This window comes from Pseudomonas sp. NBRC 111132, from assembly GCF_001320565.1.
Lineage (GTDB): Bacteria > Pseudomonadota > Gammaproteobacteria > Pseudomonadales > Pseudomonadaceae > Aquipseudomonas > Aquipseudomonas putida_P.
Genome location: NZ_BCBI01000007.1, coordinates 56,878 through 114,177, shown reverse-complemented (window position 1 = coordinate 114,177; position 57,300 = coordinate 56,878). Strand labels below are relative to the sequence as shown.

Annotated in this window: 51 protein-coding genes, 1 tRNA gene and 5 pseudogenes (1 of these 57 only partly in view); 23 read left to right on the top strand and 34 right to left on the bottom strand. The window is 53.6% G+C overall.

Annotation, left to right across the window (positions count from 1 at the left end; translation table 11 throughout):
• Positions 1–228: the 5' end (the start) of a relaxase/mobilization nuclease domain-containing protein gene (locus tag APH35_RS05465; protein WP_177335351.1), read on the bottom strand. Its footprint begins 1,068 nt before the window's first position; the window shows 228 of its 1,296 coding nt (coding positions 1–228); its start codon is at positions 226–228; its stop codon lies off the left edge, out of view.
• Positions 218–586, bottom strand: a complete 369-nt coding sequence (locus APH35_RS05460) for a hypothetical protein (protein ID WP_060514360.1) — start codon at positions 584–586, stop codon at positions 218–220. The genes APH35_RS05465 and APH35_RS05460 overlap by 11 nt, the downstream gene beginning before the upstream one ends.
• A 417-nt stretch (positions 587–1,003) precedes the next feature.
• Here APH35_RS05460 and APH35_RS28785 point away from each other — a divergent pair, with 417 nt between their 5' ends.
• Both APH35_RS28785 and APH35_RS29680 read left to right on the top strand, forming a co-directional pair.
• Entirely contained in the window at positions 1,004–1,318 is a 315-nt protein-coding gene (locus APH35_RS28785) for a hypothetical protein (RefSeq protein WP_156341198.1), read from the top strand.
• 38 nt (positions 1,319–1,356) lie between these two features.
• Positions 1,357–1,520, top strand: a pseudogene (locus tag APH35_RS29680) (IS21 family transposase); the annotation flags it as partial.
• A 196-nt stretch (positions 1,521–1,716) separates the two neighbouring features.
• Here the strand turns inward: APH35_RS29680 and APH35_RS05455 are convergent.
• Positions 1,717–2,400 carry a metallophosphoesterase family protein gene (locus APH35_RS05455; RefSeq protein ID WP_060514359.1) on the bottom strand — a complete coding sequence of 228 codons (684 nt, stop codon included), beginning with the start codon at positions 2,398–2,400 and terminating at the stop codon, positions 1,717–1,719.
• A 760-nt stretch (positions 2,401–3,160) separates the two neighbouring features.
• Between APH35_RS05455 and APH35_RS05445 the strand changes: the two genes are divergently transcribed.
• From APH35_RS05445 to APH35_RS05435, 3 genes are read left to right on the top strand one after another with little or no spacing between them, the layout of a single operon-like run.
• Complete coding sequence (locus APH35_RS05445) at positions 3,161–4,594, top strand: ABC-three component system protein (RefSeq protein ID WP_060514357.1); 1,434 nt, start codon at positions 3,161–3,163, stop codon at positions 4,592–4,594.
• Complete coding sequence (locus APH35_RS05440) at positions 4,591–5,295, top strand: ABC-three component system middle component 1 (protein ID WP_060514356.1); 705 nt, start codon at positions 4,591–4,593, stop codon at positions 5,293–5,295. The genes APH35_RS05445 and APH35_RS05440 overlap by 4 nt, the downstream gene beginning before the upstream one ends.
• Complete coding sequence (locus tag APH35_RS05435) at positions 5,292–7,703, top strand: AAA family ATPase (protein WP_060514355.1); 2,412 nt, start codon at positions 5,292–5,294, stop codon at positions 7,701–7,703. Before APH35_RS05440 ends, APH35_RS05435 begins: the two co-directional genes overlap by 4 nt.
• A gap of 198 nt (positions 7,704–7,901) precedes the next feature.
• Here the strand turns inward: APH35_RS05435 and APH35_RS05430 are convergent, their stop codons facing one another.
• The 3 genes from APH35_RS05430 to APH35_RS29270 all read right to left on the bottom strand — a co-directional run bounded on the left by APH35_RS05430 (position 7,902) and on the right by APH35_RS29270 (position 9,847).
• Positions 7,902–8,270, bottom strand: coding sequence for a histone-like nucleoid-structuring protein, MvaT/MvaU family (locus tag APH35_RS05430; RefSeq protein ID WP_060514354.1), 369 nt, complete (start codon positions 8,268–8,270; stop codon positions 7,902–7,904).
• A gap of 72 nt (positions 8,271–8,342) precedes the next feature.
• Positions 8,343–9,521 carry a hypothetical protein gene (locus APH35_RS05425; protein ID WP_060514353.1) on the bottom strand — a complete coding sequence of 393 codons (1,179 nt, stop codon included), beginning with the start codon at positions 9,519–9,521 and terminating at the stop codon, positions 8,343–8,345.
• Positions 9,521–9,847, bottom strand: a complete 327-nt coding sequence (locus APH35_RS29270) for a hypothetical protein (RefSeq protein ID WP_082425699.1) — start codon at positions 9,845–9,847, stop codon at positions 9,521–9,523. Before APH35_RS29270 ends, APH35_RS05425 begins: the two co-directional genes overlap by 1 nt.
• Before the next feature lie 309 nt (positions 9,848–10,156).
• Between APH35_RS29270 and arfB the strand changes: the two genes are divergently transcribed.
• Entirely contained in the window at positions 10,157–10,570 is a 414-nt protein-coding gene (gene arfB, locus APH35_RS05415) for an alternative ribosome rescue aminoacyl-tRNA hydrolase ArfB (RefSeq protein WP_060514351.1), read from the top strand.
• 16 nt (positions 10,571–10,586) lie between these two features.
• Here arfB and APH35_RS05410 read toward each other — a convergent pair whose 3' ends face one another.
• From APH35_RS05410 to APH35_RS05395, 4 genes are all read right to left on the bottom strand, one after another.
• Positions 10,587–11,147: a 3'-5' exonuclease gene (locus tag APH35_RS05410; protein WP_060514350.1), complete on the bottom strand. Its 561-nt coding sequence runs from the start codon at positions 11,145–11,147 to the stop codon at positions 10,587–10,589.
• A gap of 141 nt (positions 11,148–11,288) precedes the next feature.
• The gene (locus APH35_RS05405; RefSeq protein ID WP_060514349.1) at positions 11,289–12,185 is read right to left on the bottom strand and encodes an AAA family ATPase; all 897 of its coding nucleotides are present in this window, start codon (positions 12,183–12,185) and stop codon (positions 11,289–11,291) included.
• On the bottom strand, positions 12,182–12,673 hold the full coding sequence (locus APH35_RS05400) for an HORMA-1 domain-containing protein (protein ID WP_060514348.1): 492 nt from the start codon (positions 12,671–12,673) through the stop codon (positions 12,182–12,184). The genes APH35_RS05405 and APH35_RS05400 overlap by 4 nt, the downstream gene beginning before the upstream one ends.
• Positions 12,670–13,614: a CBASS oligonucleotide cyclase gene (locus tag APH35_RS05395; RefSeq protein ID WP_060514347.1), complete on the bottom strand. Its 945-nt coding sequence runs from the start codon at positions 13,612–13,614 to the stop codon at positions 12,670–12,672. Before APH35_RS05395 ends, APH35_RS05400 begins: the two co-directional genes overlap by 4 nt.
• Positions 13,615–13,970: 356 nt before the next feature.
• Here APH35_RS05395 and APH35_RS05390 point away from each other — a divergent pair, with 356 nt between their 5' ends.
• The gene (locus APH35_RS05390; protein ID WP_218187670.1) at positions 13,971–14,789 is read left to right on the top strand and encodes a WYL domain-containing protein; all 819 of its coding nucleotides are present in this window, start codon (positions 13,971–13,973) and stop codon (positions 14,787–14,789) included.
• A 52-nt stretch (positions 14,790–14,841) separates the two neighbouring features.
• The gene (locus APH35_RS05385; RefSeq protein ID WP_060514345.1) at positions 14,842–16,368 is read left to right on the top strand and encodes a phosphorylase family protein; all 1,527 of its coding nucleotides are present in this window, start codon (positions 14,842–14,844) and stop codon (positions 16,366–16,368) included.
• A gap of 140 nt (positions 16,369–16,508) precedes the next feature.
• On the opposite strand, the pseudogene APH35_RS28780 reads toward APH35_RS05385, so the two are convergent.
• The 7 genes and pseudogenes from APH35_RS28780 to APH35_RS05350 form a co-directional block, all read right to left on the bottom strand.
• Positions 16,509–16,598: pseudogene (locus tag APH35_RS28780) on the bottom strand (AAA family ATPase); the annotation flags it as partial.
• A gap of 20 nt (positions 16,599–16,618) precedes the next feature.
• A pseudogene (locus APH35_RS05375) lies at positions 16,619–17,220 on the bottom strand (hypothetical protein).
• 94 nt (positions 17,221–17,314) lie between these two features.
• On the bottom strand, positions 17,315–17,557 hold the full coding sequence (locus tag APH35_RS05370) for a hypothetical protein (protein ID WP_060514342.1): 243 nt from the start codon (positions 17,555–17,557) through the stop codon (positions 17,315–17,317).
• A gap of 175 nt (positions 17,558–17,732) precedes the next feature.
• The gene (locus APH35_RS29265; protein WP_256213722.1) at positions 17,733–18,671 is read right to left on the bottom strand and encodes a hypothetical protein; all 939 of its coding nucleotides are present in this window, start codon (positions 18,669–18,671) and stop codon (positions 17,733–17,735) included.
• A 395-nt stretch (positions 18,672–19,066) separates the two neighbouring features.
• Positions 19,067–22,840 (bottom strand): DEAD/DEAH box helicase family protein, encoded by a 3,774-nt coding sequence (locus APH35_RS05360; RefSeq protein WP_060514341.1) that lies wholly within the window; start codon positions 22,838–22,840, stop codon positions 19,067–19,069.
• Positions 22,827–24,809: a hypothetical protein gene (locus APH35_RS05355; protein ID WP_060514340.1), complete on the bottom strand. Its 1,983-nt coding sequence runs from the start codon at positions 24,807–24,809 to the stop codon at positions 22,827–22,829. The genes APH35_RS05360 and APH35_RS05355 overlap by 14 nt, the downstream gene beginning before the upstream one ends.
• On the bottom strand, positions 24,809–26,017 hold the full coding sequence (locus APH35_RS05350) for a hypothetical protein (RefSeq protein WP_156341196.1): 1,209 nt from the start codon (positions 26,015–26,017) through the stop codon (positions 24,809–24,811). The genes APH35_RS05355 and APH35_RS05350 overlap by 1 nt, the downstream gene beginning before the upstream one ends.
• Positions 26,018–26,437: 420 nt before the next feature.
• On the opposite strand from APH35_RS05350, the gene APH35_RS29260 reads away from it, so the two are divergent.
• From APH35_RS29260 to APH35_RS28130, 5 genes and pseudogenes are all read left to right on the top strand, one after another.
• Entirely contained in the window at positions 26,438–26,839 is a 402-nt protein-coding gene (locus APH35_RS29260) for a hypothetical protein (protein WP_256213721.1), read from the top strand.
• 24 nt (positions 26,840–26,863) lie between these two features.
• Complete coding sequence (locus APH35_RS05345; protein WP_060514338.1) at positions 26,864–29,308, top strand: dynamin family protein; 2,445 nt, start codon at positions 26,864–26,866, stop codon at positions 29,306–29,308.
• Positions 29,305–30,213: a diguanylate cyclase regulator RdcB family protein gene (locus tag APH35_RS05340; protein ID WP_060514337.1), complete on the top strand. Its 909-nt coding sequence runs from the start codon at positions 29,305–29,307 to the stop codon at positions 30,211–30,213. Before APH35_RS05345 ends, APH35_RS05340 begins: the two co-directional genes overlap by 4 nt.
• Entirely contained in the window at positions 30,210–31,286 is a 1,077-nt protein-coding gene (locus APH35_RS05335; protein WP_060514336.1) for a patatin-like phospholipase family protein, read from the top strand. The genes APH35_RS05340 and APH35_RS05335 overlap by 4 nt, the downstream gene beginning before the upstream one ends.
• 895 nt (positions 31,287–32,181) lie before the next feature.
• Positions 32,182–32,319: pseudogene (locus APH35_RS28130) on the top strand (transposase domain-containing protein); the annotation flags it as partial.
• Between the two features lie 168 nt (positions 32,320–32,487).
• Here APH35_RS28130 and APH35_RS05330 read toward each other — a convergent pair.
• The 6 genes from APH35_RS05330 to APH35_RS05305 form a co-directional block, all read right to left on the bottom strand.
• Positions 32,488–33,495, bottom strand: a complete 1,008-nt coding sequence (locus tag APH35_RS05330; protein WP_256213720.1) for a hypothetical protein — start codon at positions 33,493–33,495, stop codon at positions 32,488–32,490.
• Between the two features lie 111 nt (positions 33,496–33,606).
• Positions 33,607–36,627: a type III restriction-modification system endonuclease gene (locus APH35_RS05325; RefSeq protein ID WP_060514335.1), complete on the bottom strand. Its 3,021-nt coding sequence runs from the start codon at positions 36,625–36,627 to the stop codon at positions 33,607–33,609.
• 12 nt (positions 36,628–36,639) lie between these two features.
• Positions 36,640–38,538 (bottom strand): site-specific DNA-methyltransferase, encoded by a 1,899-nt coding sequence (locus tag APH35_RS28125; protein ID WP_256213719.1) that lies wholly within the window; start codon positions 38,536–38,538, stop codon positions 36,640–36,642.
• Positions 38,538–39,317, bottom strand: coding sequence for a DUF4391 domain-containing protein (locus APH35_RS05315; RefSeq protein WP_060514333.1), 780 nt, complete (start codon positions 39,315–39,317; stop codon positions 38,538–38,540). Before APH35_RS05315 ends, APH35_RS28125 begins: the two co-directional genes overlap by 1 nt.
• A gap of 15 nt (positions 39,318–39,332) precedes the next feature.
• Positions 39,333–42,542, bottom strand: a complete 3,210-nt coding sequence (locus APH35_RS05310; protein WP_060514332.1) for a helicase-related protein — start codon at positions 42,540–42,542, stop codon at positions 39,333–39,335.
• 17 nt (positions 42,543–42,559) lie between these two features.
• Entirely contained in the window at positions 42,560–42,727 is a 168-nt protein-coding gene (locus APH35_RS05305; protein WP_374701315.1) for a helix-turn-helix domain-containing protein, read from the bottom strand.
• A gap of 613 nt (positions 42,728–43,340) precedes the next feature.
• On the opposite strand from APH35_RS05305, the gene APH35_RS28120 reads away from it, so the two are divergent.
• Both APH35_RS28120 and APH35_RS29255 read left to right on the top strand, forming a co-directional pair.
• Positions 43,341–43,646: a hypothetical protein gene (locus APH35_RS28120; protein WP_256213718.1), complete on the top strand. Its 306-nt coding sequence runs from the start codon at positions 43,341–43,343 to the stop codon at positions 43,644–43,646.
• A gap of 56 nt (positions 43,647–43,702) precedes the next feature.
• Positions 43,703–44,008, top strand: a complete 306-nt coding sequence (locus APH35_RS29255; protein ID WP_060514329.1) for a UvrD-helicase domain-containing protein — start codon at positions 43,703–43,705, stop codon at positions 44,006–44,008.
• Positions 44,009–44,194: 186 nt separating this feature from the next.
• On the opposite strand, the gene APH35_RS28955 is transcribed toward APH35_RS29255, so the two are convergent.
• Positions 44,195–44,476 carry a hypothetical protein gene (locus APH35_RS28955; protein ID WP_060514328.1) on the bottom strand — a complete coding sequence of 94 codons (282 nt, stop codon included), beginning with the start codon at positions 44,474–44,476 and terminating at the stop codon, positions 44,195–44,197.
• 391 nt (positions 44,477–44,867) lie between these two features.
• On the bottom strand, positions 44,868–45,209 hold the full coding sequence (locus tag APH35_RS05280; protein ID WP_256213717.1) for a hypothetical protein: 342 nt from the start codon (positions 45,207–45,209) through the stop codon (positions 44,868–44,870).
• A gap of 140 nt (positions 45,210–45,349) precedes the next feature.
• Between APH35_RS05280 and APH35_RS28110 the strand changes: the two genes are divergently transcribed.
• Positions 45,350–45,628, top strand: a complete 279-nt coding sequence (locus APH35_RS28110; protein ID WP_082425696.1) for a hypothetical protein — start codon at positions 45,350–45,352, stop codon at positions 45,626–45,628.
• Between the two features lie 35 nt (positions 45,629–45,663).
• Here APH35_RS28110 and APH35_RS05275 read toward each other — a convergent pair whose 3' ends face one another.
• The 5 genes from APH35_RS05275 to APH35_RS05255 all read right to left on the bottom strand — a co-directional run bounded on the left by APH35_RS05275 (position 45,664) and on the right by APH35_RS05255 (position 48,389).
• A complete protein-coding gene (locus APH35_RS05275; RefSeq protein WP_256213716.1) occupies positions 45,664–46,050 on the bottom strand; it encodes a hypothetical protein in 387 nt (128 codons plus the stop codon).
• A gap of 26 nt (positions 46,051–46,076) precedes the next feature.
• The gene (locus APH35_RS05270) at positions 46,077–46,805 is read right to left on the bottom strand and encodes a metallophosphoesterase (protein ID WP_060514326.1); all 729 of its coding nucleotides are present in this window, start codon (positions 46,803–46,805) and stop codon (positions 46,077–46,079) included.
• A gap of 125 nt (positions 46,806–46,930) precedes the next feature.
• The gene (locus tag APH35_RS05265) at positions 46,931–47,170 is read right to left on the bottom strand and encodes an antitoxin VbhA family protein (protein WP_156341195.1); all 240 of its coding nucleotides are present in this window, start codon (positions 47,168–47,170) and stop codon (positions 46,931–46,933) included.
• A gap of 58 nt (positions 47,171–47,228) precedes the next feature.
• Entirely contained in the window at positions 47,229–47,759 is a 531-nt protein-coding gene (locus tag APH35_RS05260) for a hypothetical protein (RefSeq protein WP_256213715.1), read from the bottom strand.
• 249 nt (positions 47,760–48,008) lie between these two features.
• Positions 48,009–48,389 carry a hypothetical protein gene (locus APH35_RS05255; protein ID WP_060514323.1) on the bottom strand — a complete coding sequence of 127 codons (381 nt, stop codon included), beginning with the start codon at positions 48,387–48,389 and terminating at the stop codon, positions 48,009–48,011.
• A gap of 340 nt (positions 48,390–48,729) precedes the next feature.
• Here APH35_RS05255 and APH35_RS05250 point away from each other — a divergent pair, with 340 nt between their 5' ends.
• A complete protein-coding gene (locus APH35_RS05250) occupies positions 48,730–49,200 on the top strand; it encodes a helix-turn-helix domain-containing protein (protein ID WP_060514322.1) in 471 nt (156 codons plus the stop codon).
• Positions 49,201–49,323: 123 nt separating this feature from the next.
• Here the strand turns inward: APH35_RS05250 and APH35_RS28105 are convergent.
• Positions 49,324–49,464: pseudogene (locus tag APH35_RS28105) on the bottom strand (ATP-binding protein); the annotation flags it as partial.
• 929 nt (positions 49,465–50,393) lie between these two features.
• On the opposite strand from APH35_RS28105, the gene APH35_RS29250 reads away from it, so the two are divergent.
• Positions 50,394–50,618, top strand: coding sequence for a DNA-binding protein (locus APH35_RS29250; protein ID WP_082425694.1), 225 nt, complete (start codon positions 50,394–50,396; stop codon positions 50,616–50,618).
• Positions 50,619–51,833 (top strand): Arm DNA-binding domain-containing protein, encoded by a 1,215-nt coding sequence (locus APH35_RS05245; RefSeq protein WP_060514321.1) that lies wholly within the window; start codon positions 50,619–50,621, stop codon positions 51,831–51,833.
• A gap of 109 nt (positions 51,834–51,942) precedes the next feature.
• On the opposite strand, the gene APH35_RS05240 is transcribed toward APH35_RS05245, so the two are convergent.
• Positions 51,943–52,032: transfer RNA gene (locus tag APH35_RS05240), tRNA-Ser, on the bottom strand.
• 198 nt (positions 52,033–52,230) lie between these two features.
• Here APH35_RS05240 and APH35_RS05235 point away from each other — a divergent pair.
• The 3 genes from APH35_RS05235 (at position 52,231) to APH35_RS05225 (ending at position 54,785) form a co-directional block, all read left to right on the top strand.
• Positions 52,231–52,920: a crotonase/enoyl-CoA hydratase family protein gene (locus tag APH35_RS05235; RefSeq protein WP_012271099.1), complete on the top strand. Its 690-nt coding sequence runs from the start codon at positions 52,231–52,233 to the stop codon at positions 52,918–52,920.
• Between the two features lie 111 nt (positions 52,921–53,031).
• Positions 53,032–53,745, top strand: coding sequence for a lysophospholipid acyltransferase family protein (locus APH35_RS05230; RefSeq protein WP_012271098.1), 714 nt, complete (start codon positions 53,032–53,034; stop codon positions 53,743–53,745).
• A 68-nt stretch (positions 53,746–53,813) separates the two neighbouring features.
• Positions 53,814–54,785 (top strand): magnesium and cobalt transport protein CorA, encoded by a 972-nt coding sequence (locus tag APH35_RS05225; protein WP_012271097.1) that lies wholly within the window; start codon positions 53,814–53,816, stop codon positions 54,783–54,785.
• A gap of 33 nt (positions 54,786–54,818) precedes the next feature.
• Here the strand turns inward: APH35_RS05225 and APH35_RS05220 are convergent, their stop codons facing one another.
• Positions 54,819–55,550 carry an amidotransferase gene (locus APH35_RS05220; protein ID WP_060514320.1) on the bottom strand — a complete coding sequence of 244 codons (732 nt, stop codon included), beginning with the start codon at positions 55,548–55,550 and terminating at the stop codon, positions 54,819–54,821.
• A gap of 528 nt (positions 55,551–56,078) precedes the next feature.
• Here APH35_RS05220 and APH35_RS05215 point away from each other — a divergent pair.
• Complete coding sequence (locus APH35_RS05215) at positions 56,079–56,879, top strand: cytochrome c (RefSeq protein WP_060514319.1); 801 nt, start codon at positions 56,079–56,081, stop codon at positions 56,877–56,879.
• Positions 56,880–56,933: 54 nt separating this feature from the next.
• Here the strand turns inward: APH35_RS05215 and APH35_RS05210 are convergent, their stop codons facing one another.
• Complete coding sequence (locus APH35_RS05210; RefSeq protein ID WP_012271094.1) at positions 56,934–57,266, bottom strand: ribonuclease E inhibitor RraB; 333 nt, start codon at positions 57,264–57,266, stop codon at positions 56,934–56,936.
• Between the last annotated feature and the right edge of the window lie 34 nt (positions 57,267–57,300).

Below are 57,300 nucleotides of genomic sequence, written 5' to 3'. Positions count from 1 at the left end.
CCCTTGCTCACCAATCTTCAATTTTGTAGCAACATCCATGTCCAAGATCATACAACCGAGATCCTCCGCACCGCCCTTCCGCATGCCAATTTCCGGAAAAAAAGCAAAGCAGTTTGTATCGATCGTCTTAATCCCAACAAGGTCGTGATCGTGCTTCTTCGACCCATAAACATATCTGATACGATTAGCGCTAGATCCAGTTGAAGACTTTAAAATCTTACCAATCATAGCTCTCGCCCTCTTCGCCATTTTCAGCAAGGTTAATACCTTCCAACTCTCCAAAAATATTAACGGCAACGTGCATGATCTTTTTTATTAACAGCTCCTTTTCTTCGTCATCCAAGATCATCTGCGCAAGTTCAACGAGATGCTCGTTGGCCTTCTGAGCTTGAGGAACAATTACGTATCTGCGTTTCGGTTTAGAATTTATTACATAGTCCCTGACAAAGGCTCCAGCAGCTTTGTAGCCTGACTCCTTGAGTCGCTCATCAAAAATAGTACGTTCGTCAGCGGTCATGCGAATCAGCAAGCTTTTATCTTTTTTAGCCGGTTTAATCGGCTTAGGGGTGAGAAGCGTATCTCTCATACAGCACCTTTCCACTCACAGACCATATCTACTTCTTAAGTATTGCTCTTGGAGCAACACCCAGCGCAACCCCACAAGGGTGTGAGCATCAGGATATTTCGAAAGAAACTGACCGTCGGCGTATATCACCGACATAACTTGTTTCTTCGCATAGCTTCAGAATCAAAAAAAATATTCCCCCAGAAAAATCGTGTATATCACTAAAACATCTGTCCCAATGCTAGCCAATGGCGGCTCGGCCAGGGTCAACACAGGCCCTACGTAAAACGACACTGGCCCAGTATTGGCCTCTCCGGGCCTACTGACGACCCGATCAGACAATGGGTAGCGATAAAAATGTGCGCCCCGGGACTAGCCCCAAATTATGCTCCACAGGCAGACTTTAACAGTCATCACATTTCCGAGCGGACACGCCCCATGCGCAAAGACAGCTCTAACAAAGGCCACACACTACATAAAGTGTCCGCCCATGACATTGACCACTGGATAGATACGCGACTTCAGACGTTAATATCCAGACACGCAGACCATGGATTTATTGAAATCGACTCAATTGAATTCCAGCAACTAGAGCACTTCCGTACCTTGCTTAACAAGCTGGCCTTGGCGACTCACCTAAACTCGCCTGAAGTCCTCGACAGTTTAGAGCGCCGCCAAAAATGCTCAAGTAAACTACAAGCTAAAAACATGATGGCGGGAATATTGAATTTCACACCGCCCGAGCCATACTGATACGGTCGCTAACCACGCCGCACTCCTCACTGGATGAACAAGGCAAAACCGTGCGCCCCTTTGTGCCGTTGGCATTTTTGAGCGAAGCCTTCCAGCTCGATTGGAGTGAGGAACGGTGCTGATTGATGGTGTTCTCCGGCATGTCCAGGTCGCACACATGAGGCTCTGTGCCAGCCATGCCTTCTGGCTGGAGGACTACCCACCGGCGGCCCAGGCACCGGTCTGATGAGGAATCGTATGAGTGCTCAGTGTAAATCACTCCGCAGTCATGAAGCCTCATCCAAAGGTACATCCTCTCCTCACCGCATTATACAGTCACTCCATGCCCTGCTGTCTTTAACACCGAATTCCTCATTGTTTGATCGCAAGCCAAGCTCTTAAAGCTCACTCACCACCAGTCAGCTGATGACCTCTCCGTTGACGGTCATGATGGATCTGAACGCCACGCCGTAAGCCTCAAATCCCAGCCTTGGCCAATCCGACCTGTAATTCAAGCAGTCATGATGATGACCATGCACAACCATCTTCGCGCCCATGGACTGAGCAAGGTCGTCGACTTCAGAGTACCCGTACGGGTGGCAACTGGGCGCCTCATGACAGACCAAGATGTCCGCATTTTGCATGGCGAGTGCGAAGTAGTCGTCCGGGTAGATTGCTGAAAGCGCGTGCTGCTTTTTCGTCTCAACGATGTCTGCGTGCTGCGGCCTAAGAGCCAGGCGATCGAGGAAACCCTGATAGTTCTGGATTCCCGTATCGGGGCTACCGGGCAACCAGACCTGAGCCTCAAATGTCCCGCCCAGCCCAGCCACGCGATGGCCAGCTATCTCCACTACCCGACCATTCAAACTTCGATCAGAGAGGCTGTCTCCATGAAGGTTATGCCAGTAGGCCGGCCTATCGGTGTCGTGGTTACCGTGGATGAACCAGATCTCTGTCAGCTCGAGGATCGGACGGAGGATCATGTCTAGGGGCAAACTGCATTCGAGGTCACCCAGGAAGACCACTGCCTCGGGGCGATGGAGCTTCACCAGCCGGATCACATGATCAAAGCGCCCATGAACATCGCCCAGAAACCAAATCATTTCTTAAATCCTGCTGCAGCACCTTGATAGGTTAACGCATCGGTGAGTCAGTCCGTTAGGCATACCATCCGCCCAGGCAGACTCTCACTGTTACAGATGCAAACCGTGATACAACGTCTGCTGCCAACCTCAACGGGACTCACTAATCATGAAAGAGCTACAGACAGCTGCGGAAGTCCTTGAACGCCTTAGCCACAACCAGGACGCGTTACGCGCCGCAGTCGAAGAGCTAGCCAAATGGGTTAGTGATCGAGGAGCAAGCAGTGTGGCTGGGAATGTGAACGGTGCCCTGACGACCCTCGACGACAACATTGATGCCGTGCGGCAAGGCATAGCGGAACTGGTAGCAGCGAGTGTGAAGCCTTAGGCGGGCTCCTGCCCGAATAACCGATGCAGTGCTGAGACGGAAGGATGCAGATGCTACAGCCCCATCGAGAATTCGGGAGGAAGCCGGCTTTCGCGTCACCACGTAAATTGCTCGTGTCCTTGTAGATGGGATCACCAGCCAAATAGTAGGGGCTGATCCAAGGCTAGGAAATTACTAAAAATTGTGCCTTAGCAATAATTATGCATAAGCGATAACTATTCTCAATCTCAGATTTCTGCCGCTGCCGGGTAGGCCGTCACTCGCTCTCTGGCAAAATGGCAAATTGCCATGGATTTCTCTTATGATCTATAGCAGCGTAGGGAAACGCCAGCGTTCGCCAATTGGTCTCCCTGCCCTCGCAAATTTTTTGGTGATGGTGCTGGAGATTGTCTGATGGCTTTCGATGCTTCACCCTCCTGGAGCGGTTTCAACTACCAGGGAAAAGTCGCTCTCCATTATGCGCTGACGTTGATCAATGCTCAGCCAGCCGCTCATGATTTCTCTACAACAGACTTGATGCTCGAAGCCAACGAGGACTTTGAGATCTTGGTTAATGGGCAGTCCGTCTCATTCCATCAGGTCAAGGCATACAATTCCAGTACATTTGAAGATTACTCAGATGCCCTTTTTGGCCTAACTATAGAACTGCACAAAAATACTGGAGTATTGGGTTATATCCACACTTGGAGAAAGATTAATGATCGCCCTAACTTCAAAGGTCTACAGGCATCGGTAAAAAACGACGTCAACATCGTGCTAACAGAATATAGGAAGAGTAACCCTAAGAAAGGGACTACCATTCTTGAAACCGCTGCCGCAGGTGGAACCAACCTCAAGAAAAAAACGTCGATCCTCAAAGCATCGCTACCAGGCTTAGATGCTGACGCCCTAGCTAAAGTTATGGAAAACATCGCCAATCAAAAAAGTGACGCCCTTAACCGCCTAGCAAGTTTCGTTTATGAAGACGGTAAAGCATACTGCGATCTCGGCGACATCAACACTAAAATAAAAAATCAAATTTCAATTGCGCTAGAAAATCGGCGAATCCCGATAACTCCTGAGCAACTGGAAAAAGCACTCGATTACTTTCTCGGCGTCATTGACACTTATATCATTGATCGTCACAAGACGAAAACAGACGCACTCGCCAAGCCGATCAAATTTCAAGAAATCATTGATGCGCTTAGCTTTGACCATGAGGACGTGAGCAAACACTATATCGCTTGCCGATTCAAGGATCTCTTCTCTCAGTTGATCGACGACTATCTTGGTGATGAAGAATATTATCCGCACCCTGCCCCGAAACTGTGCAACTTGAAAGCTGCACAGAAACTGCTCCTTTCTCTTCCTCCTTTAGAACTCTGGGAACACTACAGGCATTTTTCACCCCAACTGCATTTGGATAGTGGCAACAACACCTACAACGCTTTCAATGTGTCCCGCGAGGGTATTCGCTTGTGCCTATTGAGGATCCTACACGAAATAGACTTCTCTCGTTTAGCGCAAGAGGCGGAGCGTTTTCGATTTTCATATAAATGTACCACAACCCCACCACAAAATTATCTTCCGACGACCATACTACCAGTTGGTAAGATCAGCTATACGATCCGGCAACTCAGCACTAATCCATGCCTTGGCGAGCTACTCTACGAGGTTCATAATCTCATTTATTGCGGCACTGAGGTACATCCATTCGCACCGGATCTCGACAAAAGTACAAACCCGCCACGGGCAGCAGGTGAGGATCAACGTGCCAAGCGTGACGATATATTGCCATTGATTACCCTCCTTCCTCTAGAACAAGCTAAAGGCGTGCTTGCAAAATGATAACAATCCTCAACAACATTATGGCAAGTAACCGATTCACGCTGGTGGATGTTGACCTGTCCAACCAATTTATTGATTTCAGTCTGTACAAAGCCGAAAGCAGCCTGAGAGAAGAATATTTCTTAACCATCCACCTCGACAACAACAGCGACCAAGCGTTACAACATTTTCTTGATAAGACGGCACAAGAAATATTTGAGGACATTCAAAGCGCGGGCAAGGTTGAACTGTACTTCGAGAAAAATTGCACCATGCTCATTTGCCTCGATTCCCTAGGCTTGAATCATGACTTGGTACTCGCCCTTGAAGAAGACCCCTATAACTTCAAAAAAAATGTAATCAAGTTCTCTTCATCAGAGCTAGCTGCGCTCAACGCTTACCTGACCAGCAATGCCATCGCGGCACTCACGAACGACATCATTAACGATATCCTGAACGCCAATAACGGAAGGGATTTCCTGGCTTTCAAGCACCAGAACGGAGATCGACACCGTCTATATGATCTAATCGTAAGGGTAATGCTGAAGCTATCTTTCCTCTCCTACCACCCCCAAGAACAAAAACTAGAAAATCTCACAGGACAGATCGAGTCAGCCCTTCCAGATGCATTGACCGAAACGTATGAGTGGATTTTGGCAGCCGACTGGACAGACGATTCGGTCATTGGGAACGTCGAATCGATCTGGGGAAATAAAGCATGATTACATTAAGCAAGATGACTCTTAAAAATTTCAAGATATATGGAGGCGAACCTTTTACGGTCAACTTCGATAATAATCGCCTAGTTTTGCTCGACGGCCCCAATGGCTACGGGAAAACAACGGTTTTCGACGCTATTGAGCTGGCCATCACTGGTAACATTCGTAGACTGATTGTGCTGGAAGGTCGGCAAAATCCTGCTGACATCGTTGTAGCCCATAATGGCCAAAGCGACGTTGAGATCACCATAGAGTTTCTGGACGAAGACGAGGAAAGACGAACGTTTCGGAGAAAGCTCAAGCGCAACCTCGCAAACTCAGCAAGACGTATTGGCAATTTTTCGGCTCTATGGGAAATTCATGAGATTGTTGGTTCTCAAGAAAAGCCTGTGGACAACAGGGAGTTCGACCAACTCTTCAATAGCAAGGATTTTGCGCGCGACTTTCTACTATTTCACTATATTGAACAAGAAGATACTTCTCGATTCCTTAAGTCTAATAACGAGGCGCAGCGGGCTGAAAAATTAGCCAACCTATTTGGCGACACTTATGAGTCAGAGCAGAAACTTCAAAAGCTTACGGACGTCAAGAGACGGCTTTTTACAGCACGCCGAGACATCAACACCAAGATAGATAACATTCGAACCCTGCACAACTTGGAGGCAGTCAATGACCTCTCGGCAGGAGAAACCGAGCAACACGTCTATGCCCTGCCTTGGCTGACCGGTGAAAAGTCCCCATTCTGGGATCGTCCGACTATTACCCAGCTCAACGAAGATCGCATGACCAAGGCGATTGCTGAACTGCAAAAGATATACGGTCTGTTTACTCATCGAGACTTCTTCCTGCGCTCACGACGGTATCAGCGAGCAGCACAAGAGCGTGAGCTCATGGAGCAGTACGTGGGTTATGCAGGCACTTACCAGCATTACCAGCAAATCGAAAAAGACTATAGTACTTATCAATATGTCAAGCGATCACGCGACATACTCAATAGTGGTGACTTTAAAGTCATACAGCAAAACCTGGAATCGACTAAGCTATTTCAGATTCTGAACGTCGACTTCCCTGATGTGTTCATCAATGATGTAGGCTTATTGATCGGCCTCACAGATAAGCTCATGGGACTGACGTCCATTTATACTGAACTGATGAAGCATCATACGGCAATGCATGAAAGTATGCAGGCGCGCCCGACAGAGACTACGTGTGGTCTTTGTGGCCATGACTATGCAACTCATGATGCATTGGACAAAGCAATTACCGACCATGGGTATCTTTTGCGCAGCCAGCTGGGCGACCAAGACCGGAAATTGGTTACAGCGCGGGAAAAATTCGAGAACAATCAACTCAAACCTCTGCTCAAGGCGTGCGACGATTTTCTACAACTGCGAGAACCTCCGTCGCAAGACGAATTGTCGAGAATCGCGAAAGCGGCGGCCAACAAAGACCGAGTGGAACGTCTACGCAGTTGGCTGGTAAGCGAAGGTATTCATGACTTAGATCTCATCGCGCCGGCGCTCCCTGTACCAGGCGGACAGACCTATATTTCAGAGAAGGCTGACTTACTATCTGAACGAATCCGAGGACGGATTGGCCCGTCACCTGACGGTTACACGGAGTCGTTTGGCACTGATATTTACGAACGGATTTATTTAGATTACTTCCAACGTGAAAGTGACAAGCTTCGCAGCTTCGACATAGCTCAGCTTGATCGAAAAGAGCGGTTCATTAAATCTCAATATTTCAGCTCACTCACTGAGGTGGCAGCGCGACTGCTTAAGCTCGAAGACCAAAAAACGCTTCTTGACCTAGCACTGACTGACACCGGAAAACTCATAGATGTTGTTGGCACACAAATAGGACAGTATCGAAAAAAACTGATTACCGATATTGAAATCCCTTTTTTCATATATTCCGGCAAAATCCTTCAAAGCCATCAAGCTGGGGATGGGCAAGGGGTATTCATCAAAGACCCGCAGGGTCATGATGTACTTAAAAATGTGCGGTTGGTGTCAGATTGGGCGACAGACCACGACATTATAAACACTATGAGCTCTGGCCAAATCTCAGCAGTGGTCATCGCGCTCACCCTCGCCCTAAACCGCGTCTACGCCCGGCGATTCTCCACGATACTCATAGATGACCCAGTGCAGACAATGGATGACATAAATATGTCGTCGCTTGTAGAACTTTTACGCAATGATTTCAGCGACAAACAAATTATCATGTCCACGCATGAAGATAAGGTTGCGCGATATTTTACCTACAAGTACATCAAGCACAGTGGAAAGGTGAAAATTATTAATCTTATGCAGCGCAAAGAATATGAACCTACCAACAGTTATGTGTACCGTGCGCTCGTAAAATCTCCAACGCCTAACCAGGATCAGAAACCGAGGCGCGATTAATAGGAGTGAGAATGAGCAATCAGATTGAAAGGAGACGAGCCGTTATCAACTTTCAGGAAACACTGGTTGATCAGCGCTTCCTATACGCACAACCCCGCCCAGATGGGCGGGGCGGTCTAGCGTAATCAGCCGGGCCTGATGCTGATGTGTGCTCAAAAAAGCCTCCATCGCAGGATGGCTTTCTGAGAAATCGTTACCTCAGCTTGCGAGCCAAGATTCCACTTCATCCGAACCATATTTGGCTTTCCACTCTTTGAGTAGCTTGTGATTGCCACCCTTGGTCTCGATGACCTCACCGTTGTGAGGGTTTTTGTATTGCTTGACCTGACGAGCACGACGTGGGGCTTTCTCTGCAACTGCAGGAGCGGCAGCGCGACGGTTGGCCTGAGGATCCAAGATGTTGATAATGTCACGCAGGCTGTAACCGTATTTGCTCAGCAGATCACGCAGTTTGGTCTCAAACTCGATCTCTTTCTGAAGCTCACTGCTCCCCTTCATAGCTTCCAGTTCAGCCAACTGGGCGGCCAATTTTTGTTCAAGCTGTCTAAACTCTGCCAGTCGCGACATGTGTGCACTCCGGAATGGGTGGGTGATCTTAAGAGAATCCTAACGCAGTTTAAGTTCAAACCCAAATGAAAATCAGGGCCACCAATCCTCTACTTGCTTGCTATTACTCCAGTAACCATACTCTGAGTTCTGCAAATCCACGGACAGGTCAATAACTTTCTGGATATCTACTTTTAATGGATCAAGCAGCTCGACTTGTTCTCCAGCCCAGCTAACCCACATCGCCAATGCCATTTGAGTTGCTTCGTCCGGGGGTGAACCTTCGACCGTCGCTTGGATGAATGCTTGCAGCCGCTGAGCGCGCTCCCAGCTTTCTAGATTTTTCATCAAATTCTGACGCAGCTTGTCCAAACGACGCTGCTGGTCAATCCTCTCTTTGCGCACTCGCTCCTCTTCAGCCCATCGATGGCGACTAGCTTCATCGGATGAACGTTGGGCTTTCACGGAAGCGGCAATACGAACGAAACCTGTCAGGATCTGACCAAGCTTCGACCCAAGCTTCCCTGTCTTGCTGTCAGTCCAAGTTTTTTGAATGAGAACCTCGGATCTTGCATCGACGACGAGGGAAAATACGCCAGTAGGCTCCCACCCAAAGCGAGCCGCTCTCATCGCAGTAAAGTCAGGCTCCCATCGTTGTCCAGGCTTGAAAGGTTTGAGAGGCGACGGTGGAATATCGAAGCGTTTTATGCGCTCCTGGATCGTGATCAGTAGCTCTTCCCCGTCGACTCGCACGAAACTACCTTTACTACCAATACCCCAGGTGTACCCCAACGACTCACTGGCTTTGATCAAACTGTCATAGAGTAGCGCGCAGCGACCCACCTCATTCCGGGATATGTGCGAGCTCAATACCTTTGTTTTGTCAAATACCAGTGCACTGTTGAGCACCTTGGCTTTCTTCGCTGCCGCCAGCCATTTTTTTACCAAAGGATGGGGGTCAGATAACTCCGTTGGTACGATCAACGTACTAGGGTCTTTGACTGGATTTTCTGGTTTCAGCTTGGCAGCCTTTTGGACATCCAGAACGTGAAACGTAATAGGAGTGGTAGAGGCTGGGGGCTTTGGACGACGCGGGCGCTTCGAGGCTGGCTTGGCCCAGTGGCCCCGGGTGGGCAACGTGATACCCGCTTTGCGGCAGGCCTTCGACAAGCCCACATCTGAGACACCTATTTCCTTAGCGATGATCAGAACGGGTCGTGTCCACACCATTTCAAATAGCTGTTGAGGAGTGAAGCTCTTTTCGACGTACATCAATGATCCTTTGTGGCATCCAAAACCTTGTACCAGTCAGCGTAAGGCGTAAGTTCCACCCGACAACGATTGTAGTCAGGGCTGCCGTCGTCCCACCAAACGACCCCCCGCTCGCCCAGCCCTACTTTGGCAACATTCACCCGCGAACATGCAGAGTTAAGCATGCTCGAATCGTCAGCGCGCTTGGCCCTTTTGACATCTCGTCGAGCATCCATCTTGTCATGCACAAGGCGTTGCCGCTCGCGCTCACTCAGTGAGAGATTCGTGCAGCGCCAGAGCTGACCTTTGACAACGAAATAGCATCCGTCTGGTGTCGTTGGATGCATAGCGCAGATCTCGTGAGCTAATACCCCACAGACAACCAAAAGGCGCCATAGGCTGCAAAAGGTACTTTGCCAAGCTGAACGCCCGGTCGAAGAGCAACAACGAGCCCGCTACGCGGAAAGCGCGATCCATGCATCGCTGCCCCTCGCAACAAAGGGGCCCTGACGAGCCTACCGATCACGCTCTAGGCCGCTGAATTGGCAATGACGGAGTGGGGCGTCTCGATCAGTGTGGTTGAAGTCAAACGTCTTTTGTTCTGTGGGCGAGCGGCGAAGGCTGTGATAATTAAGGACAATCACAAGGGCCATACCATGCTGACCATCTCTAATAACGTGCATCTGCCAGATGTCGACATCGAACTGACATACATCCGTGCGCAAGGCGCAGGTGGGCAGAATGTCAACAAGGTGTCCAGTGCCGTGCACCTGCGCTTCGACATTCCCGCCTCGTCGCTGCCCGAGTTTTACAAGGAGCGGCTGCTGGCGCTGCGTGACAGTCGCATCACCGGCGACGGCGTGTTGATCATCAAGGCCCAACAGTACCGCACCCAGGAGCAGAACCGCGCTGACGCACTGGCGCGTCTTGTCGAGTTGATCATCACTGCCGGCAAGACCGAGAAGAAGCGCCGTCCCACCAAGCCGACCCTCGGCTCGAAGACCCGCCGCCTCGAAGGAAAAGCCAGGCGCAGCACTGTCAAGGCGGGTCGGGGCAAGGTGGAGTTCTAGCCCCCTCCAGAAAAGTCTATGAACGCTTACTAGCTACCAGCTTCTCTCGAATCAAATTGAACAGCTCTGCCTGGTACACTGCATCGTCCAACGCATCATGATTGCCAGAGTTTTCAGGATTCACAACCTTTTCAATCTCACTCGACCGAGTCGACTTCCAGGTGCACTGAGCGGTACCGAAGAACATGGACTTGATGTCGAGTGCTGCGATGCCAAAAGGGTTCTCACCCAGGTACAGATGGAAGTAGTAGTTCACGAAGCTCCAGTCGAAGGAAGCGTTGAACCCTACGAACACGACCGTCTGGCCAGCGCCGGCGAGTGACTCAACCCACGCTTTGAACTGTGCCATTGCATCACGAGGCTCCAAGCCCTCGTTGCGAAGCTTCTCCAGCGACAACCCTGTGACCTCCAGCGCAGCCGGAACGAACGCCTCGGAAATGGGTTTCAGCAAGCATGAAAACTGCTCGGCCGGATTCGACGCCAGACACGCGCCGATCGACAGCATGCTGTACTTACCCGGGATAGGGCCCGATGCCTCGATGTCGACCGAGACGAATATTTCTTTTTCGACTTTCATAACTACTCCGTTTGAGCTGATGTCTGGATGACTACCGCGCGTACCACTACCAGACACCAAGCCCCTGGAAAGATCACTGAACTAGTCGGTAAAGAGTGTGAGCGAAGCCCCCTCCTCCGTCCCAATCAAACCATCAGCCGCTTACTTGTCTTCCATGACCGGGGATGGCTTCATCTCCAGAATCGACTCGGTCAGATCCTTAAACTCCAGCGGGCGATTTGGGAAGGCTTTCGCCATTGCCGATGGATACAGGCGAGTCCGGATATCAGAGTAAGTCCACGCTGGCTGACCGTTGCGCTCACCAGTGACAGTTGCCAAGTCGGTCAGTTGTTTATCCGAAAGGCCCATACCAGCAAGATCCATGCTGAACAACTCTTTCCGCTCTGCTGCATCCGGACGAGTGAACTCTTCAACGATGGCAGCACGACGGCGAAGGGCCGCATCCAGAACGGAAAGTCGGTTGGTGCACAAGATCACCACGATGCGGCCGCCGTACTTACGCAGCTCATCGACGCCCTGAATCAAGGTGTTTACTGCCACCTTGTCTTCGTGGTGACTCTGGCTTTGCGATCGGGAAGCCGCAATCGAGTCACCTTCGTCGATGATCAGAATTGCCCGGCGCTTCTTACCCGCAGCCTCAGCAACCTCTGCAAAAGCCTGCGTCAACAAAGTGCCCATCTCGCCGACTTTACCGGAACCACGAACGCGGTTGCTCAACTTGAACAGTACCGAGTCCTCAGCGCGAGAGTCTCGGACGATACGGTTAGCAATGCACTCCGCTGTTGCAGTTTTCCCGGTACCGACGTCGCCATGGAAGATCACCAGGGGATACTGATCGGCCACGAGGTTGCAGATCGGCAGCACATTTTTATGGTGCTGCTTGCTCCACTCGGACAACTGGCCCTGGTTCAGCAACAGCTGGAGTTGGTTCTGCACACGTTCATAGCGGCCAGCAAACCCGAGCAAGACTTTCTCGCGATCAGTCAGCTGGATGTCCGGCAGCTCAATGGCCGAGTCAAAAACGGTGGTAGTGCTCATCGGGTATAGTCCTTACGTTCCATGCCATAGCCATTGCTGGAGTATTCACGCCCACCACTCTGGGTCAGCTGAGAGTGAGAAATATCTGCGTAACTGGTCGACCAACTGCCTTTCATTTTGCCGGCCATCTTTTCCTGAGCTCTCGCATCGTAGGCGTCAGTGGTGGCGAGAACGATACGCAGTTCTGGGTTCGAAAGTCTTGGCCAGAGGGCACTTCCTGGCCGCTGGTTCGCAAGCAAGCCAGATTCATTGACGTAGAATCGAGCAGCCTTGTACTCGACTCCGTAGCTCAACAAGGTGATATCGACATACTCGAGGTAGCCGTACTTGGCCAGAACCTCAATGTCATGCCCCCATTCACGAGCCTCGGCTTCAGTGATCGCACCGCTGCTGGACGCGATCATTACGAGGTCAGCAGTAATACGCCGCATGACCGCTTCAATATCAGTCGTGGTGAAGGTGCTGGTTTGGGTGGAGGTAGAACTCATGCTGCGTCCTCCACCTTGAAGCCCTTGCCGAACAGCTCTTTCCACACCTCGAAGTCATCCTCCATCGAAGCGAAGTTCGCGGTTTCCCACGACTCCTCGGCGAGCTGAACGATTTCCTTGCGCTCGTCCTCGGTGATACGACTCGCGACGTTGTTCGTGTCGCATACCGGATCGATGATCACTACCGTATCCTTGAATTGCGGCACCCAGCCGTTTTCAGGAAACTTGATGACCTCCTTGAGTCCGGACTGCACGATGTACAGCAGGAAGTCCCGGAAGCGCTTCTCCAGCGAGCCAGCCTTGCCGTTCACTTCAAGCACGTGGGCCATGATCAGCTCGATGTGGAAGGACTTTAGTGGCACTTCCTTCCAGGTACGCCAGCGTTTGGCGAGGCGCACCAGGGTGCGAAAGTCCGGATCTTCATCCTTCCGAACCTTTACGAAGTTCACTTGGCACGGTGCGCAGGTTTCAGTTTTCGAGCCATCGATACGATCGAACTGCCAGCCGTAGCCATCCTTGTTCGGGTTCTCGATGACCGGAACGATATCAACCTCCAGCCCGGTGCCCACAAAGGTGACCTTCGCTGCCTTGCGCTGGATTTCAAAGTCTTCAACAGACTTGTTGGGGTACAGGTTTACCAGCGCATCGTAGATTTTTTGGCTGAGGGTCGCGAAGGTCTCTTCATCCACCTTCTGGCCGCTGATGTAGAAAACTACGTCCACGTCGGCCGGGTTCTGAGCGTTGGGCCGCAGGATGGTGTGCTTGGCAAAAGAGCCGGCCTTTACCACCTTCTTGATAGTGATTTTGTCCTGCTTCTTCAGGCTGTCCTTCAGCGCTGCGATTAGCCGGTCGACCTGGGCGTTGTAGGTCTCCCGTTTGTCCTTCGGCAGGCGCAGCACGTTACTGTCGTAATACTTGATCTGAGTGTTGGTGAGTGGCATGTGCCTTCTCCTCCTAGAAATGTTGTGTTAGTCGCAAAGCATCCCTACCAGCAGCTACACCACATGCCGACGGATGAGATGGCGCGGCAACTCGAGAATCTGGCCCGAATCACCCCTTACGGCTCGCTGCAGTTCAACCCCCTCCCCCAGACCATCCGTAACCCTCTAAGAGATCTCGGCAGGGAAAATTGCGAACCGCAGCTCGCTAGCGTATGATTACTATACGCATAGTTTTTAGATTCAGTCTAGTTTTTATACGCTATTGAGGTTCGATCATGACAAACGAGTCCAAACCCACGGACGACCAACCCACCAGCAAGGGACGGCAAGGAGCACGTTGGGGCCAGGAACGTCGGTTGGAATTCATCGACTATCGACTGCGGTGGGATGGTCAGATCAACCGAAGTAGCCTCACTGACTTCTTCGGAATCTCTGTACCCCAAGCGTCCCTGGATATCACTGAGTACGCAAAACTCGCCGAAAGCAACCTTGAATACGACACCCGGGCCAGGGTCTACCGGGCGACCGACTCGTTTAAGGCAGTCTTCCCCTCCAGCGCAGTTGAGCGGTACCTGGAAGATCTGCTTCGCGTCGCCGTGCAGTCAGAGGTTCCCTATGGCAGCTTCCTGAACTGGCAATCCCCTGTCGCTGCTGTACCCAAGCTGGGTCGTCGCCTGAACGCCGACATCGTTGGGGAAATCCTCCGCGCGATTCGCGACAAGGAATATGTCGAGGTCTTCTACCAGTCCATGAACGACCCTGTAGGTGGGGAGCGGCGGCTGTCTCCCCATGCGTTGGTGCATGACGGGAACCGCTGGCACGTCCGGGCCTACTGCCACAAACGTAAGGACTTCCGGGACTTTTCTCTGACCCGTATCAAACACTGCAAATATGGTGGTCAAGATCGCGACCGGGCTGATGAGGACTACGCCTGGCACAAGATGGTGGACGTGGTTCTCATCCCTCACCCAGGTCTCACACCCACCCAGCGCAATTTGATCGAGGCCGACTTCCTGATGGAGAACGGTGAGATGCACGTCGAATGTCGGCAAGCGCTCCTCCTGTACCTCCTGTTCCAGCTCAACCTGAATGACGATCAGGCTGACCAGAGGCCCGAAGTCATCCAGCTCGCCCTCAAGAACAAGGATGAGATCAAGGCGCTGTTCCAGTATTAACCTCTAGAAAAATCAGCCAACACTCAACATCTCAGCTACCGGAATTGTCACGATGGCAAAGCTTGAAAATGAATTCATTCTGATTGCGGGCAGCATCTCCAAAAAGACAGAGAAGGCCTCGATCGATCTCGCGCACGACTTCACTCGCGCGGTCACCAAAAGCGTCTTGGCGGCACAGGGTGGACTCGTCGTCTACCTCGCAGGACTCCCTACCAATGAAGTTGGTGACCCGCTGACCTTCGATTGGACGGTGGTGTACGAGGCGGAAAAGCTGTTGGCTGGTTGCCCCCCTGCCCGCCAGTTGAAAATTGTGACTTCTAAGTCGGCCATGCAGGAAAAAATGACTCCAGAGCAGCGGATGCTCATCCGCCGACTCTCGGCTGAAAACTTCGCGGAAATTACTTATCTCGAGGATGACGTGATCACCGGCGGGAACATTGGTGATGAGCAAGTTGAAGTCGCAACAGCGATGATTGCCTTGGGTGGCGGCAAGGGTGTCTCAGACCGCGCCCGCAAAATGCGCAGACATAAGCTTCCCGTGCTGCCATTCGACCTCCAGCTGGGTGGGTTCAGCGAGGACGGCCAAGGAGCGCTCGGCCTGCACTCAAACTTCTTCAAAGAGCCCCTGACGATGTTTCCCCTCACCGGCGAGCAAGTGAAAGGACGTCTGGATAGCATGTCTTTGCAGGAACCCATCTACGATCTGGACAAAATCGCTGAGCTCTCCATAGGCCTCTTCCATGCTGAAATTGAGGCCCGAGAAGCGGAACGGTCTCCTGACCTTCTGGTGATCACAGCTATTGCCATTGAATTGGCAGCTGCAAAAAAAGTGTTCGGTGTCGGCGAAGATGTTCCAGCCCGTTTCACCGCCCACGGCGTCCACTATTGGCGAGTAACTATTCAGCGAGCTGACGGCCCACTTTCTTGCGTCATCGCTTCTCTGGGCAATGCTGGCAACGTCAATGCAACCGCCATCACAACGCTTCTCCTTTCAGAGCTGAAGCCTAAAAAGGTTCTGATGATGGGGATTGCAGCGGGCCGGCGTAAAAAGCTGAGCCTCGGTGAAGTCATTTTGTCCGAGCGTGTCGTGTACTACGAAGGGGCGGCAGCGCTCGCCGGTGACAAGCTTGCCGCGCGACCGGAGATGCCTCGACCTGGGCTTTCTACCCAACAAGATCTAAACGCTTACTTTGCAACCGCGTCCTTACCTGATCGCCTGCAACAACGTGCGAGCGAACTTGGTTTCGCGATGCCGACTGAATCCAAAGCCGGCGAGGTCGCGGCCCATCTGAAGGTATCCCCAGCAACCATTGCTTCTGGCGAACTACTGATTCGAGACCCGAAGCTTTTCGAGAGTTTCCAAGAGCTTCACGACAAAGCAGTGGTCGCCGAGATGGAAGCATATGGCGTTTTCGATGCCTGCGAAAAGCAGAGCGTGCCCGTCTTGGTGGTACGCGGCATCAGCGATTACGGTGACAAAAGCAAGGACAACACCTTCCACAAAGTGGCGTCCGAAGCGGCTGCCATTGTGACCCTTGATTACGCCACGCACGGATGGACTCGCAAACTGACTCTCTGAATTATCGTCTCTCGTTGGAGTAAGCGCCCTGCAGTCGTGGGCGCTTTTTCCATACAAGGCTACCTGCTCCGGCGGAATCGCCGGAGTGAACACGGAGGCATCAACGTGACTGAAGACACCCACGCTGCAGAACAGCCGTTATCCGGCGTTGCGTGCTGCTCGCTCAGCGCCTTGATCATGCCGTGCAGGCGCAGGATTTGCAGCTTGTCCAGAGTCGGATTGGGTAGCATTTGGGTGCTCCTTTTTTAGGTCAGTGGTAGTAGCCGGGGCCGCGCAGGTTGATGTGTTCGTCGGGCAGCAGCGGCAGATTCTGCTGGGCCAGTGGCAGGCGCTCCAGGCCTTGGCGCAGGATCGATTCGAGGCTTTTGTAACTGCACGCGCCCAGCGCCAGCGCACGCTGGCAAGCGGCTTCCAGCCGCTCTTCGCCGTGCTGTTTGCTCAGGCGCAAGATGCCCAGGCAGGCGCGGAAGCCGTGCTGCGGATAACCACGTCGACCTTGGCGGCCCAGCGCCGGTAGTGCTCGCAGTACCAGCTGTATTGAAAACCTTGCGGGTGGCTGAGGCGGTACTCCTGCCATAGCAGGGCCAGGGTGACGCCGGGGCGGCGCAGTTCGGCGTGAGCCCATGCCCAGTCGGGCATCGGGCGTTGATCGCTGGGGACGGTCGGCGCTGGCGGGAACAGGCATCGTTCCAGTTCGGCGTCCGACAATACCGTTGGCCAAGTCAGCCCGCAGGCGTTGAAGCGATGCAAGTAATTGCCGGCACTGCCGCTGCTGATGCGAAGGGTAGCGATCTTGCGCACGGACAGGCCGGCGTCGAACTTTAGACGTAGTACCTCTCGGATTTTACGCATGGATAAACGCTCCACGACGACCTCTTCGCTTCGATAAAAGAGGTCGATGGTAGTGAATAGTCCTGCGTTGCTGCCTGCCTGAACGCGGGCTGGGTCAGTGGGAAATCACTGTCCAAGTGCGCGTGGAATCCGCACCTAGCCCTTCACAGAAGCGCCCCACTGCCGTCAGCGAGCGCCAATACCTCACAGGTTCACGCCTTGAGCGCACCGGCAACCATTTCACGCCGAGGCGTAGTTCCAGGCGCCAGGCTTCACCGTCGCGCAACACGCGAAACTCCCGCGCCGTCCTGGTTTCGACCAATGCCTGCAACGTCTCCTGCTCGATGGCTGTGCGCATACGCCGCCCCTCCACTCTTCCGTCAGGCCATGCCCCACCCTGCTGGTATAGCGCAACCACGGCACCCGGCGACCAGGATGGTCATACAGAGTCACCAGGCGATGGATAACTGTGCGGGCCGATTCACCATAACGTCCAATTACGCGAAGGCCGGTCGATGAGCGTGTGTATCGGCTTAGGCGTTGTCTTTCTTTTCTTGCGCCTTTCTGAAGGCAAGGGCCATCGTTGTCTTGGCGGGAGGCTGCTGGGGGAGGCGGTTTGGCTGACGGCTGAGGGCGTTCGGGCGTTTGCTCGACTGCGCCGCTACAGTGGAATGAGCGGCGGTGGTTTGGGCTTTCTTTGCCTTGATCCGCTGGGTCAGGTCACTTCGCGCATCCGCTAGCAGCAGGAAGGCGGTGAGGGTGATCGGCACGCCATGGGGCAGGAGGATCGACAGCTGCAGACTGGTGTCAGGGTTGGCTTTAACCAAGGCCAGGCTTTTCTCGGAAAATGCCTGAGTGTGCAGATGGTGTTCGACCAGCCGCTGGATGTAGAGGCAAATGCGCTGGTGATCCAGGATACCCGTGATCTTGAGAAAGTCTTTGTCGATGCCGATGATCGACTCGATAGCGAACGGCTGCCAGCCTGAACGTTGCCAAGCATAGGTGGCAGCTTCGGTGGTGACGCTCGGGGCAGAAGCGAGTTTTTCGGAGCGGCTGGCGTTGTCAGTGCACGGGTGGAAGTCTTTGTCGATGCCAATGATCGACTCGATAGCGAACGGCTGCCAGCCTGAACGTTGCCGAGTATAGGTGGCAGCTTCGGTGGTGACGCTCGGGGCAGAAGTGAGTTTTCCGGGGCGGCTGGCGTTGTCTGTACACGGGTGCTTAGGCCAAGGCGGGCCTAACTCGTCGAAGAAGACCCGGCCACCACTGGGCGATTGGTAAAAGAATACAGCCGCGCCGCACACAGGGCAGCTGGCATTAGGATTGACGTAGCTGTCGTATGTGTTCGTTAGCGCACGTGGCCACCAGCTTTGCGCAGCGGGCACGAAATAGGAAAAGGTCGATCTCCCCGAGTGTCCTTCCCCGCCCCAGCCGCAGGTACAGTTTAGTGGGTGATTCCATGCGTTGCACATAAACACCTCGTTGTGGCCGTGGTGGCTAAACGCCTTATCTTTCAGTACGTCTCAGCGTAGCAGCCCGTTGCGCGATATTTGGTGCTCAGATCCGATAAGTGATGGGTTGAGTTGACGACAACTCAGGAAAGTCCGGAACTCTGTGGTTCACCTGATCTGGATCAGTGAGCACCAGGCCTATAGCTCGAAGGCTTCGACCAGAAGCAGTCACTCAGCGCGCTTACAAACGGAGGGACGATTTAGTTGTCCATTCAGCTGGCCTTGCTGCGATACCAGACGACAGTATGGTCATTACCAGCTTGGGATTTTCGTATTTCGAACTGCTGTGATTCGTGCAGAGCGTACCTCCAACTGCTACGGCTGGTACAGTTACACCACTTCCCGGGACATGATCTTCAGTCACTGCCAACTAACCCCAACAGGATCTGTTCCAAACGATCCGCCTCGGAAGCTACAGAGCAAGCGATAAATTCAAGCTCCTCGTTATTCAGATGGGCTATCGGATGACATGCCCTCACTGCCAACTGGCCATGCTCATCAATGTGAAAATCCACCAAATCGAACGCCAGATTACGCCTCAGCGTGTGTGTTATCAGAGGGCAGCCTGCGATGGATTTATCCACCTGTGCGAGTGCCAAGGTTTTATGCTTATCGAGCACGACTGAAGAGAAAACCACATGCGAGCCGCTCAGGCACCAGTCGACCGGCTGCTTTCGGCCTTCGTGATGGAAAGTAAACAAAAGACGGCTATCGGCCTCTTCGTAGATGCTGACTCGACCATTTACCTTGCAAAGTGCTTTGACCTTTTGCCGAATCCCATCCCATTGTTGACTGGGAGAGTCATTTTCAGCTACAGCCCCCAATACTCGCTGGTAGATGTCATCCACTTCGATGCTGATCAGCACCTCTTCACCGCCCGCATAGACCTCTGTGTTGCGTTTGAGCTTCGCCGCCCCAGTGGCAGAGTCATAGCTGTCCCATTGCAAACGAACCAGCGGGGCTTTTTGCAATTCACGTAGCCAGTTCACTCGACTGGACGCGTGCAATTCGCTGTACGAGCAATCAATAGCTGCAAGGGATGTTGCCGATATCAGAAGCCTGGCTAGCCCCTTGGCGCTGCGCACTTGGAAAGCAACAGGCACTGCCCCATTGCCATCCCAACCCCACCCATTGGTTGTCTCTTGCAGACGTACTGGCGTGGTCGAATCGTCAAGCAACTGGCTCAGGCAGTGCTCGACCTGACTGCGGACATGAGCTAACCGGCGAACCACCCCACCCTGTTCTGTTTGGAGTAAAGAGCGGAAGTCCTCACCAATTAGATCCTCCGTACTGATCTTAAAAAGGCTCTCAAGCGGCTCGGTGATTTGGGGTTCAATGGCGCTCGACTCAGCCAGTTGCTCGCGCATGTCAATGCTTTGCTGGAAGGTCGCGCTGCCATCCCCAAGCCTATGGAGTGAGCGCTGAAACGCATTCAAGTTAGCTGCGGCCTGCCGCACCTGGAAAAACTCAAGGCTCTCTCGAATATGGGGATAGCCCACCTGGATGAAGTGCTGCCCATATAGCTCACCGGCACTCCCCATGCGTCGATGTGCCATGGATGCAATGCGGTCAACCCGACCTACCTTTTGCTCCAAGGCTATTGGGCTGGCTGAGATACCGTAGTGCTGGATGCTGTCGCAGAAGGTGTGGAGATCTTCTCCTTCCTGAAAGACATCCGTTGAGATCAAAACGCGCGGGTAGCCAGGCATTCTGAATTTTCGGGCCAAGGGTGAGCGATTGGTGCTGTTCTCACCTGTAGCCCCGCTGACTGGTGACAACGGATTGAGCTGGGCCGTTAGGTAGCGGGTCAGCTTGTCTGCCGAGGTATGGTACGCATCGGCAAAGTTGAGCTTGATGAGCAGGTCTAAGTTACAAGCAAGGTCATACAGGATTTGAAAGGAGCTGAAGCCTGCACCGGAGCTACGTTGTTTCATGAGTAGCTCGACAAAGCCGGTGATCAAATTGCTGTCGGCATCCGTCTCGGTGTCCCCTCTGCGTGCGCTGCGCAATGAGTAGAGATCAATGAATGGATGGTCGAGTCGACACGCCACAGCCAATAACTCGGTATGCGTCAGAATCCGGCGTACGGCACGTTCTGCGACCAGCTCATCCTGGGTTGCTAATAGCTGGAAAGTCTCATTACTCCAGGCAGGCGCTACGCTGGTCAGCTCCGATAAAGAGCGCGTTACGTCCCAGAATGTTTTGCGCTCCAGTTCAGCACGGAGAGCGGTCAAGTCTGCCAGGTCAACCTCTGCTTTGAAGCCTTCAAATGCGGTCGACAGAATGCGTCCAGCTGCAATTTTGGCCTGAACCCCGCCTTGCGCTTGAACCGTCTTGAGATAGGCATACTGCGCTAAACGGAAACGCAGCTGCGGTGTGGGCTTTGTCTTTCCATTGCTGTGAATCCATTCCTGCCATTGAATTTGGCAGTCAGCCACGCTTGGCATGCCTTCCAACGTGGCCCAGTTTGGCTCGAACATGTAGCTGTTCTGCGCCAAGGCATTCCTGAAGTTGAAGGGCAATTGCATCAGTTGCTCTGCACCTAGCTCCAGCTCGGCATTTTTACCCCTGTAGAACCAGGTGAAGAAATTCTCGCTACTAGCCCTGGCCTCCCCGTCCTCGCCAACCTCATCAGTTAATGCCTGGTTTCGATCACGAACCAGGGAGCTGTACTTGTCGAACCAGTGGGCGACAGCAGAGTCACTTCGTATGTAGTCCCCCAACCATGCATCGTAAGCACGTTCCAGCTTGAACTTGAGCTCAGAAACACTCCTGACCCGACGTACGAATATCAGCTGCTTCTTGCCCTTCCCGAAGCTAAGCTCATGCGTTTTCTCTGCCACCCAGTCCATCTTGGGGTGTGGTGGGGTGGTCTTGAACTCCTGATTGAAATCGTCGATCAGGCTTTCAACCACATGACGATCTTGAGCATCACGTTTATTGCCTTCAATCGGCTGATCATCCTGGCCATCGAACTCAATGGCTTTGTTTTTTTCGCCTGGCAGGTAGCTTTCGAACGATGCCAGCATGCCAAGCTCAAAGCGTCCTGCGCAGTTCTCCTGCAAGTACTCACTGACCTTCTTCTGCATCAGCGCAGCAAAAAGGTGCTGCTCAATGGTCATCTGTACTTCAGCAGCCGTACCAGTTCGATGCTCTTGGCGGTACATGTTGCGGGTGTGGATCTTACCACCTAACTCAATGGCATTGAGTCGGCGGACGATTAGCCTCCCCAATGCTGCTTGGGCCGAGTCAGAGGTACAGTCGTTGCCGGAGGGTAAAGCTGCTTCACGGGAAAGGCCGAAAAGGTTCAGTTGATTGTGTAGGTGATTCAGTTGCCGGTCGAAAGGTGTAGCCGACAGCAATAGCAACCGCCCAACGCGATTGGTGCGTTCTGAGTCAGAACCCAGAAGCATGGCTAGCAACTGGTTGCGGTCACTGGTGTCTCGCCCCTTCTTCAGGTTGTGTGCTTCATCGACTACGACAAGATCGAAGCGTGGAAGGATGTCGTTTAAGGCCTTTGCCCAAGCAGCTTTCACTTTGTTCTTCAGCTTTGAAAACTCAGATCCCGATAACCCATCGTGGAGTTCAGCCCGCAGCTTGTTGGCTGCCTCCATGTGTTGTGGCAGCAGTCGAGCGAACTGACTCAATGATGCTCGTAGGTCAGCGACGGTATTACCCAGCGCAAAACTGAATGCTGACGTACAGATGAAGTAGTCACGGTTACTGCTGGTAGCAACGGCCTGAATCAGCTCCGGTAGCCCAAGGCATACTAGATAAGGTGCAACGGGTTGGTTGCCGAGCCCCTTTACCGAAAGGTCACGTGGGACATAGTTGTACTCGACGAAGCTCCTGTAGTCCTTGACCCATTTGTCGCGTACATTGTTCTTGGGCAATAGGTAAAGCACGCGTAGTGAGGGGTTAAAGCGCCTCATCAACGCAGCTACTCCCAGGGCGATGTATGTTTTACCCATGCCGACCTCATCAGCAAGGTAGGCTACCCGGTGATCTGCCAGTCGATTATGCAGGGCGACAGTCCCTTCAAGCTGCTGCACTGCAAGTTGTTCTAGTTCTTGCTTGCCAGCAGAAAAATCAATCAGGCTCGCAGCCGTGGCTTGGTCAATCCTTTGCAAAGCAATCCCCTTCCCTGTTTTGGCGCGTCATCGTCGCAACAGGCTCAAAAAACTTGGCTTTAAACCAGCGTAAAAATTGTTCGCCCTTTTCTTCGTCGAGCTGAGGCAGAAGCTCTCCCTGCTCCAAGGTCAGGAGTGCTGTCTCCGCATCTTCGAGCAAGGACGCATCCGCATGCTTGTTAAAGCGCTTCAGCAGATCAGAAACGCTCAGTAACGTCAGGTAACGCACGATCAACGATGGAGACTGCTTGCCGGGGGGCTTAGTAATGGTCTCAAGCAACTTCCGTAAGGAATCAGGTTGTTGGCCGCGCAGGTAGTACGCCAAGGTCTGTGTGTCACCGCCTTGCTCAGCTTTTTGTAAGCGGCCTGCGAGTTCCCAAAATGCCCCGTTAACCTGGGAAAATTCAGAGAAGAAGCTCTCAAAGGATCCCTCAGACGTGAGCTCAGGTAGAAACTCATCCTGAAGGCCCTCCTCTTGGCTGGCATGAAGCAGCCGGACAGCCAAGTCACCAAATAGCTCCAGGCGACGCGACTCATGCATGCCTATGAAAATCCTAAGCAGTGCCTGCAAGTCCAGAGGGGGCAGATGAGTCGGTCTACAGAAGAGATTACGTTGCGAGATCAATATCGTGCCGGTGGCATGCTTTCCATCCGAGTGCCAGCGTGCCTGGATCAGTGATGATCCTTGAAGATGCTGCTTCAGCTGTGAGGCTGGAATAGCCTGGTCTTCCTGGGAATTGAGCTGTACGTCGAGTAATACGTCCAATGCACTGCTGAGTAATGTGAGCGAGCCCGGTTTAGCGGTCGTCAGATGGAGGGTTTCACTCTGCCAGTCAAACAGCGCATGGATGGCTGGCATTTCCTCGCTGCTAAGGTTGCTCTGACTTTGGGCCTCAGGCTCTACGTTAAACTTGTCTGGTGCTGCCTGAAGTGGCGCGAGCAAGCACTTTGTTGCATGCCCACGAAGTAAGAAGCCGGCTTCCACATTTTGGCGAAAGGCTTTGAAGCTCAGATTAACTGAGCCCACGAATGCCCAAGGATCGCTCCCCAGAGACTGGTAGATTTTGGCATGGAGCTTTCGGTGACCGGCTTTAGGGTCGAGGTGATTCTTGCGAATGGATTCAGACCAGCGCCCCCAACTGATCGTCTCGTTGGATAAAGCCTCGTAAACCGACTCTCGATCAACCAAAGCCTGACCATGCTCATCTAGTGGTAAAAGCACAGTGGTTGATGGGTGGCGCTTGAGTAGGCTTATGATGACCTGATTGTCACCTTCGGCAGCAAAGAACGGACTGATCACTTCTAGCGGCGCATCAGCGTTGGTCTGCTCGATGATGAATGCGTCGAATTGAGTTCGCCCTTCGCCGCTACTTGAGAAGTAGAAAGCACAGCTGGGGTCGGCAGCAGTGGACTCGAAGGATCGCGCCACATCAAGGATGGCCTCCAGCACAGGCGCCGGTGTCTGAGCCTGGAAGAAGTGCAGCGCATCCAGCAATGGCTTATGGATGTTGCTGGGGGCAAAGCCTTGGCTCAGTTCGACCCAATGGCCGACCTCAAGATTCTCCCACCAACCCGCCTTGGTCAGATTGAAAGAGCCAGCCCCTAAAACGATGCTCAGTTGCTCGGATTTGCGTTCACGAACGACAAGCACCATGAGTTTGGCGTGTTGGCAGGCACCTCCTACTCGCATCGGCAAGTAGTCAACCTCAAGTCGAGGCGCCAGCTGGGGATCAAATACGTCCAGGTCGTACACAACTGCCAAGCGCCCAGTGTGTTTGCGCATCAGGCTCTGCAACTGGTAGTAACGGACAGTTTCGTTGCTGGAAAGGGCTGGATTTCCCAATAGTAGGGGTAGGACTTCGAGCTCAAAAAAATCTGGCTCAAAGCTGTACGTGCTGAAGAACGCCTGCATGACCTCCCGCTCGCCAATGGTTGCGCGGAAAGCTTCACTTATGGTCATGGCCTTCATTACACGGCCTGCCTGGCAATCTGTAGAAACGAGCCAATGAAATAGGTATTCCGCCACGTACCTTGGCAGTACGTACTTAGGGATGCCGGGATAGATGCACGATCATTGGCGACGCGCACTCTCAAGACATCACCCTGCCATTCAAGCCACGCAGCTCCACCCCGCTGCTGCATGACTAGCTTGTTTTGCTCCAATACGCAGTTGATCAGGGCATCAGCATCAGGCGCGTTAGCTGCCTCGAAAAGCCGCATCAGGAATGCTCGATGCGGAAGCTTTGCTACTGCCTGCCAGACATTAGTGAACCCCAAGCCTTCATCCAGGCGTGGCTGAAGAATATCCAGTAGAGCTGCACGGTCAGAGCCTTTCTGGCCCTGTAACCAGTCCATGAGTGTGCCCGCAAGCACAAGCATTGGCTCTAGGGACTGAATCTGAAGGATTGTTTCTCGCAGATCACCACTCGCTTTCGAGGAGTCGCTCAGCCACCTACAGAAAACCGGAACACTGATCTCGCCATTGAAATGGCTGAGGTAATCCGTTGCTCTGCTGTACAGCTCCATCTGCAATGGTTTTGCTGATTGCCAGTTGAGTAGTGCCTGCACTACCGTGCGGCGCAGTTGTCTGTCTCGAAGCATGCGATGAAACGCAGTAGCAAGGACATCGAGATCAGACACGCTGAGTTGACTATGTTGAGCAAGGGAATTGAAGGCGTTCCATTGATCTTCACCCAGGCACAGAACCATCTCGGTTACGAGTGCTCGCCCCTGTTCAGTCAACCGTCGCTCTGCCCCCGAGATCAGACCTGCTACCTGCATGGCTGTGGAGTACAACCCCCACAGGCCGTAACTCAGCTGGTTGCTCAGGATCTGTGCAGACTCAGCCTTGCCAAGAGACAGTTGGCCGTTCTTGAAATTGGCCTTTGCCCGAGTGATGCCCAGAAAGTTTTCATTCCCAGCAGCAAGGCGCAGATATGCCGCTAGCTGTTCAGCACGCAGAAATTTCGTTTGGATCTGTTCGAGTTGATCTGTTGAAGCGTTTGCCTGTGCACAGCATAGCAAACTGACCATGAAGTTATCGAGGTTGCTCGTGACAGTGGTAAGGTTGCCGACCACCTTACGCCCCATATAGCTCCAGATTGCCTCAATTCCCAAAGGGTCTCGCGACCCCTTGGGTCGTGAGCGCTCATCCATGAGTGACAGCACTGTAAGCATTTGATTTTTCCCAAGCATGGCCGATGTAGCCACGTACATGATGTCAATCTGCCCATGTTAAGCCGGCAAATCAACAAGGGCAGACACTCAGTCTTGTACCGCGTCTTTATGTCTGAGATGGGGCAAAGTCCTTTGCACAGAAACTGGGAGATCTCAGCGGTGCCCGGTGCGCAAGCACCGGGCGGAGCAGGAAAGGCCAAAAGCCGTAACCCTGCAGCCCACGCCGCTGAGAAGTCGGATACGTCCGTAGTACCTGAGAAGCCATTGAACAAAGGGCCTGCCACTGCGGAGATAGTAGAGGAAAGGGACGTAGCCAAGGGAAACACTGACAGGCCTCCCGCGCCCCGGACACAGAGCCGGATCAGTTGCGAGTCGATGGGACTTGAAGGTGTACGTGAGGCAGCCAGAAGGAACAAGGTCATGCAGTTCACGGCATTGTTGCACCACATCACACAACAGTTATTGGCGCAGAGCTTTTATGCCCTGCGCCGCGATGCTGCGGTGGGTGTGGACGGCATGTCGTGGCGAGACTATGAGGAAGGTCTTCTCCAGCGTGTATTTCAACAAAGGTCTGGTTGCCTTGCCGGCCTACGTACTGGGCGTCAGCGAAGGTCATCTGCTTCATCGGGAAACTCGGGCATCAGCATCGGCATATCTCATCAGACTCGGGGAATCTTCTTCAGGATTTCCCTGAGTGCAGTTTTTCTGGCTATATGCCACTATTCGGATCTTTGTTCGGTTTCCAACATAACCAACACAAGACGTCAACGCGTTTGCTGTGCTGACGATGACGACATGACGGAAAGAATGATGGGAAGCTAGGATAGCTTCCTTCAAGGAGATGAAATGCACGAAAGCACCATTGAACTGTTTCGCGATGAATCCCTTCGATTGCTGCAAGTGGAGATCGACCTGCTGCAGCGCATGAGGGATGCGAAAGGTGTTGTTGTCGAAGAACACGCCGAGGAGCACCAGACCTTTTCGTCAGCCAGTATCGACAAAGATCTGAAAATGCTCAGTGGCGAGATGAGCAAGCTGGAGCGCCTGGAAATGGTACTGGCTGTTGTCGGTACCATGAAGGCCGGTAAGTCCACGACCATCAATGCCATCGTTGGCACTGAAGTGCTACCCAATCGCAACCGCCCCATGACGGCGTTGCCAACGCGGATTCGCCATACGCCAGGTGTCAAAGAGCCCGTTCTGTTGTTGGAAAACAATGGCCCGATCAATGCGCTGGTGGACAAGCTGCGGAAGGTTATTTCCAAACCGGGCGGTAAAGAAATTCTAGCGGCCAACGCGCACGATAAAGACATGACGGCGCTGCTGCAGTTTATCCTCAGCAAGCAACCCTTCGAGCATCGTCATGAAGGCCCGGAAGCCATCTTTTGGTTCCTCAGGAGCCTGAACGACCTTGTTCGACTGTCTCAAGCACTAGAGGTTGAGTTCCCGTTCGACTGCTATGCCAGCATCGATGACATTCCGGTTATCGACGTGGAGTTCGCACACCTGGCGAATCTGCCGGGCAGCGTGGGCAGTTTCACACTGCTCGATACTCCCGGCCCGAATGAGGCCGGCCAGGTTCATTTGCGTCATATGCTGCATGAACAATTGAAAAATGCCTCGGCAGTATTGGCTGTTCTCGACTTTACCCAGCTCAAGTCAGATGCTGACCATCAGGTGCGTGAAGCGCTTGAGGAAATTGCCGACGTTGCGCAAGGGCGCATGTTTGCCCTGGTCAACAAGTTCGATGAAAAAGATCGCAACAGTGACAATGCTGAGCAAACCCAAAATCTGGTTGCCGAGTCGCTGCTCAAGGGGCGCCTGGACGTTTCGCAGGTTTTCCCAGTCTCGTCGAAGCTGGGCGATCTGGCCAACCGGGCCAAGCGTGAACTGGATATCAACGGCCGTCTTCCGCCGATCAACGGCGAAATCAACGCCTGGGTCGAAGACTTTGGCAAAGCTGCCTTCGGCGCGATGTGGGAGATGCAAATTGAAGATCCAGACACGGTAAGGAAGACCGCCGACCTGTTGTGGAAAGCGTCGAAATTCTCCGAGCCGCTGGACAAAGTTATCCGCAAAGCCCACAGCCAGGCTGCGATCCTGGCGATCTCCTCGGCCGCCGCCAAGCTGGTGGACATTTCCAGCAGGCTGAATAATTTTTTGGACGTTCGCGAGGTAGCGCTGGGAAAGAGCGCAGAAGAGTTGGTCGGGCAAATCAACTCTTTGCTCAGTGATATTGAGCGAATCAGTGACCTTGAGCGTCAAACACATGCCGACACAAAAAAGGCGCTCAAAAATATCAAGGTGAAGATGGAGCACGCGTTTGACGCGATTCGCAGCGATATCAACGATGAGATTTCTGAAGGTTTCATCGCCGCGAAGAAAACAGAAGAGCAACAGTCTATCGAGACTGCAGCCGCTAGCTCTATGGGAGCATTACGTGGGTTCTTGGGGGTATGGGATGCACTCAAGGGGCAGACTGCTGGCCAAACAAAGCAAGCATCACGTAAGTCGGGTAGCAAATTTGGTCGAGAGTTCGATGAAAATAATCCGATCATCAGCCTGAACTCTCGAGAGGACGCAGAAAAAGTTGTCAAGGATATTGAAGAGGGTGTTCAGCAAATCATCGACTCGAATGAGTCGCGTCTGATCAAGGACTCAGATCAAATCCTCAAGGATTTCCGTGTCACCTTCGAGCAGGATATCTCGACTCAAGCCAGCTCCATCATCGGTGAGCTTAATCAGCGGCTCAACGGCTGTGGCTTTTCGATCGAAATCAATATGCCCTATACACCCGCACTGTCTATGCGCGAAGGCCGTGGCGAATTATTGCGTGGCGTCATCGAAAGCAAGCAGCGTGCAGTGACCAAGCGTCGTCGCACCACCAGCTTGTGGGGGCGTTTGTGCGAAGTGTTCGATACCGACGACTGGGGTTGGGAAACTTATTCTTCGACGGTTGGTTACTACGAAGTGGACATCGACAAGGTCAAGGGCTCTATCGACAAAACCATTGATAAGCTGTTCGCCGCGTTGGCAACTGCGATGCTTGAGACGATCGAGAAGCCCCTGGAAGAAAGCGTCAAGCAGTTCTTCGGTGAGCTCAAGCTGGCCGTGGAGTCGCTGCGCAGTGACCTGGCACAAAGCATTCGTGACAAACAAACCAGCCAGGAACAGCAGAAGGCACTCGCTGAGCGCCTGGCCGAATTCAAGCGTCAGGTGCCGGGGCTTCAGCAGGACAGCGCGGCGCTCAAGCGAGACGTTCAACCGCAAGACAGTGAGGTCATGGCATGAGTGGGTCAAATGCCATTGCGCCGAATGCTGAAGTTTGCCAACTACTGACCTGCCTGCCGGAAAAGTTCGTCGTGGATTTTGCCAATGGCATCGATGTGGCTCGCGAACGTCAGCGCCATATGGCGACGCGAACCGGCTTTTTCTCGCGTTTATATGATGGCTTTACCGGTCAGGATGCTCGTCATCAGGCCGAAATTAATGCCAGCTTGACCGACGGCATTGAAGGTTCGCTGATCTGGTTGCAAGACCTCACTGAATCCTTGGCGCGTAGTAATCATGCGATTGTCCTGGTTCAGTCCCGGGTGAATGGGATGAAGCACGATATGGCGCATCTCATTGACTATTCAGTGACCACTCGGCAAGCACTCAACGAGCTTTCACAGCGACTGGATGAGCGCTGTTTTGCATTGGAACAGCAGGTCGCTCGCATCGATATCCTGCAGCAGGCCCACCTACACCTCGATGGTGTGTTCAGCAAGTGGGGGGCGGGGCGCTTCAATGGCCTGAGTTTCTCTGGCCGCTGCTATGCCGCCCTGGAAGAGCTGCGCTGGGGAGCGTTTGGCAATTACTGTCAGACCGTGTCGGGACATGAGCGTCAGCAGCAACTGGAGCGCCTGGCCAACTTGGCTATCATCCAGTTGAACCAGGATGCCAGGCTTACCCCAGGCGAACGTATTGCCACCCGTGAGCGCTGGCTGGCTAGACCGGCAGCCAACACTGCCTGGCTTGATGGTGAACAAGCGGTTAGTTACCTCGGCGACTGGGCTGATCCGTATTTGGCACCGTTCTCGTATGCGGTATCGCAGATACCTGACGAGTTGCCCCTGCATTTGCCACGGTTGGGCTCAGCTCAGCGCATGACTGAAGGCATGATCAGTGAGCTGTTCATGGAGGCTTCGTCATGACCGAAGCGATGAAAGTTGGCCTGGTGTTATCGGGTGGCGGCGCTAAGGGAGCCTACCAGGTAGGCGTGCTCAAGGCTTTGCGCGAGCTGGGAACGCAGATCGACGCCGTATCGGGGGCGAGTATTGGAGCCCTGAACGGTGGTGTTTTGGCCTCGGCCCCTTCGCTGGATGTGGCCATCGAACGCCTGGAGCGGCTGTGGGGGCGCCTGGCCATGGACTCACCGTTGAGCATGAAAGTGCCAGGTTATCTGACTCTCCTTGTGGCTGCGGGCTTGCGCGTGCAGGGAGCGGGTATCGCCCTGGGCGTTCTGCACGCGGTACAAGGTATTGCTCAACGGCTGGATTTGGCGTTGCCGAGCTGGCTCGATGGGGCTGACGCAGGTGTTCTCAATGATCAACCATTGAAGGCACTGATGGATGAGTTTCTGGTCAGCAAAGATCTCGAACGAGGTCTGCCGTTATACGTATCCTCATATCGAAGCGGTGGTGGATTACGGGACATGGCGCGGGCGCTGAGTGCTGAGTTTGGGCTTGCTGATACGCCGGATTCCGAGTTCCTGCACATCCAGTCCCTTGACGAGAAGGTACGCAAGGACGTGTTGTTGGCCTCGGCAGCCATTCCATTGTTGTTTGCACCACGTCGTATTGAGGGACAACGTTACTCGGACGGAGGTCAGGGTGGCTGGCAGACCATGCAGGGGAATACACCGATTACTCCATTGCTCGAGGCTGGCTGCAACCTGGTGATCGTTACCCATTTAAGTGATGGCTCGTTATGGAGCCGGCAACGTTTTCCTGGCGCCACCATCCTTGAAATCCGTCCGGGGCAAAGTCTTAACCGCGCCACCGGCCCGCTTGGTGGTACGCGCGACCTGTTGGGGTTCGATGCCGAGAAAATCCCGTCCTGGATTGAACAAGGCTATAACGACACCCTGCACTGTGTCGGGCGAGTCATGGCCGCTCAAAAGAGTCGCAACGCATTACGTGCATCTGAGACAGCATTGTGCGCGATCCAGAAAGATTCGCTACAGGCTGACAAAGTACTATCTGATGCAATGGAGCGACTGAAGTAAGTGCGTGCCTGGGTGGCAAGGAGGGACGACGTAATTATGTCGCGCCTCCTTGCCACGCCGGCAGGTATTCCATCCTGGGGTGACTTTCATGCCTGTGCCTATGCGACCCTATACCCAGTACTGCAGCTCATGCAGCTGGAGCCATACGGTTATTCCGCTGAGCGATGTACTGTTTCCAGGGGACTGGCTCGACCAGTGTCCAACCTGCGGTGCTGCGCCCTTGCAGCTCCGCGCAGCGACTCCTGTGGAATTGCTTGCCGCCCGCCTCAAGCAACTATTGAAGTACCGACGGTGATGTTGCCTGGCTTGAGTCTTTGTCAGAGACATACTTGGCGCTTGCCCATGTTGGCTTGACGCGACCATTTTGGCTGCGTGGCGAATCGCCACTCTATTGAGTATCATCGCTGCTCAATTTTGAGCAGCTTGCGCACCCTGACTTCAGAGATCATCACGCGGCTTACTGATGCCCTTGGCCGGCTGGAAGCGCTCGATAGCGCGTAATTATGCCAAGCGCATCCTGGATTTTTTGCTGAAAAGCTGATGTGGCACTGAACTATGCCGATATTGAACTACGGACAATCAGCTATCGAGTGGTATTTTTGGCTCGATACCTACCGCATTCCCCACCAGCTATCTTTGTTTGGTGCGGGTAGTTTATCTGTTGAAAAGGTGAAGGCCCGACGCGCGACGGGCCAGGTGATCGCACGTTCGGCAGCGTTAGCTGCACACGGCTGAGTAGGCTTTCTCTACGCGCGCGAATCCGGACGAGCTTTTTCCGTTCTTACGAGTGGATAGCGGTGTCGCAGAGTAGAAATCCCGTATCGCTGCCATGCCTGAAAACCATTCGAAACCGCCGCACTAGACGATACGGTCTACGCTTCCTGAATGGAGGTTTAAAGCCAACGGCAAAGAGCCTTATGCGTGGCTGCGCCACGCATTGGAACGCCTGCCGCGGGCGTCCTCGATCGCGTCCTCAGTGGAAGACTACGAAGCGCTGCTGCCGTGGAATTGCACACCTCAAATACATAGCTGAGTGCTCTGCCCATCGTTGGTTAGGTGGGGTTCACGGAGCGCTTACGATCCACCTGCTGGTGCTCCTTAAAGATTTAAAAATTTAACTGCCATCAGATAGCGAAAGCGGTGCTTACACCGCTTCCGGATAATATACCGACGATTGGACAATCGCGTACTTACTCGGAGGTTATTTGTATGACGGCTTGTAGGGCGGTTCCGAATAGAAGGTAAACAGCACCAGCTTCTCGACGGGCTCATAAAACATGATGACTTTTTCCGGGCCACCTACTTGATAAGAGCCCGAAGACACCGTTGCAACATGATAGAACGGGTGCCCGGAGGGGCCCTTGGGATACACGGGCGTAATTCCGTTACACTCCTCAGCATAGTACAGCGGCATGCCACGCATCCCTACCAGCCAGAGATCCACATCACCGCCGATTTGCTCTACAAAGGGATACCGATCCCGGCCTTCCACGCCCCTACCGGGATGAAGCCAGTAAGGGTCATAAAGATATCCTGTCTTGCGGTAGCCGTCACGAACAACCACAAAAGAGGAACTGCAGTCCTTGTAGCATTCAATCAACTCGGATCGAGCATACGGATAGGGGTCTGAAAGGTCTGCATTTTCTGCATGAAGGAAGAAATAACGAGGATCACCCATCAGGCGGTAACGACCGCCTTCGATTTTGAATCCGATCCAGTTTGTTTGCAGCAAGGCGGAATGATAGTCCGTATGCTCGGTAGCATAACCGACCGGACGATCTTCGCCTGGTTCAAGCGGACACAGCATATGCGCGCAACCAGACCACTCCCGATTAACCGTACTCAGATCAATACTGAAAAGCGGGTGCAGATGTGTGGCAAGGTCGGTTTGATCGGGAACAAAAACGAACTCAGGCTCTGGAAACATGTAAAAATCGGAAGGCTCCTGCGTGTAGTCAGGGCGTCGCGCGATCATCTCCTGGCATACATTTTTGAACGGATCACTATCTCGCCCCTCCTCCCTGAAATTCTTCGCAAGCTCGATAAAAATATCAAAATGGGCATCACTGAGGCTGGAAAGCTCTTTGGCAGAAAATTTGTAATTGTTGCTGTCATGCATCGACAGAACGAATGATTGCAAATACTGTGCGGAGGCATCCCGCCCGTTGATCAATAAATCGGCATGTGTCTGAAAAGGCGATTCATACATGGCGTTTCCGTCCGAGATATTTTAGGTAACCATCTGGAAAGACCTGGCAGGCCAATCGGAGCATTCCGATTGAACTACCAGGCATAAACGACTTTCAACCGTTCCTGGATGTCAGTCCTGATTGATATGCGCCATCATGCCATTGACATCGACTGCACGTATGTACCGTGCTGGGTTGGCGTCATTGGCGACTTCCTCAAAATGCTTTTCACCGCAGAGGATTTTGGCACCCTCGACGTGGCGCAGATCGCCCCACCAGGTGCTGCCTTTGGTTTCCACGACGAAGTACAGTTTTTCCTTGCCTTCGTCATCGACGACCACCGCCCAGTCCGGGTTATAGGTGCCCAGCGGCGTTGGAATTTTGAACCAGGACGGCAGCTTCGCATAGACTTTCACGTCTTCGTTGCTTTCCAGCTGTATGGCAAAGTTTCTCTCTACGCCCGCCGAGTCATAGACGACATGCGTATAGACAGACTTTTGCGTTTCGAGGGTATTTTTCAAATAGCCCTTCAGCTCCTCCTGCTGGAAAAGCTCCTGTGCATAGAAGTGCTCGTCACCAATTTTGCTGTACTTAATGCCATCGACCAGCGCCAGACGTTTGGTGCGGTTGATGGCCTCTGAAGCAAAGTCGATGAACTGCTGCGGGTTGCGGGCAAAGTCCCGCAGGCGGCGACTCTCGGTGAGGATTTTGACGATGCTGCTGCGGGTCAGCTGGGTCTTGTCCTGCAAATCCGTGATGATGTCAGGAAGCTCGATGTCATCCTCATGGATCGTCGTGAATTGAGAGACGTCCGTTTCCATTGTCGTCACGCCACCTTTACCTATCGCAATGTCGGCCTTTCGGAATTGTGCCCTGGTTTTGGTGATAGGCGGGCAGTCCAGAATGGCTTTGGCGCAATCCTCAATGAGCTTCTCATTATTGAAATCGACCCGGTAAGTCGTCTTGTACTTGATACGCTCCCAGAGCGCCTTGAATTCCTCGCTCTGAAGAACGGCCTCGCGGGTGCGGATGGTTCTGCGGTCATCCGCATTCTTGATATCGAGCTTGCCAGCGAGCTTCTTCAAAATGCGCAGGATGTCTTCTTCAGCGTCATCCGCCTTGCACCCAAGCCCGGCCTTGATATCGTCCGGCAGTTTGAAACTGCCGTCTTTCAGCGCCGATCGAAGGCTGTCCTGGATCTTGCCTTTGGCATCAACAAAATCTTCGCTCTTCAGGAATTTCCGGATTTTGTCGGATTGCTCTACACCCAGCGGCGCTGCCTCGCCTTTGTCGTTGACGATGAGCACTGTCGCGAACTGGTGAGACTCAACGATGCCAAAGCGGATGCCGGTATCTTCTTCAATCTCCTTCTGAAGATTTTCGGCAAACTCTTCATAGCTCTCGGTGGCGATCACGGTGAGCGTGTTGATGTCAGAACCGCGCAGGCGCTGCCCTTCCTGGTTGACGCAGAGACGCAAGCCCCGCCCGATGGTCTGGCGACGCTCCCGCTCAGTACCCATTTCACGCAGGGCGCAAATCTGGAAGACGTTCGGGTTGTCCCAGCCCTCTTTCAGGGCCGAGTGCGAGAAGATGAACTTGAGCTTGGTGCTGAAGCTCAGCAGCTTTTCCTTCTCCTGCATAATCAGGTTATAGGCACGCTCGGAGTTGTCGCGACCGGCTTGCGTGTTTTCCGCAGTTTCGACAAGTTTTTCCTTCTTGTCGATGGAGAAATAGCCGTTGTGGACTTCGGCAGCGTTGATTTCGAGATCAATTTCCTTGAAGAGGCTTTGATAGTCGCTGGACTTCGCGAGCTTGGTATATTCCTCTTCAAACATCCTGGCATATTTGCCTTTGACCGCGTTGCCGTCTTCGTCGTACTGACGGTAGTGCTCGACGCTATCGATGAAGAACAGGCTCAAGACCTTGATAGGCTGCTTGTTGGCGGCAAAGGTCAGCTCTTTTTCGAGGTGCTCTTTGATCGTCCGACGGATCATCAGACGTTTGATTTCATCCGGGTTGACACCGCCAATGGCCTCACCAGGAAGCAGGGTCTCATCGAGCCCCGGCCCCTTGATTTGAACGGACTCGTTATTTTTACCGCAAGTGATCGTGCCGATCTGCATGTTTTCGTAAATAGCACGATTGGCGATCTGCTCCAGATCGTCGCCATCTTCAACGGTCAGAATCTCGCGGCTGATTTTCTTGCCGCGCTGCACGTCGATTTCGACCTTCGCCGTAATCGAGCCTTTACGGTTGTGCGTGGACTCCAGTCTGACATAGGGCTTGTTGTTAGCGCCCTCGATTTGAAGCGAGGCCACTTCAATTTGCTTCACCAGACCGCGATCATAGGCATCGACTGCATCAAGGCGATAAACCATGTGATGTTTATCGACGTGCGTTGCTGAATACCGCAATGTACAGAGCGGGTTCATGGCTTCCAATGCCTTCTTGCCCTGCCCTTGCAGACCACCATCCACGCTTTGCGGTTCGTCCACGATGATGATCGGACTGGTGGCTCTAATCAGGTCAATCGGCTTTTCACCGCCTGTACGTTCGTTTTCCTTATAGAGGTTGTTAACGTCTTTCTTGTTAATAGCCCCTACAGTCGTCACCATGATCTGAATATTGGCGCTGGTGGCGAAGTTACGCACCTGCTCTGGCCTGGACGAATCGTAAAGAAAATACTCGTAGCCCTTGGCCTTCGGGTAAATATTTTCGAAGTGCTCGCGCGTGATCTTAAGAGTTTTATTTGTGCCCTCTTTAATCGCGATAGAAGGCACGACAATTACGAACTTTGTAAATCCGTAATTCTTGTTCAGCTCAAGTATCGTGCGCAGATAGACATAGGTTTTACCTGTGCCCGTTTCCATTTCGACGGTAAAATCACCGCTCGTAAGATCACCTGCAGGGCGCAAACCGTTATCGAGCTGGATAGTATGCAAATTATCGAGAATATCATCATCAAGCAATTGCAGACGGTTGCCAATACCGAGCTCGCCTTCCGCCAGACCAAGCGAGGCCTGCGGCCCCGCATCTGGACGGTGGGTCACAGTGAATTCAGATCGCGAGACTTCCTGGCCTTTAAAAAGGCCGATAACAGACGCAATCGCCGCCATCTGGTAATCGAGATTATCTTCAAAATGCAGCTTCATCAGAGAAACTCCTTACAAGCTGCGCACGTGAGAAATGCCATTTTGCTCTAGAATGGCGGCCATGTTAGTTTTCGTCACGTCATCGCTAAAGGCGCTATCTCGGAAAAACACATGCGTGTCAGAGGCGGGCTTTAACTCTTCATGCCAGGTGAGTATGCCCTGGGCAACACTCTCAATACTGGCTTGAGGCAAAGACTCATCGAGGCAAGCGAACAGCGCACCATAGCCGATGCTGTACACTTTTTTGCCGGAAAACTCTTTTTCTTCGATAGGCGCAGCCAAATCGATACCGCGCTTCAGCAGCAGCTCATAAAGAACATCAAGCTCGCTACGCCCTTCGATCAGGTGCTCCTGATGGGAGAGCAGAGTTTCTTCAAGATCAGTACGATCCGGGTTCCAAACCTTGATATTGGAGTTATCTAATTTGAATACTCTAAAGCCTACATCGCCACGAAATGTTGGTGTAGTGCTATTTATTTGCACCGATGTTCGGCGGAGCCGCTCTTTAGTAAGTTCAGCAATATTTTTTGGCTTTCCAATTTTCTCACAAAAATCAGCAGCTGTCTTTTGCTCTCTATTTTCCGATTTCAATGGCTCGGGTAGCTGAACCAGAATAAATCGACGACTGCACCCATCCGATAGATTTTGCTTCATTACTGCATGAGCTGTAGTTCCAGACCCTGCAAAGAAATCAAGAACTATATCACCATCCAAACTACCCTGCTCAATTATGCTCTCCAGCAAACCAACTGGCTTCGGGAAGTCGAAAACTCTAGTGCCAAATAAATCGTCGATTACTGCCGTTCCATGCCGGGTATATATGTTAGCACCAATAATTGTTGAAAAGCCGGTATAAGAGCTCTCAAAATCATTGAGGAATGCCTTCCTTCGTGGCCGCCCGGTAGGAGATGAAGGCCAAATAATTCTATCCTCCTCGATCAGCCGTGCCATCGTATTCCTATCATATCGCCACCCCATCTCAGAACAAGGGTACTCTATACCTGTCACAGGGTTAACTAATACATAGTGCAAATTCGGGCGCCTATCCACCGTAGCAATCCCTACCATATTTGCGCTAGTCCAAGCACCCCGTGGATCATTGTCTGAATTTGAAAATTGCGATTCATCTCGTGCATCTCCCCTTATGGTTTCACCAAAACAAACCATATACTCGTGATCTACCGACGCCCCATTTACCGTCCTATTGTCTTTATTTTGCCGACTTTTCCAAACGAATGTCGCTAGATGTCGATCTTCACCAAAAATCTCATCCATTACCATTCTTAGTCGAGGTAATTCATTGTCGTCACACGAAACAAAAATTAACCCATCGCTTCTTAGCAGCCCTTTAGCCAGCTTAAGCCTTGGATACATCATATTCAGCCAATCCGTGTGAAAACGACCACTGGCTTCGGTATTGCTACTAATTTTCTGGCCGTCTTCCGCTTGCCCAGTCAGCTCCAAATAATTTTTTATGTTATTTTGAAAGTTATCCGGGTACACGAAATCTTTGCCGGTATTATACGGAGGGTCGATGTAAATCATCTTGACCTTACCCGCGTAGCTTTTTTGCAAAAGCTTCAAAACCTCAAGATTATCGCCCTCGATAAACAAATTCTGAGTCGTATCCCAAGTAACACTTTCCCCTGGGCAAGGCCGTAGCGTTCCGATTGATGGTGTCAATGCAATCTGGCGCGCCTTCTTTTTTCCATGCCAGTTCAGGCCGTATTTCTCTTCACCTTCGTCGATGCCCCCTGCATCGCCCAAAAGCTGGCGCAGTGTATCAAAGTTTACCCCACCTTCTCCGAATGCTTCAGGAAGCAGACTTTTGAGCTGCTCGATATTTTCATTGACAAGATTGGCACTCTCACCGTCCTGTGAGGTCACTCGTTCCATAGCTGCCTTATTCATCAAATGCTCTCTCTAATTTTTTCAATGACGTCATTGATCTGTTTGATCTTGGTATTCAGCTCAACCTGCCGCCCCATCTGCTTCTCTTTTTTCAGCTTATTGGCAATCTCTGTCTTTTGCAGGTTGAGCTTTTCAAGCTCACGGAGCCGCTCAAGACGGCCCTCACTGGGTTTATTTTCTATATTTCCGGTCACGTCTCGCTCATATCGTCCGCTATGAGCCGCACAGTTAATAGCTATGACACGTTCGGTCAGGCTTTTATAGAAACTAAGGAAATTGGCGAAGGAAAAACTGTTGATATGACAGTCTTTTAAGAAATATGCCTGCGCCGATGTTGGCGCGGCCAGGTCGATCCAATCCGTGTAAAGGGCGTCTTCGACCACCCATTTTTCCTTGTCTGCCTGGTTGATACGCTTGTCGGATACGCTGAGGCAGATCTGGTTGCCTTGCGTGAACAGCAGAATGAGCGGGTATGGGATCGACCGCTGCATAAAGTTCGCGATCCGCTTCAGCCGCTTGGCCGATGTCAGCTCCACCTGGAGAACCGCGATTTCAGAAAAATCGCGCTCGCTATCAACATAGGCCGCGACGTTGATCGTGGCGCTTTTAAGGGTGTAGAGCCATCGGATCTTATCAACGTCGTCCTTCAGCGCCGTTTTATCGGCGATGTCCAGCACCCCGTTTTCAAGAAAAAGCTTCTTGAAAACGGGTTTGTTCAATTCACAGGATCTGGGAATTGAAAGATGGTCGATGAAGGCTTCCAGCGTACCTGGCGTCATAGCATGTCCTTAGCCTTATGGAGCGTCCGTGATGATGAGGTAGGTTACAACAGCGAAATCCTCGATGCCCTGGCTGCTGGTGGCGGTCAGCACCGTGCCACCTCTGGTGAAGAGGCTTTGTACGCCCTTCTCTTCGCTTTTGCCTGCAATGCTATCAACCGCGACTGCCAGCAGCTGCTGGTATTGCGCCATGTCGGAGCCGTTCCTGGTACGGTCGTTTACCTGCCCGGTTGCATCCTCATCAACGGCAGATGCCGAGAGACCGTGCTTCTTCAGCAGGTCGAGTACCTTCTTGCTTTGCGTGAAGTTGAGCTCAACGACGGCTTCGTCCGTGACATAGACCAGGAAGAACGGCGCAAGCGGATAGTTCTCGTCCACCTGGACAGCGCGATGACCATCCCGGATGCTCTTCAGGCAGAAGATGACGCCTGGCTTGAGGCCATCCGCTTTGAGGTCGGCATCAATGGTGACTGCGGCATAGAGGCCGTGAGGAGCCTCTGCCAGCTTGTGCAGGCCCTTCTTCATGTAGCCTGAAAGATCCATGCGGAAGTCGTTCAAGGTCAGGTCGGTGATGGAGACACCGCCTGCCATGTCTTCCAGATCGACCACGGCATCTTTGAGTTGCTGAAGCTGCCTGCGTCGATATTCCAGGTCGTTCATTTCCTGCGCGTTGGCGTCGATGACGTTTTCCTCGCCCGTGGCCGAGACGTCCAGAAGCATCATGCGGCCTGCCACGCGGGCTTCGAGGTTGATGTACTCGTCCAGCTCCATATTCGGCCAGAAGTTGATGAGTTGGATTCTGGTGTTTTTCGAGCCCAGGCGATCAACGCGACCAAAGCGCTGGATGATCCTGACCGGGTTCCAGTGAATGTCGTAGTTGATGAGCGTATCGCAGTCCTGAAGGTTTTGACCCTCGCTGATGCAGTCGGTAGCAATCAGCAGGTCAATCTCAGCCTTCGCGTCGGGATCAATCTTTCCGCGCTCCTTCGACACAGGGGAGAAAGCCGTCAGGAGGTTGTTCAGATCCGAGCCTGCCCCGGCCAGGGTCGTCTTGTTGGTGCCGCCGCCCGTGATGAGGGCACTGTGGATACCAAGTTCGCCCTTAGCCCAATCAGCAAGATGGGTATAGAGGTACTTCGCGGTATCGGCAAAGGCCGTGAAGACGATGACCTTCTTGTTTCCCGGATTAAGGGGCTCTCGGACTTTTTGGGCAATGACGTCTTTAAGCCTTTCGAGCTTGGCATCACGTGGCGCCCCCACAGTTTGCGCGGATTCGACGATAGTGGTCAGGAAGATCCTGTCCGCCTCCAGCTCCTGCCGGAACCGGATGAGATCCATGTCCTGGAGCAGGACGCGGGTTTTATTGCCGATCATGAAGGGCTCAAGTTCCGGCGAGTCCATTTCAAAGTCGTGAATATCCTCGATATTCAGCGCTTCGATGTCGCCGCTTTCATGGGCGTCGATTTTCTGCAGCAGCGCTTCCACCTGCGCCAGCAGTTTTTGCGAGGTGAGCGTGAACGAGCTGATCGAGCTCTCCATGCGCTTGAGCAGGTTCACCCGCATCAGGTGGATCAGGCTCTCTTCCCGGTCGACCTGCTTGAACACGCCCTTGCCATCGCCCACAGCGTTGTCATAGCGCCGGGCGTACTCATCCTTCTTGTCCATACGGACAAATTTCATCGGCGAGTAGCCTGCGAGCGAGAGCCTGCGGATTGTCTTGTTGACTTCCTTCAGCGGCGGAAATTCGTGGGTGGCATCGATGTCCGCATAGATGTTCTGCGGTGGCAATCGCACGGGGAACTGCCCGATATCTGCCGTGCCGTAGTATTTCTGAATATGCTTGCGGGAGCGCGCGATGGTGACGATATCGAGCAGCTTGAAATAGTCAAAGCTCATCGTATCCAGCAAGGACGCGACGCTACGGCTTTCAGGCGGTTGCTTGACCCACTGGTTGAACTGCTTCTGCGCCAGGCGCAGCGTGCTTTCCACATTTTTAATGCCGACATCGCTGAAGGCGTCATCACGCCCCTCGGTGATGAAGGCGACCTGATTCTTCAGGTCGTTCATGCGGTTGTTTACCGGCGTGGCGGAGAGCATCAGTACCCTGGTCTTCACACCTGACTGGATGATGTCCTCCATCAGGCGGGTATAGCGGTTTTTTGTGCCTTTGGTGGGGTTGTTGTTGCGGAAGTTGTGCGACTCGTCGATGACGACGAGGTCGTAATTTCCCCAGTTCAGGGTTTCAAGATTGATCTCGCCGGAGCTGCCTTTCAGGCGCGAGAGATCGGTATGGTTCAGGACGTCATAGTTGAAGCGATCCTGGGCCAGCAGGTTGCGCTTGTCGTTGACGGTGAAGATCGTCCAGTTGTCCCGGAGCTTTTTCGGGCATAGCACCAGAACGCGGTCATTGCGCAGCTCGTAGTACTTGATAACGGCCAGCGCTTCAAAGGTTTTACCCAGACCGACACTGTCGGCGATGATGCAGCCATTGTGCTTTTCGAGCTTGTCGATGGCACCGAGCACACCGTCCTTCTGGAACTTATAAAGCTTGTTCCAGACAAGGGTGTCTTTAAACCCGGTCTTGGTTTTGATGATGCTGTCTTCGTCGATATCATCGAGGAAGTCTTTGAAAATGTTGTAGAGCGTCAGGAAGTAAATGAAGTCGCCTGGCTGATCGGCGGCGATAAACTCCAGCTTCTCAAGGAACTCGTCCTTGATGTCGCGGGCTTTAGGGGCGTCCGCCCAGACAGAGTTAAACCAGGACAGTAGCTGTTTGGTCGTTTCCGGCTCGTTGATACCGGTATTCATCAGCGGGGTATCGGCCTGGACTTCGCCCAGACCTGCAGGGGTGAAGGCAGAGCTGCCATGAATAGCGAAGCTGCCCTGGCTGCCGTCTTCGACCAGGAACATGTTCTGGGCCGCGTTGGCTGACCGCACCTCAGCCTTGCTGGCGAGCCATTTGGCGCATTCCCTGGCGATGCGCTTCTGATCGAGCTGGTTTACCAGACGCAGGTCAGCATCCGACCCGATGAGCGCCTGAAGCGGCGAGCCTTCCCAGTCAGACAGTAGTAGCCTTGCCCCATCGATGCGGGAGAGCTCCTTTTTGAGCGCCGAGAAGCCATAGATGGTGAATAGGCCTGAAAGCACGGATAGCTTCGATCCTGCGGTAAGGTGATCGCGCAGCGTGTTCCCAACATGACCGTTATTTCTGTTGTCCAGTAACAAAGCTTGTCCACCCTAACTCAAGTGCGATTTTTGGTCGTTTGCTGGTCGATCCAGTCTTCTATAGCGGTTTTTCGAAACCGCCAGCTTCCCCCGACCTTGAAGCCAGGGATTTTCCCTTCGGCGGCCAGACGATAGGTTGTCTTCTCCGCCAGCTTCAGGTACTCGGCCACTTCCTTCAGGGTCATTATGTCTTCAGGCATTTCACCGGCCCCTATTTTGAGCTTGAGAGAATAGGGGAAAATCGGGAAATCAACAATCGCGACCTGACCTCACGACAGTGAGGCTAGAACGCCTTTGGCGTACTTCACCTCAGCCGAATTGAACATGAGAGATCAGCTTCGCCTGCGCGGTGAGCTGTGTGAACTCACAATCAAGAAAGTGCCTCATGCTGTTGGAACCTCTGCAAGGACTAGGGCCCGCCTGAAGTTGTCTCAGGAAGGCTGCCTATGGGAAATCGCCTTGGCGTATTTCGGCCCTGAAAAGCTGCTGGAAACGATTGTAGAACTGGGGAGCGGTGCCGGCCCGCCCTCTCAGCCAACCGTCGAACATCTGTCCACCGAAACACTATCTGCGGATGTCGTGAATATACTGAAAATTGCCCAGGTGCGAGCCGGGGCCCTAGTTCCTGGTCGCCTGCCTGTACCAGGTGTTGTCACGTTGTACGCCAGGCACGCAAGCGACCTTGCCGATGGCATCCTGGCACGACTGCCGAGAAGTGAGCTCACACGAGCTATGCGAGGATCGCAGTTAGAAGTCCAACTCGGCCTGTGACGTCCATCTGCGGCAGGGAGAAGTGATGTGACGATTGATCATCGACTGCGGATCCTGGAGATCGCGAAGCGCAGAGCTCTGTGGACACTTACCGACCTACAACCTGGAGATCCTCGCACTGAAAGGGTGCTGGCTGAACTCGAGGAGGTTGACCAGGGCCTGCAAGACGTCGTGAGCGGTGATCAGCTCTCGACCCAGGAACTCGCCGATGTCGTCATCACGAAGCTCCACAACGGCGTTCAGCTGATTGTCGAGGACAGCATCCCTGAGCCATGGCTGCAGCGCTTCCGAGCGGCGAGTGTTGGATCTACACGCCTGGCAGAAGGACACTAGCCCTCCTCACACCTATTGTTGATGCCTACGTGAAGGCGCTTGATCACGAGAAGAAGATGGATTTTTATGACATGATCAACAAAGCCAATCAGTACGTGCTCGACGGCAGCTTCAAAAGCCCTTGGAAATACATCATCATTGATGAGTTCCAGGACATCGCGAAGTCTCGCGCGGAGCTGGTGAGAGCCCTGCGCAAAGGCCAAGAGGACGTATCGCTCTTCTGTGTAGGTGACGACTGGCAGTCGATCTTCAGGTTCACTGGCAGCGACATCAGCTTCACCGCCGACTTCGAAAAGATCTTTGGTGCAACCCAGGCCACGGAGCTCAAAAAAAACGTTCCGTTTCAACAGCATGATCGGTGAAGTAGCAAGTCGCTTCATCATGCAGAACAGCCGGCAGATGCCCAAGAACATCGAGCCCCATACCGTGGCGGATTCACCCACTGTGTCATTGGTTAGGGCACCAATGGGGAATGACACAGCCAAGGCCGAGGTTATTCAGCGCACTGTCGAGCGCGTAAGCCAAATAGCGAATGCCGGCTCCTCCGTCTATTTCCTAGCAAGGTTCAAGCACGGCGCCTTCGGTGTTAACCATGGTAGGTCGTGGGCTAGCGTCTGACCTACCGCTTGACGGATAAAGGTAAATTTAGATTCAGGAGAAAGATAGCCGCCGTTGTCTTCTCGAAGAATAAGCTTTCCGATGTCTTCCAACGCCACCAGCTTTATTTCATGGCCGAAATCGGTCAGGAACACTTTGGCGTACCGTAGAATACTCAAGGCACGGTTTGTCAGGGTGTTATCTAAATCGAACAGAATGGCTCGTGGGTACATAATTTTTCCTTCAGACTCCAAATGCAGTAGCCGCAGCTGAACCCTATCGTCCGGCACGCACGTATTCAAGGAGCAGCTACCGCATAGGTGGACATCGCCATCTTGCTATGCAATGTGCATTCACCGGACGCTTACGCCCTAAACGCCTGACCAAGCTGAAAACGCCACAATAGGGAAAAGGAATTTTGGATCGATCCAAGCCCAAAACGAAAAAAGCGTGGCCGTTCAATTTCTGCTGCTGAACGTCCTTGTGCCACGGCCTCGTTATGGCTCAAATCGGCGTAACCATCGAGCTGCCTTTCCGTGAAGCGCGGAAGAGCTGGAGCGTAGTCATGTGCAGTGAGTGCGACCACAGGGTTGATCAGACAGTGCAAAGGCAACTCTCGCGCACTCAGTGCTGAGCGGTGGAGCTTCCTTGAGCACCAATACCTGCCCAATCACATACGACATAGCGGCTGTTCAGTGTCTGTACGACCAGATATCCATGCTTCACTTCAGAAGCCAAGATGAACGAAGTAAGTATTGGATCACCGTCGTCGAAGCGCTTCTCACGGTCACCGAAAACAATCCCTTTCAGGAAAAGCTCTCCAGTGCCGTACTCAACAGAAGTCAGGTAAGCAGTGATATCCCATCCAAAATCGATTTGCATTGCCTTGATCACGCTGCTGGGCATAGTAGCTAAAGGTGCATCGACGATCCTGGATGAGGAAAGCGGTGTTCTGCGTTTGACCATGTAAAATCTCATGTGCTGGTGACAACCATCTCGCAAGCTTCAATGCGAGAAGAACGGTTACTGTATGGGCTGGCCAGCAACAGGCGATTGAGTATGCGCACGATAACCTCAAGCCATGTCTAACCCGAGGAGCGCCCTACATGAGCATTCCACCTATTTCTAGCTATTACGAAACTCTTCTAAATGCTCCCGTATTCTCCGTCGACCCCATCGGTCTCCGGCAGAGCCAGCGCTGGCAACTGATCGTTGATGACATCCACCACAGCACTTCTATAGATGATCTGCGAGAAGCTCGGGGCAAAGCCGAAGGTTACATTCGAGGACTAGTAGATGCTGGACACCTCTCCAACGACCGGATCCGTGATTACAAAATTCTGAGTAGCATTCACCGGCGCCGAACATTGCTCTCGGAGGCTTAGGCAGCATCGTTCGTCCAGCGCACGGAGGCGTCTAGCTACGTTGTTTGAATCAGCTCCGCAATGAGCGCTCGCATGCTCGCCCTTCCGTCTCCCTTCTTGAATGACGTCAGCACGTACCTTCCTTCTTCTGTCGTGATCAGCCAGTACCGCCCTACCTTCTTCAAGTGGTGGATTGGGGACGTTTGCAGAATGTGGCCATCCGCGCGTTGCTCGAACTGTCCCGGATCGACGTGACCAAAAACGATGCCGGCAGCGCACTCCGACGTGATAAAGACATCGCTCAAGTAAGCAGTGACAGGTGGCGAGTACTTGTAAGCCATCGCTCGTAAGATCCGCTTGAGCTGAAAATCCGACAGGCTCTTGCCGTGGTACTCGATGTTGATCTCAGCTGACATCAGCTCTTCCTTTTTCAAAACTGACATTGCCCGCTCCTGCAGGCGTAACCCTGTCAAACCTCTATGGCGAAGTCCGGCGAAAAACCAGTGCACTCTCCTGGATAGCCCCGAGGGTTTGAAATGACCCGGCAGCCCGAGACGATTGTGTCGACTGCATGATGGGTATGACCGAAAATCCAAACATCGGCCTGGGCAACTAGGTCATGCCATTCGTTGAAGTACGCAGCACCCAAGTGACCTTCATGGCCATCGCCGGCCATCTCGCGGAGGGGGCAGTGATGCGTGATCACAACTGTCTTACCAGAAAAATCTTTGGCGAGCTCCGTGACCAGAAACTCTCGTGTGGCGATGTTCCGCGCTATGAGGTCGACAGGACGAAGCTTGCTGTAGCCCTCCCTGATGCGAATGCGCTTGAAGTCGCTCATCCCCTCCGCACACACCCTCATCGCGGCTTTGTAGTCCCCAGTCGCGGTGAAGTCTGTCCACGCTGTTGCTACCAAAAACCTGATGTCGCCGATGATCAGAGACTGGTTGTCCAGGATGTGCACATGCTCTGCCGCAGCTTCTCGCATCTTGGCCAGAGTTTTATCGAGGTGCCCCTTGTAGTACTCATGATTCCCGCACGCATAGATCACTGGGCATTTGAACGTCTCGTTCGCCCAGACTACCCCGCGACTACGCACCGAGATGTCGCCGGCCAACACGACTAAGTCAGCCTCTACCGCAGGAGGCTGAAAGTCTGCGAACTCCAGGTGTAGATCTGAGTAAATCAAAATTTTCATCGGGTCAGCAGGTTCCTGTTCGACGCTAATCGTGTCTCTGGAGCATCCACATGGGGCAGCAAATCAAAATCAAGATCGAGACCTCGGTCATTCGGCTTTAGCCGCCTACGGTCGAGAGACTCGAATCACTCAAGTCCACCCCAGGCTCGACGCATATCGTCTTCATCTGCGATTCCCTCATCATCTAATCGCAGACGTTCAATCAGCTCTGCTCGAAGCTCTTCGAGGCTAACTTGGCCATCCACGTAGCGCTGCAACTGAATAAGGAGCTCGGCAGCAATCCGCCGTCCGTCCAGAGCTAGACAAGCGATTTCTGCTGCCACAGCCTCACGACGGTGTGCGCGCTCGATCTCATCGATTTCCATGTGCCTCCCACGGCGGTTAGCCAAAGCCGCCATAGGAACGGAAGCCTGGCTATCAGCACTACTTGAAGGCTTTACTGAAACGCTGAGAGAGCGATGCCGCATCAATCGCAGCCCAACTCTCCGGATCGTTACTCAACCTGACCCAGTTGATCGCCACTCCCACCATCACCAACCCAGCCAGGATCCCTTCCCAGAACGCCCAAACAAAGGTGGTTCGAACAAGGTAATCAGGATCGACGCTTCCGGTCAGTAGGTGGATCGGATAAGGAGAAAGGAAGCATCCGGCAATGAACGCCAAGATCATCAAAGGCACTGCGTAGACCATTAGCATCACCGGCACCTTGATCTGATACTGCTTCGCCGCCACCATCTTGCCGTTCGGCCCCTTCATGGCATAGATGGTGGCCTTGTTCTTCATCTTGTCCTTATTCTTGGTGAAGATGCCGTACAGGGTCACACGCTCTCCTGCCTCGAGCTCTTCGTAAATTTTTCCTGGTAGCAAAACCTCCGGCAACACCTGCCCGTCGATGACGATCCGGGCAGTGACTGCTCCCGGCTCGGTAGCGGTGACGCGTGGTTTATCGATCACTCCAGTGACCTGCCTGCAATCGAATCTAATCAAAACGTGCTCCTGCAATTATTGAGCGCGCAGTCAAACGCACCGCCTGAATGGCAGCCGTGTTTAAAGGTGCTGAAACAGCTACGCGCGAAACGAGAAAACGGTATTCAGTGCCGCTTGCTTCCTAAGACCATCACCTAGCAGTAGGGAGAAGGTGCCATTGGACTCAAAATGCTCCCTCTCAAAATTGTTGCCATAAACCCTCCAACATTCGCTGCATCAACTCGGTGCGCTCGTGTAGACCTCACCTGCTTTAGTGATGAACTCGTAGACCGGGCTGCTCTCAGTACCTGGCTTAATGCGTATTTCCGAAAGCAACTCCATCGAGACCCCTGCACGCTTCGTCATGGAAGTAGGTGCGAGAAGCTGAATATGATTCACATTAAGTGCTTCAGGCCCCTGCCCTGCGCAAAGAAGATCAAGCTCTTTCACGTCTGACACCAACCGCACCCATGGGCCAAAGCAGCCGTCAACCAGCCCGCAACCCTCCACGAGGAAGTAGTAGCTAACAGGATTGAGCTCAACCGCTTTCCAGAGCAGCCGTTCACTGTCAGCAGCCTTGAAACGACCTTTCAGCGCGTCTCCATTGGTTACAAACACCTTCACTACCTCGTTATCGACACATGTTGCCAGAGAGAGGAAACCGGGAATTGATGCTTAAACCTGGCATAGCTCGTTTCTAGCTCTGACCCGCTAGGAGATCTTGGCTTAGCGACCCACCGGCTTGCTGCGCTTCCGCGTTCTGGGGAAGCTTGATTTCTGCGGTTATCCACCTGCGGTACCTCATTTAGCGCTGCTGCGGAAAGGTCTGACGGTGTCTTACCGACCAGCTCTGCCTCAACGCAGCGCTCTAGGGTCATCCGACAATACGAATAATACACTGATTCAGCGTTTATTCGTAAAGACTGGATGTGGCTATATCCTGACTTTTGAGCGAGTCATGGATCTCAGAACCGCTTTCGCAGGAGTGCTGCGCGCACTCCGCCTTGTCCGTGGAGCCCGTTATGCCGATCTCTCGGACGCCACGCACCGCCGCAAAATCGCTGAACTTGAGAACGCTCAAACAAGCGTCACCCTCGAGCAGTTCGACGCTCTCGCAGAATCCCTAGGTCTTGATGCGATTGCCCTAATGGCGTTGTGCGTGTCTGTGCGTGAAGGCGTCGTGCCACGCGAAAAGATTCTCGACTCGATGGCCAAGCTGACCGACTTCGTGGCCGCCGGTGGGATCGAGTTGATTCGGGAGCAATTCGACGCCTCCGGTTCTCTGATCAAGAGGTCTCGTGGGAGACCACTGCACGCTGACAATGAGAAGGCGGTGCTCGCGCTTAAGGCTGAAGGTCTCTCACCTCAACAAGCTGCAACTAGGTTGGGGCTGGCCCTGACGTCGGTGATGGAGTATTGGAAAAAATGACCAGCTAAGAGGTGCCTCACACGTGGTGATCCTTGGGATAAGGGCGATGGTGTCCACGTATTTTTAGGTGGACACCATCGCCCTTAATGCTGGGATTCTGAAGGTGTATTCGCTAGCCGCTTACATCAGTTTGGCGAAGCGGCCATCACCATGAGCCAGGCCCGCTTCCTCCATCAGACGCGGTAGACGCAGGCAGCGCACGCCGTGGCCATCGCGGCAGGCCTTATGGGCCAGGGCGCAGGCGAACCAGGTCTTACCAACTCCCCAAAGCCAACGCAGGAGTAGCGAACACCTACATGACGTCGGACGAGCCACAATCGCACCTGCCAAGTTCACTTTATCGCCAGCCATCAATTGGCCAGTTAAAGAAAAAACACCTTATTTTTCAATGCTTTACAAAAGTCAATGGATTTATTTTTTATTTCCGCCCTTGAATTCATTTTTTCAAAACGGAGTATATATATTTGAAACCAACCTATAAGCTAAAACCTCATCCTCTCGCCAAGCATTCACAGCGGCGATGATTACGATCCATCGCTCAATTAATGATAAGACATGGTGTACCCTGCTGGACTGGTCAGGTTCAGGTTCAGGTTTTGCACTCAGTTTTTTCCGTCGCCGATTATGAAGTACCCCAAAGCTAACGACTGGGGCAGAGCTAATCGTTTCTTCGTCCGTAGGACGCCTACGCTTTCTCTTTGGCATCAAACAAAGTCGCTATTTTTTGGGATAGCCACGCCCGTAATTTGAGAATTGACAACTTGTCAAAAACCTACATTTGGGACGCATAAGCGATGATGCCGGCTTAAAGAGTATAGAATAAACATACTCACTAAGAGAAAGAACTGACAACACGCTAACAAGTCAGTGTTTTTTTCGTTGACATCCATATCCTTAGCAAGCACCATAAGCCCAAGCTGACCTGTTTAGAAACGCATACTGAAAATCGATAAAACCAAAAGCTAGAGATCCCATTTTCTAACGACCAACAATTACGCACCCCACTCCACCTTAGTTGCCCATGGAGACTTTGCGGCGTGCCAATTATAAATACTAAATTTCATGCGTCAGCCTAAAAGCCTTAAGACAAAGAAATATTTAGTTGCAGCCATAGTACAGGATGGAAACGGCTCATCGTAACTCAGTGCTACAACCGACCGGGTACGCGCACTGAATCGCATATGAGATATTCAATGGCCGTCGCTAAAAAGATCCAACTGACACCTACCCCGGACACAGTCCGTAGCAGTTGGGTAAGACAAGAACTCCTTCCTGTAATTTTCGGCATTAGCACGGAGGCCGCAAGAAAATATCGATCACAAGGAAAATGGTTGCAAGGTAAACATTGGCGTCGAGACCCTGCCAACCGTGTCGTCTATAACACAATCGAAATTGAACTCTGGCTTGGAGGTAATTAAATGGCTTTGGTATGGCCACGTGGAATCGAGTTGAATGGACGGCAGATTCGAATTTCCTTTATGTATGAGGGGAAACGCTACAAAGAACCTATCGGAAATGAGACCGTTGATCAGGCGTCAATAAAGTATGCCGAAGCAAAGCGCAACACCATTTTATCTGAAATAAAGAACAACAGATTTAACTATGCTGCCCACTTCCCCAATTCGCGGCGTGTACTGCCAAAGAAAGACGAAAAATCTAAAAGGACAGTAGCTCAAGGTGTAGAGCGCTATTTGGAAGTTCAAATGGCACGACACGCAACCACAACCGGGAAAAACTATGCATACAAAGCCAAGCACCTGCTGGACAAGTTTGGCTCTGACTGCATAGCGGACATCTGCAGGTCTGATCTACAACTGTTTCAGACCGGGCTATTGAAAACATTGTCACCAAAGTCTGTGAATGATGTTTTCACAATTGTCAGGGGTGTGTGGGACGACGCTCATTCTGACGGTGTTATTTCGATCAATCCATGCAAAATGATCAAAAACATCAAGCAAGACAAGGACGACGACAGCGCTGACCCCTTCACTCGCGATGAGATGGAAAAGATCTCAGTGATTCGTGAGTCCAGGGCGCAGGACGTCAACATGATCTTGTTCAATTGCTGGACGGGATTGTCAGTGTCTGAACTCATTGCGCTGTGCTGGGATGACGTAGACCTTGAGACCGGTACGATCTACGTGAGGGCGGCGCGAGTCGAGGGGGAGTACAAAGTACCGAAGGAGTCTGTTCGGGCTCGTAAGATTGAGCTGATTGACCCAGCGCTGGAGTATCTGAAGAAACACTGGGAATTCACCGGCCACCTCCCACCTGTTGCTCTTGAGATCACGCAACGGGACAACAACACCACGCGCCTGATGCATCTCAAACTGGTATTCCGAAACTCCGTGAGCATGAAGCCCTGGTACGGAAATAGCTTGAACCGCTGGTTCACTAGCCACCTAAAAAACGTAGGTGTGAGACATCGCGGCGTTAACCAGTGCAGGCATACATTCGCAAGCCAAGCGATCAGCTCTTATGTGCCGCTTGAGTGGATTGCGCGTCAGCTTGGGCACACCGACACGACGATGGTGAAGAAGCATTATGGTCGCTTCCTACCGTCAGAGACGCGGAGCATGGCAGCGATGGTGTCGCAGATGATGGGGTTCCGCGACAAGCCTGAAGCGGCCTAGAGCGGACTGGAGGGACGTGATTTTGTACTAATTTTGTCCTAACGCTGACTCCAGAAACAAAAAACCCCCGAAATACTCAATGATTTCAGGGGCTTCTCGTTAACGAATGTGGCGGTGAAGAAGGGATTTGAACCCTTGATACGATTTCTCGTATACACACTTTCCAGGCGTGCTCCTTCGACCACTCGGACACTTCACCGTTTCTCTTCAAGCCGTGCGGCCCGTCGAGGTGCGCTAATTTAGTGAAAGACATTCCCTTTGGCAAGCACTTTTTTCAAATTTTTCATGTATTTGCATTTGAGGCGCGGTGAACGCTGACCGACCAGTCAGCCTTGCTGCTTTACCTGGCCTCTGGCGCTGGGTAACGTCGTCGCCACGCCAACAAAAGGACTCTGCCATGAGCGAGCTGATTACCTACCACGCCGAAGACGGCATCGCCACCCTGACCCTGAACAACGGCAAGGTCAACGCCATCTCGCCGGACGTCATCACTGCCTTCAACGCAGCGCTGGACCGCGCCACCGAAGAGCGTGCGGTGGTGATCATCACCGGGCAGCCGGGCATTCTGTCGGGCGGTTACGACCTCAAGGTGATGACCAGCGGGCCGAAAGAGGCCATCGGCCTGGTCACTGCCGGCTCCACCCTGGCCCGCCGCTTGCTGTCGCACCCGTTCCCAGTCGTGGTCGCCTGCCCAGGCAATGCCGTGGCCAAAGGTGCCTTCCTGCTGCTGTCAGCCGACTACCGCATTGGCGTGGAAGGCCCGTACAAGGTGTGCCTGAACGAAGTGCAGATCGGCATGACCATGCACCATGCTGGCATTGAACTGGCTCGCGACCGCCTGCGCCGCTCGGCCTTCCACCGCTCGGTGATCAATGCCGAAGTGTTTGACCCACAGGGTGCGGTGGATGCCGGCTTCCTCGACAAGGTCGTGCCGGCCGAGCAGTTGCAGGACGCGGCGTTGGCCGCCGCGCGGGAACTGAAGAAGCTGAACATGCTGGCGCACAAGAACACCAAGCTGAAAGTGCGCAAAGGGCTGCTGGAGGCGCTGGACAAGGCAATCGAGCTGGACCAGCACCATATGGGCTGACCGCACCGGCCCCTTTCGCGGGTAAACCCGCGAAAGGGGCATACGCCAAGGTTTGCCCCAGCCAGTGCACATCCGTACACTCCCCGGCGACTGTCTGGTGTGAGCCGTACCATGCTTTATTCATTGCGCATGCTTTTGCTGGCGCTGCATTTTCTTGCCGTTGGCGCCGTGGGCCTGCTCATTGGCCTGTGCCGCCCGTTCAACCCCGACAACAGCCGCCTGTTCGCCCACCTCTACAGCTTGCCGGCCACCTGGCTGATGCGCATCAAGGTCAAGGCTGAGGTCGGCCCGCTGTGGGACCAACCGCCCGGCTGTGTGATCGTTGCCAACCACCAGTCCAACTTCGACCTGTTCGTACTGGGCCAGGTGGTGCCGCAACGCACCGTGGCCATCGGCAAGAAAAGCCTGGGCTGGATCCCGCTGTTCGGCCAGCTGTTCTGGCTGGGCGGCAACGTGCTGATAGACCGCAAGAATGCCTACCAGGCGCGCAAGGCCATGCAGAAAACCACCCGTGTTCTGCAGAACGACACCTCGATCTGGATTTTCCCCGAAGGCACCCGCAATGCCGGTGAGCGTTTGCTGGCGTTCAAGAAAGGCGCGTTTCACATGGCCATCGAGGCCGGTGTGCCGATCGTGCCGGTATGCGTCAGCCGCTATGCCGGGCGCCTGAGCCTGAACAGCTGGCACCCACGCACGGTGATCGTGCGCTCGCTGCCACCGATTGCCACGGCGGGCATGACCCTGCAGGACCTGCCGCAACTGATCGAGCAGTGTCGGGGGCAGATGCAGCAGTGCATTGACCGCATGGAAAACGAGCTGGCCTGATCCGGGTTGCTCTTGAGCCGGGTACAGACCAAGCTGTACCCGTGTTCAACCGGAATAAGCGGACAACCATGGGGCGAGTCGTGGCATCGGCGGTGTACAGCGCCGGCAGAAAGGTCACCAACATCAGCATCGACGAAGGCAGCGAGTGGGCCCGCAAGCCGGGGCATTTCGTGTGGATCGGCCTGGAAGAGCCCAACGCCGAGGAACTGGCCAACTTGCAGTGCCAGTTCAACCTGCACGAACTGGCCATCGAAGATGCCCTGGAAAAGCACAGCCGGCCCAAGCTTGAAACCTTCGGCGACGCGCTGTTCATCGTCACCTATTCGCCAGTGCGCCACGAGGGCAAGCTGGAGTTCATCGAAACCCATATCTTCGCTGGCAACGGCTATATCATCACCTGCCGCAACGGCCACTCCAAATCCTACGCCATGGTTCGCCAGCGCTGCGAGGCGCGGCCATTGCTGCTGGAGCACGGCGAAGACTTCGTGCTGTATGCCCTGCTCGACTTCGTGACCGAGAACTACCAGCCGGTCAGCGAGGCCATTCATGGCGAGATCGAAGAGCTGGAGCAAAGCGTGCTGGGTGGTTCGCTGCAGGAGGATGACATCCGTCGCCTGCACAGCCTGCGCCGCGATATCCTGCGCCTGCGCCGCTACGTGGCACCGATGGTGGAAGTGAGCGAAGAACTGCAGCGGCTGAACTTTCCATTCATCGACAAGAACATGCGCCCGTACTTCCGTGATGTGCAGATCCATGTGACGCGGCAGATGGAGGACCTGGCCGGCATCCGCGACATCGCCAGCCAGACCATCGAGATCGGCATGCTGCTGGAGTCGTCACGGCAGAGCATCGTGCAGCGCAAGTTCGCAGCCTGGGCGGCGATCCTGGCGTTCCCCACGGCCATTGCCGGGGTTTACGGAATGAACTTCCAGAATATGCCGGAGCTGAGCTGGCACTATGGGTACTTTGCGGTGCTAGGGGTGATAGCGGCGGGGTGCACAGGGTTGTATGCCAGTTTCAAGAAGTCGGGCTGGCTTTGAAATTGTCGGGGCCGCGTCGCGGCCCCTTTGCCATCATGCAGCGGTATCTTTGCTCGCCGGCTGCTGGATAAAGCGCAGCATCCACTCCCCCACCAGGTCGCCCTGGTGCTCGGTGGCCAGGCTGGCCACAGCCTTGTGGTACACCTCGTCACCCAGGTAGTCCTGGCGCGCATCGAGCAGCGCGCGGGAGTAGTCATGCACGAACTCCGGGTGGCCCTGGAAGCACAGCACCTGGTCGCGAATGTGGTACGCCGCGTTCGGGCAGAAATCGCTGGAGGCAATCACCGTCGCGCCTTCCGGCAGCTCGGTCACCTGGTCCTGGTGGCTGATCAGCAAGGTCAGCTCCGACACCTCCGGGTCCATCCACGGCGCATGCGCCGCCAGCGAGTAGCGATGGATGCCCACGCCCCAGCCTTTTTCGGCCCGCTCGGCCTTGCCACCCAGGGTCAAGGCCAGCAACTGATGGCCAAAACACACACCCAGCAGCTTCTCACCGCGCTCGTACAACTTGAGCAGGTAGGCCTTGAGGGTTTGGATCCACGGGTCGGTTCCGAACGAATCGGCTTTGCTGCCCGTCACAAGGTAGGCATCGAACACTTCGTTGTCGGCGGGGTAGTCGCCCTTCATCACGTTATACACACGGAATTCGGCGGCGATCGGCTGACGCGAGAAGAGCTGCTCGAACATCCTGCCGTAGCCCTGATACTGCGCGGTCAACTCCGGTCGCAGGACATCGGTTTCAAGGATGCAGACGCGTAACGACATAGGGGTAGTCCTGAACGACATGGGTGGGAATCTGCTGTAGAGACTGACGCGAAAGGCACGTACAAGCAAGTAGGCTGCACTGACGAACGGTCACATTTCGTCGGTGCGCCGCTGGCACTTGCGCCACCGTCTAGCCAGAGCATGCCAGCCAGCTGGCACATGGCCTCATAGCAAAACGAAATCATTGAATCTGGCCATTAGAACAAAGGGTTCTCAAACATGGATGACGCACACCCTACTGTTGGTTGTATATCCACGTTCAAGAGGCAAGCAGTTCAGGCGCCACACAACGCTACTGCGATCGACCCGAAACGCGACAAGGAAGCCAACGGGTATTCAGGAATAACAACAAGAAGGCGGTCCGCCATGTTCAGACAATCGAAACTTCGCCAAGCTGGGCTTATTCTCTTCGCCACGACTTTGCTGCTGATCCTGCCGAACCTCACACGTTTGTTCGGCTGAGTGCAGCGGTGGCGGCAATGGGGAGCACACAGGTAACCTGCTGACCTCGATGGTCGGAGATTGCCCATGCGCCACTGCCTTGCCCTGTTAGCGTTGCTCCTGAGCCTGCCACTGTCGGCGGCGCAACTGCACCTTGAACTGGGCGTCACTACGCGCCAGTGGAGCAGCGCCGAACTGCTTGACCACCCGCAAGCCCGGGATATCAGTATCGAGCAGGACGTTTCCTACAAACGCCCCATGCGCTACCGGGCAGTGCCGCTGGCCACACTGTTGGAGGGCGTGAACGCCAGCGATCACCTGCAGGCCGTGGCGCTGGATGGGTTTGCCGCCGAGATGCCCGCCGCACCACTGCTGCAGCAAGGGCCGGCACAGGCCTGGCTGGCCGTGGAAGACCCCGGCAAGCCGTGGCCGCCACTGGGCCAGGGCAAGCCAAGCGCGGGGCCGTTCTACCTGGTGTGGACTGCACCGGAGGCCAGCGGCATCCGGCCGGAACAGTGGCCGTTTCAGGTGTCCACTCTGCGCAAACTGGCCCCGGTGGAACAGCGTTTTCCCGCATTGCTGCCCGACCCGAAGCTGCCAGCCGACAACCCTGTGCGTCAGGGCTTTGCGTTGTTTCAGCAAAACTGCCTGGCATGCCACCGGCTGAACGGCGCGGGGGACGCGCAGGTGGGGCCGGATTTGAATGTGCCGCACAACCCGACCGAGTATTTTCAACCCGCCTATCTACGCAAGTTGATACGTGACCCGCAGAGCCTGCGACGGTGGCCGCAGGCGAAAATGCCTGGGTTTGCCGAGAGTGTTTTGAGCGAGCAGGAGTTGGATGCGCTGTTGGCCTATTTGGGGCATATGGCTGGGCGCAGGCCCTGAAGGCGGTGCGTGCTTCTTCGCAGGCAAGCCCGCGAAGAAGGCAACACAATACGTTCAGGCAATGGGCCGCTCTTGCTTGACGCCCCAACCTTCCACCTCTCCCCCATAAGGTGTCACCAGCTGCTCGAATGCCTCTTCGAAGTCACCGATCCCACCATGGGTGGCGTACATGACCTTGCTCAGTTCCAGGTGCCAGGCACCGTCACCCAGTTCCTTCACCTGGGCATTGAGCGATTCCCCGCGAAACTGCCCAGCTGCACGGCGGGCCCCTGTTTCATCCGGGAAAACGGCGTAGAACTCGATGGGGTGGACCTGGGTGAAGTCGAAACCGCCTGCTTTCATCTGGCGCAGGACGTTGCTGCTGATATCGTCGTTCTGGCTGCTCATGAATCGTCCTCCTGAATAAAGCAATGGATAGACT

Excerpts from the sequence above, each read along its gene's own strand:
- APH35_RS05460 (WP_060514360.1), bottom strand. The coding sequence starts at position 586 with ATGAGAGATACGCTTCTCACCCCTAAGCCGATTAAACCGGCTAAAAAA.
- APH35_RS28785 (WP_156341198.1), top strand. The coding sequence starts at position 1,004 with ATGCGCAAAGACAGCTCTAACAAAGGCCACACACTACATAAAGTGTCC.
- APH35_RS05455 (WP_060514359.1), bottom strand. The coding sequence starts at position 2,400 with ATGATTTGGTTTCTGGGCGATGTTCATGGGCGCTTTGATCATGTGATC.
- APH35_RS05445 (WP_060514357.1), top strand. The coding sequence starts at position 3,161 with ATGGCTTTCGATGCTTCACCCTCCTGGAGCGGTTTCAACTACCAGGGA.
- APH35_RS05440 (WP_060514356.1), top strand. The coding sequence starts at position 4,591 with ATGATAACAATCCTCAACAACATTATGGCAAGTAACCGATTCACGCTG.
- APH35_RS05435 (WP_060514355.1), top strand. The coding sequence starts at position 5,292 with ATGATTACATTAAGCAAGATGACTCTTAAAAATTTCAAGATATATGGA.
- APH35_RS05430 (WP_060514354.1), bottom strand. The coding sequence starts at position 8,270 with ATGTCGCGACTGGCAGAGTTTAGACAGCTTGAACAAAAATTGGCCGCC.
- APH35_RS05425 (WP_060514353.1), bottom strand. The coding sequence starts at position 9,521 with ATGTACGTCGAAAAGAGCTTCACTCCTCAACAGCTATTTGAAATGGTG.
- APH35_RS29270 (WP_082425699.1), bottom strand. The coding sequence starts at position 9,847 with ATGCATCCAACGACACCAGACGGATGCTATTTCGTTGTCAAAGGTCAG.
- arfB (WP_060514351.1), top strand. The coding sequence starts at position 10,157 with ATGCTGACCATCTCTAATAACGTGCATCTGCCAGATGTCGACATCGAA.
- APH35_RS05410 (WP_060514350.1), bottom strand. The coding sequence starts at position 11,147 with ATGAAAGTCGAAAAAGAAATATTCGTCTCGGTCGACATCGAGGCATCG.
- APH35_RS05405 (WP_060514349.1), bottom strand. The coding sequence starts at position 12,185 with ATGAGCACTACCACCGTTTTTGACTCGGCCATTGAGCTGCCGGACATC.
- APH35_RS05400 (WP_060514348.1), bottom strand. The coding sequence starts at position 12,673 with ATGAGTTCTACCTCCACCCAAACCAGCACCTTCACCACGACTGATATT.
- APH35_RS05395 (WP_060514347.1), bottom strand. The coding sequence starts at position 13,614 with ATGCCACTCACCAACACTCAGATCAAGTATTACGACAGTAACGTGCTG.
- APH35_RS05385 (WP_060514345.1), top strand. The coding sequence starts at position 14,842 with ATGGCAAAGCTTGAAAATGAATTCATTCTGATTGCGGGCAGCATCTCC.
- APH35_RS05370 (WP_060514342.1), bottom strand. The coding sequence starts at position 17,557 with ATGCGCACAGCCATCGAGCAGGAGACGTTGCAGGCATTGGTCGAAACC.
- APH35_RS29265 (WP_256213722.1), bottom strand. The coding sequence starts at position 18,671 with ATGTGCAACGCATGGAATCACCCACTAAACTGTACCTGCGGCTGGGGC.
- APH35_RS05355 (WP_060514340.1), bottom strand. The coding sequence starts at position 24,809 with ATGAAGGCCATGACCATAAGTGAAGCTTTCCGCGCAACCATTGGCGAG.
- APH35_RS05350 (WP_156341196.1), bottom strand. The coding sequence starts at position 26,017 with ATGCTTACAGTGCTGTCACTCATGGATGAGCGCTCACGACCCAAGGGG.
- APH35_RS29260 (WP_256213721.1), top strand. The coding sequence starts at position 26,438 with ATGCAGTTCACGGCATTGTTGCACCACATCACACAACAGTTATTGGCG.
- APH35_RS05345 (WP_060514338.1), top strand. The coding sequence starts at position 26,864 with ATGCACGAAAGCACCATTGAACTGTTTCGCGATGAATCCCTTCGATTG.
- APH35_RS05340 (WP_060514337.1), top strand. The coding sequence starts at position 29,305 with ATGAGTGGGTCAAATGCCATTGCGCCGAATGCTGAAGTTTGCCAACTA.
- APH35_RS05335 (WP_060514336.1), top strand. The coding sequence starts at position 30,210 with ATGACCGAAGCGATGAAAGTTGGCCTGGTGTTATCGGGTGGCGGCGCT.
- APH35_RS05330 (WP_256213720.1), bottom strand. The coding sequence starts at position 33,495 with ATGTATGAATCGCCTTTTCAGACACATGCCGATTTATTGATCAACGGG.
- APH35_RS05325 (WP_060514335.1), bottom strand. The coding sequence starts at position 36,627 with ATGAAGCTGCATTTTGAAGATAATCTCGATTACCAGATGGCGGCGATT.
- APH35_RS28125 (WP_256213719.1), bottom strand. The coding sequence starts at position 38,538 with ATGAATAAGGCAGCTATGGAACGAGTGACCTCACAGGACGGTGAGAGT.
- APH35_RS05315 (WP_060514333.1), bottom strand. The coding sequence starts at position 39,317 with ATGACGCCAGGTACGCTGGAAGCCTTCATCGACCATCTTTCAATTCCC.
- APH35_RS05305 (WP_374701315.1), bottom strand. The coding sequence starts at position 42,727 with ATGACCCTGAAGGAAGTGGCCGAGTACCTGAAGCTGGCGGAGAAGACA.
- APH35_RS29255 (WP_060514329.1), top strand. The coding sequence starts at position 43,703 with ATGGATTTTTATGACATGATCAACAAAGCCAATCAGTACGTGCTCGAC.
- APH35_RS28955 (WP_060514328.1), bottom strand. The coding sequence starts at position 44,476 with ATGTACCCACGAGCCATTCTGTTCGATTTAGATAACACCCTGACAAAC.
- APH35_RS05280 (WP_256213717.1), bottom strand. The coding sequence starts at position 45,209 with ATGGTCAAACGCAGAACACCGCTTTCCTCATCCAGGATCGTCGATGCA.
- APH35_RS28110 (WP_082425696.1), top strand. The coding sequence starts at position 45,350 with ATGAGCATTCCACCTATTTCTAGCTATTACGAAACTCTTCTAAATGCT.
- APH35_RS05275 (WP_256213716.1), bottom strand. The coding sequence starts at position 46,050 with ATGTCAGTTTTGAAAAAGGAAGAGCTGATGTCAGCTGAGATCAACATC.
- APH35_RS05270 (WP_060514326.1), bottom strand. The coding sequence starts at position 46,805 with ATGAAAATTTTGATTTACTCAGATCTACACCTGGAGTTCGCAGACTTT.
- APH35_RS05265 (WP_156341195.1), bottom strand. The coding sequence starts at position 47,170 with ATGGAAATCGATGAGATCGAGCGCGCACACCGTCGTGAGGCTGTGGCA.
- APH35_RS05250 (WP_060514322.1), top strand. The coding sequence starts at position 48,730 with ATGGATCTCAGAACCGCTTTCGCAGGAGTGCTGCGCGCACTCCGCCTT.
- APH35_RS29250 (WP_082425694.1), top strand. The coding sequence starts at position 50,394 with ATGGCCGTCGCTAAAAAGATCCAACTGACACCTACCCCGGACACAGTC.
- APH35_RS05245 (WP_060514321.1), top strand. The coding sequence starts at position 50,619 with ATGGCTTTGGTATGGCCACGTGGAATCGAGTTGAATGGACGGCAGATT.
- APH35_RS05235 (WP_012271099.1), top strand. The coding sequence starts at position 52,231 with ATGAGCGAGCTGATTACCTACCACGCCGAAGACGGCATCGCCACCCTG.
- APH35_RS05230 (WP_012271098.1), top strand. The coding sequence starts at position 53,032 with ATGCTTTATTCATTGCGCATGCTTTTGCTGGCGCTGCATTTTCTTGCC.
- APH35_RS05225 (WP_012271097.1), top strand. The coding sequence starts at position 53,814 with ATGGGGCGAGTCGTGGCATCGGCGGTGTACAGCGCCGGCAGAAAGGTC.
- APH35_RS05220 (WP_060514320.1), bottom strand. The coding sequence starts at position 55,550 with ATGTCGTTACGCGTCTGCATCCTTGAAACCGATGTCCTGCGACCGGAG.
- APH35_RS05215 (WP_060514319.1), top strand. The coding sequence starts at position 56,079 with ATGCGCCACTGCCTTGCCCTGTTAGCGTTGCTCCTGAGCCTGCCACTG.
- APH35_RS05210 (WP_012271094.1), bottom strand. The coding sequence starts at position 57,266 with ATGAGCAGCCAGAACGACGATATCAGCAGCAACGTCCTGCGCCAGATG.